This is a genomic window from Pelosinus sp. UFO1, from assembly GCF_000725345.1.
GTDB lineage: Bacteria > Bacillota > Negativicutes > DSM-13327 > DSM-13327 > Pelosinus.
In genome coordinates, this window is sequence record NZ_CP008852.1 from 3,008,356 (window position 1) to 3,066,026 (window position 57,671).

The window sequence follows — 57,671 nt, forward strand, 5'->3', positions numbered from 1 at the left end:
CAGAGTTAATTAAAAGTTTATCAACATTTTTAACTCCGTTAATTGTATTAAGCAACACTGGCCATAAGGAAGCCCAAAAAATAATGATTACTTTAGAAACTTCACCAATACCAAAAAACAAAATAAATACGGGAAATAAGGCAAATGCAGACATTTGACGAAAACTTTGAAAAATGGGGTCTGCAAAATACTCTAACTGTTTAAACCAGCCAAGAAAGATACCGAAACTAGTGCCAACTACAATTGCAAGAGTTAGACCCAGTAATGATCTTTGGATACTGCTTAAGAAATGTATCCAGAGTTTCCCCGAGATAAGAAGATCATAAAAAGATTTTGCAACTATAGACGGAGGGCTTAGAAACGTCTGATCAACCCACCCTAAACGAGGTGCAGCTTCCCAAAGAAGAAGCACTAAAAAAATCCCACTTCCTCTTCCTAAAATATGTCGAAATTTATTAACCAACTTTTTCATATTTTTGTCCTCTCTTTTTGTCCTCAGTTTCTCCTTCCAATAAAGATGCAGTTATCGTACGGATACTTGGATCCTGAGCTAATAAAACTTCATCTTTAAGTAATTCCCAAGCCTGATGCCGTATTTTCGCAAATGCATTGGAATTTCGTATTTCGCCAGTACGAGGCCGAGGCAAAGGAATTTCAATAATTTCTTTTATTTTACCAGGCCTTGCGGTCATTACTGCAACACGATCGGCAAGGAAAATGGCTTCATCAATACTATGTGTCACAAAAAGAACCGTCTTATTATTATTTTCCCAAATTCTAAGTAGTTCCAATTGCAATAACTCTCTCGTCTGCGCATCAAGTGCCGCAAAAGGTTCATCCATCAATAGCACTTCAGGTTGATAAGCTAGCGCCCTGGCAATAGCAACCCGTTGTTTCATTCCTCCCGATAATTCATGAGGATAACGGTTGCTGAATTGATCTAATCCAACAAGAGTTATATATTCTTTGGCTATTTTTTTTCTTTCACTTTTGCCAACGCCGCGGATTTCTAGACCTATCTCTATATTTTCTAGTACTGTCCGCCACGGAAATAAGGCATAGGCTTGAAATACATAACCTAAATTATTGCCTGAACCAACTACAGGCTGATCATCAACATAAATGTCCCCACTGGTTTGTTTATCTAAGCCTCCAAGAATGTTAAGAAATGTTGATTTTCCACAACCACTTGGCCCTAAGATCGCAAGGAACTCCCCTTTTTTCACTTCCAGTTGAAAATCATTCAATACGAATAATTGATCGACCTTGCCCTCCTCATTTTCAATGTTAAATACCTTAGTAACATTTTGGGCTGTTATCTTTGTCATCAAACTTCCCCTCCATCCAATTGATTACGTTAATTTTCCACAAATCTTAGGCACAGTTTTTATTTTTTAACATTGGGATTATATTCATTGGTGTAGAAATCTGTAGTTTTCCATTTTCCTTGCTCAATCTTACCTTCTGCTTCTAAACGGTCTACCCAGTACTTAACAGGTTGATCTTGAATGACTTGATCTTTGTAGTAGCTGTACCCTTCCACCAGACTCAAATCGATATTCAACTCTTTGGCCACTAGCTTCCGTGCTTCAACAGGATTTGCATCCACCCAATTAGCGGTTTTCGCCAGAACTTCCACTATCTTTTTGGCTGCCTCAGGATTAGAACGCAAAAACTTACCCGATGCTGAATAAGCCATCATCCCACTAGCTCCTTGGTCAATATCATAATCGCTCCACAGTCTTCTTAATTCAGAGGAAGCCTCTGCTCTTCCTGAATCAGGCGGATGAATAATTGCCACGTCAATCAGCCCTTGTCTTAGAGACTGCTCTAACTGATCATTAGCGACTACCAGAAACTTCACTTTATCTTCTAGCCCATTGTCCCTTAGATATTTTTTTGTTACATATTCAGAGCACGCACCAAAGCTATTAATACCAATTTTCTTACCTACCAAATCTTTTATGTCTTTGATTCCAGAATCGGCCCGCACAAAATATTTCATATGTGGATAGTCCGGCGTTGTTTCATTGCCAGCAGAAATAACCTTCATATCGGCTCCCCCTGCAATCGCAGCAATGGAGAGTGGAACATGACGCGCACCCAAATCAATGGCGCCAGTCGATACTGCAGGAATAATTTGCCCTGCTGCCACTGCACCTACATATTTGGGCTTCACTCCTGTGCCTTCCCAGTAACCAAGATCATCTGCTATGTTAACAAGATCAAAACTTGGATTCTTGGGATATTTGAACTCGACAACTGCCTGCTCCTGTTTTGCATTCCCTGAGGCAGTTTGATTCTTTTGATTGCTAGAGCAACCTCCCGCAAATAATCCAAAAACGAGGATTAGAAATGATATTATTAATAATTTGCCTTTAAATAATGTAAACATCCTGAAATTCCCCCTTAAATTACCTGGTATATCTTTTATAATAATTTTACTGTAAGGCAATCTTGCTGTCCCTTAATTGACTCATGGGTTTCTCCTATTATTCCATCACCCCCTCAACCTTGTCTTTGTAGAAAAAGAACTAAAGACCAGACTTACCCCATAGGGTAAATCTGGCCTTTAGTTTTCCTAACCAGCCTAGATATAATTGGCTTATTCACCAACATCCAATCTTAACTCTATTTTCATTTTTAAAATACAACGCTACATAATTCCCCATTTACGCCCATACTCTAGAAATATTTGAAATTCTTGATCAAGAAATCCATTTCCCAGTAAATATTCTTTTGCCTCTTGCCCTTCCATCACCGACGAATCAGCAAAAATAGAGCCCTGTTGAAAATGAAAAGAAAACTCTTTTGCCGCCAACAATTCCATCATCAAAGCAACCCGTTCCGCTCTGTGCTGCAATTGTAAGCCAAAATTCCTTACTGCCTGGGCATCAACTAAGTTGTTCTTTAGAAAGTGACCACGAAACAAGGGTTCCTCCACGGGTTTTAAAATAATTCGAGTCAGATGATTTACCATTGATTTATGTGATTTATCCGTGATTTTTCCCTCCTCTGGCAATTCCTTGCTAATTATTCTTAATTCCATGAAACTTAATTTATTTAATGTTCAACCAATAGTCTACAAACACTACATTTGATAGCCAATATCCAAGGGGCACATTGATTAGTACACCAATGGTAAATGCCACTAACGGTTTCCAACCAAATGAAGTTAATTCACGGAAACGAGTGGTAAATCCAATACTCAGAAAGGTCCAAGTAAATGTCCAGCCACGTAATGTTTTAATGGAGCCTATAGCATCTTTTGAAAAATCCGACGCGGCTTTCGGTTCCATCATTGTAATAAGCATCGTGACAAAGATCGAGGCTGCAAAGAAACCAATGATAAATTTAGGGAAACGACGCCATATTTCTCCTTTATCAATACGCTCCGCTGTAGCAGAACTTTTGTTTTCCCAAATTGTTACGGATAAAAAAGCAACCACCAACGCCCATACACCGACAAACATATCTCGACCAACAACTTTCATTAGCGTAAAAGTTTTAACAGATCTTTCATCTCCCATTGCCTCAGCAGCCGCAAAACCAGCCGCATCAGCAAACTCCGAAGTACCAATCCAGGCCCCGGCAGGTCCAGCATCCATACCTAGTTGCTTTGCCCATAGAGGAAGTACAAAGATCATTATTACGGCCCAAACAATGACCATAGATATCGCCACAGAAACATGCTCTTTTTTCGCACGGCAAGCACCACCAATGGCAATGGCAGCCGATACTCCGCAAATTGATCCACCCGCCCCTAAGCAGGCAGCAAAACGTTCATCCAAACCAAATAAACGGGTTGCAGCAAAGTAAATCACTCCAAAGGTGATAACAGAAACAATTGTCGCTTGCAATATTGCTAAAGGACCCGCTTGCATAATGATGGTAAAGGGTAAGGTAGCCCCCATAAGAACGATACCAGTTTTTACGTAGTATTCCGTTTTTAATCCAGCCTGGAACCACTGTGGCAGTGTCACAGTATTACCGATAATAAGGCCGAATAGCAAGGCAAGTAGTGGGGTCTCTAGCTGCCAATCTTTAATAAACTTATTGGAACCTAGAATAGAAATAAGCACCGACACAATAAATAATACTGTGAAACCTGCTATAAAATTTTTAACATTATAACCCATTGTGCGAGCACCAATCGAAAAAGCTACAAGAAAGAATCCAAATAATAAAAAGAGTCCAGTAATATTTTTACTAAGCCCAGCAATAACTTTACTTATATCATTAGACCACCCAGGAATACTAACTGCCATTGATTTGAATAATCCTATCACCCCACCAAAAAACGCAGCCGTAATGGCCAAAACAAGTCCTAAAGCAATAATAATTGCCCAGGTATCTTCTCTTTGATACCAAGGAAGCGTAGATTGTGTTGTACCTGCCATTGAGTCATCCCCCTTCTTAATTTTTTTAAGTGATTGCAAATAAAAAAGGCCTCAGACGCCCCTTCCTAAACGGGGGACATCCTCGGCCTTTGGTTTTCCAATCAGCTCTTAGTATTTATTTCCTTTAGAATATCACCAGCAATCTCATCTGTCAATAAGGAATAATTAAAAGAATTGAGACTGATGGAAAAGTATCTTATAATCTTTAACTGCCATTATATGCAGTTTTATCATTTTATCAATAGAACCTGTAATTTTAAAATATATTACTCCTTTTAATGCAAAAAGCATTGACAACACAGCCTAAATATAATAACTTAATTATATATATTAAAATTATTATAAACTAAAAATCACCACAAAATAAATATAATGCTCTTTGGTTGACCGAAGAAAACGGAGACTAAGTCATCACCGCGAGGTGATACTTAGTCTTTTTATTTTTTATAAAACATGGAGGTGAAGGTCTCATGACCATCAAAATCATCGCTTGTGAAGTAATGAAAGAAGAACTACTCGCAATAAAACCGGATAATCCCGTAGAATATGAGTTTATTTCCATGAAACTTCACCTCTATCCACAAAAATTACACAAGGAATTGCAGGATATTCTAGACCGTTCCTTAGAGTATTCAAAGATTATTCTTGCCTTTGGTCTTTGTGGCGGATCAACCAAGAATCTAAAAGCATCTGATACTCCTTTAATCATTCCTAGAGTTCACGATTGTCTGCCCATCCTTCTTGGTTCAAAGGCAACATATGAAGATTTTGTTAAGGAGGAAAAAGGAACCTTTTATTTGTCCTGTGGATGGATGATCACAGAAAGAAATATCCTTTCCGAGCACCAACGAGTTTGTGAAAAGTATGGAGAGAAAAAAGCCTTACGAATTCTTGACCGAATGTATGACAGTTATAAAAAAGTATTGTTTATTCATACCGGTTGCAATGAGGAAGAGGCTACGATGCAACAATCCAAGCAAATCGCCGAATTGCTTAAACTCCGTTATGATACTGTACAAGGCAATGATGCCTATATTCAAAAAATCGTAAACGGTCCGTGGGACGAAGATCATTTTGCCCACATTGCGCCCTTTGAAATAATCGAAGAAGAGTTATTCGGAATTTGTGATAAAACTAGATAGACCCTACATGTTAAGAAAAAACTTGGCTTATGCCAAGTCCTCAGATACAGTCAGAAACCTTAGTTGCCCTTACTTAGAATCGGAAAGTACTTTCTGATTCCATTAAAAATGACAGGATTATTTCCAAGGAACAAAATATTGATTTTGTTCCTTGGAAATAATCAATGCCTTCCTAGGAATTGATTACGTTAAATAAATAAGGAGGTCTTTCTATGTCAATAAATAATAAAGAATTTTTTCAAAAGCTATCTGATGCTGTTGTTGAAATGGATGAGGATGAGGTCATAACACTCTCAAATGAAATTGTTGCACAAGGAATCGACGCCTATGACGCAATTGATCAAGGCCTTTCCCACGGTATGGAAAAAGCCGGAAAATTATTTGAGGAAGAGGAGTACTTTATTCCTGAGTTACTCCTATGCTCAGATGCAATGTATGCAGGTCTTGATGTATTAAAACCACACATCAAAGTAAATGCACATGGAGTAAAACATAAGGTCGTAATCGGTGTTGTCGAAGGTGATACTCACGATATTGGAAAGAATTTAGTAAAAATAATGCTTGAGACTTCAGGATTTGAGGTTTTCGACCTAGGCAGAGATATTCCACCCCAGCAATTCGTTGATAAGGCCAAAGAAGTCAATGCAGATATTATCGCATTAGCAACACTGATGACCACGACTATGGATGGAATGGATGAAGTTGTGCATCTTTTAAAGAAGGAAAACATAAAAGACCGATACAAGGTAGTCATTGGTGGCGGACCCATTTCCCAAAGCTTTGCAGATAAAATAGGAGCTGACGGCTATGCTGTAAATGCTGCCGATGCTGTAAAGCTTGCACGAAGACTCGTGAGTGATCCTAGCGAAGTCGCTGTATAGTCTAAACTAATTATGGATCTATCTTAATAGCAATACAGTATATCTGAATTTTGACAATTAACTAATCAGCAATGCCGAAATCAATCCAATCGTTTTGCGATCATGAAGCAGGATTCATTTTGTCTACTGGTTGCGAATTTCCTCCCAATGGAAATTCACTAAGCGCTGTTGCCATGGTAAATTCCATAGAACTCTATGGAGTTTTTTATGATCAACTATCTATAACATATAAGAAAAAACAACAAGCAATATAAAATGCTTGTTGTTTTTTTCTATGAAAAAGAATTATATTCCATCTCCATACAATCCCTCTAGTTCATTAACCCGCCTTTTTTCTGTTTTTTCAATTTGTTCAACTTGCCCGTTATCAAGACGAATGACCAACTGTCCATACCTGATACTCTGTAATTCAGTCAATATTTTAGTTTGCAAGGGATGCTTTTTTAAGGGCTTATCTACTTTTGAACATTTTGCTTCTCGGCTTTTTGCCGAAATTATAAATTTTTCTATTTTTTCTATTTTGACAACAATTCCATCTTGTATGGCTAAAATGAGTTGGCCGTACTGTACTGTATATAAAAAGCATTCTATAATTTCAAATACCTGAGATGATAACGGTTTTATTGAGCTCATCTTCCCCATGCTAGACCCTCCTCGCCCCAACTCTGTCACTGCATTTCGATCGTTTACAAGAAATTCCGCCATAAGAATCCTCCTTATATGATGAAAAGGCAAAGATTGCTCTTTTCAAAGCTAACTTTGCCTTCAGTTCATTCCTGATCAGCTATGCTAATTCTAAATTAATATATTAATGATTATCGATTAATAATCATAGTGCTAATCAAGTCTTCAATAAGGCGTAAACCTCCACGATAACCTGTATAACCTCGATCAATCACTACCCGATTAGCTACAGGAAAACTTACACTCAAATGTGCTACGCCTAGATCTGTAGCTAAAGGACGATCTAACGAACTACCAACGACAAATGCCGGAGTCAATGGATTGTTATATTTGCCACCTTTCCCTTGCTGATTTGCCCAGTGCTCTTTTACTTGCCCTGCTATTTCTGTACTATCACCGGCGAAAATGATCTTAGGAGTTACCCTGGATGTCAGACTGGTCAACCTTGCCATGATGAATGACTGTTTCTCTTCATCTAGCACATCGGTAATCGCAACAACCTCAGGTAGCCAACCTAAATCATCAGAGAGAAAGCGTGCAATAGATACTGCATAATTAGAATCGCCAATCACAGCCGCATATCGTTGCAAATCCATGTCATTAAAACAATCTGTCATGGGTTCAAGTAGCTGATAGTAGCGTAGATTTTCCTGAACAATCACCTTTTCGACAAATTCCTGGTCAAGATTTAATGCGGTGCCAACAGTACGTAAAAATTCATTACTAGCCGCAGGACCAATAGGAAGGTCAGTCATTAGATAAGGGATACCATGTATTTCACGACTAATTTCAGCTGCTTTTTCCCCTATTACACTCGAAACCACAATATTAAATTCAGCAGAACCAGCCTGTTGAATACCTGCAAGACTATCGTCAATGGTAAAGAAGGTATTGACTTCAAGATCTAATTTTCTCAATAAGTTTCTTATTCCTTCTAGATTACCCCGCCAAAATACATCAAAGCAAGGTGCAATCCCCCATACATTAACACTGCCTTTCTTAGTCTCACCTTTTGAAATATATGTTCCTAATAAACTTTCTAATACTAATTCATATCCCAAATAGGAGTTCCCTTTAAAGCCTCCTGTCTCAGCATGGATAATATCGACACCTTTGTCTCTCAGCGGCCTAACAACGGAAGCAACATCATCACCAATGATATCAGTAACACAACTGGTCAGTACAACATACAAATCCCCATCCATGACCTTTAACGTATTATTAATTTGTTCCTCTAACCGTTCCGTACCACCAAAAACAACTTCTTTTTCTTGGACATTAGAACCCGGTATACTAAGTCCACCACAATAACCTCCTACCTGTAGACCGCATCCCCCTGCTTGTGTCCATGCATGATTGCCCGCGCACCCTGATGGGGCATGTAAAATGGGCACCCCCTTAGGCAAAGCAGTCACTGTAGCCATCGCTCCGCCCAATGCACAGGTAAAACGAGGTCGTTCAATAAAATTACTCATTCGCCTTGGGCCTCCCCCTTCTTGATGTAAGTAAATGGATCTTGGTCATACCATTCCTTGGAATAGGGCAAGTTGACCCACCTACTAATATTTTGGTTAAAATTAGGGTTCGTTAATTGGCGATGTAAGCGGCGAGCCAATTGATAAGCTCCTTGATAGCCGACAAATTGGAGACCAACATTATAAATAACAGTGGTTGCCACACCAAGTTTAGCTGCCGTAGCATTGCCATTCATATGCCCAAGAAAAATATCAGGCTTAACTCGGCGCAATAAATTTGCTTCCTCAAAAGGTTGGCAGTTCGCAATATTAAGCGGAAAATCTTTAGCCGTAATTTGGGCAAGTTTCTCATATTCTGTATCAGCAAATTCATCATGGTGATACGACCGAACTGCCACAACCTCAAAGCCAAGCTCTGCGAGTAAGATTGCAGTTGAAAGTGCCCGAAATTCTCCAGCACTAACAAATACTTTTTTACCACTAAATAGTGGTTTGAATTCTTCTAATGCTTTTTTCAGTTCTATTTCTTCCCCTTTAATGAACTCCTCTACCTCGTTTGTCAAGCCAAAAAACTCAGCAACACCACGTAACCACTCACCCGTGTTACTTATCCCAATTGGCATATGCTTAATGATATAGGGAATATTGTATTTCTCCTTTAAATAAGTGAGCATATAGTCATCGTGAGTAGGGCAAGTGCTAATTGAAAGATCAGCATGAGTCATAGCATACATTTTTTCTGGTTTTGCAAATACGGGAAAGATATTAACATTTAATCCGAGGGCTGTAAGCAATCTCTCCAACTCTACTTCATCAATACGTCCCATGGAAGAGACATTCATTAAATTAACTGTCGGTTTTTTGGGTTTTTCCATGGCAATATTTTCTGATGTTTCCTGGAGCATAACCCGGCCAAGAGCATGATATACTGCATCGTAGGCCGTTGCCCATATCTTAGTTTTAAAACCTTCGCAATGAACAGGAAGAAGTTTAGCCGAAACTTCCGACTGGAGCCGCTGGGCTACACTATCAATATCATCACCGATAATTCCTGGAACGCAACCAGCCACAACAAAGATAATTGTTGGGCTATAACGACGATCTACCTCACGGATCGCTTCTTCTAATTTTTCTTCACCACCGCAAATAACATCCCGTTCATCAAGAGCTGTCGACAACCACACTCCATCTTTTACAGCACCCCAGCGATGAACATTGCCAGCTCTCACTGCTGCATTGCCGCCATGAGCGGAAGAACCACAACCCACGGCACCATGCATTAAAACAACACTATTAGGAATACTGTTCATCATACCTAACGCAGGTAACAACAAGCAGATACTATTCTGCGAAAAACTTCGTTCCCCATCGGGAATGCAGCATTTCATCTTACGGTTTGCCATATCAGCTAGAGTTCCGCCAGAAGCAATACAAGCATGTAAGCGATGCTCTCTACGTGGTGGTTCTTTTTGTTCAAAGTTACTCATTTATTGCACCCCAGGCAAACGTACAAATATTTTTTTCTTCAATTGTTCCACATCTGTACTCGCATCAAGGACTCCAATGGCTTTCATTTCTCTAACAGCATTGTCTACTGCTTTTTCGCCACCATCAAGGGATGGTATATAGTTATAACTTTTTAAAAGTCTCGCCACTAACCCTGCGTCTCCTGGAATATATTTTTTATCAATAATGAGCTTTGCAGCTTCATCTTGATGTTCTTGTACCCACTTAGCGCCCTTCATCATACCCCTAGTAATTGCTGCTGCAGTCGCCGGATCTGTGCGATATAGTTTGCCGCTGATTGTTGCCATGCAGCAATATTCATCATGATAAGGCATATCATGGGCGGTATCCAATAGCTTAATGCCACTTCCTTTGGCAATTACCATTTCAGCCATAGGGTCAGTTAACGCAATTGCATCAGCTTCTCCCCGGTTCAATACTCCCTCTAACTCAGAGGCGGGGTAGGCCTTCCATTGAACATCTTTTTTGAAATCCAAACCAGCATGAGCCATTGCACGAGATGCGAGGATCATTGGCCCATCACCCATACCATTATTGGCAATGACTTTCCCTTTTAAATCAGTAATATTTTTTATATTGGAATTTTCCTTTACTAAAATTTGGATACAACCTGTATGAATACCTGATGTAAATACGGCATCTACGCCTTGTTCAAAAGGTTTTACCCACTTCATAACCATACCACTTGAAGCATCAATTTTTCCAGTTGCCAGGGATTCCTTCAAGGTATCAAAATCAACTTTAACCAACTCGACATCCAATCCTTCTTCTTTAAACAATCCTTTTTCAAAAGCACTGAATATAAATGCTTCACAAGCACCACCCGAGTAGCCGATTTTAACTTTTTTCGGTCCAGTTGATGCTGTCGTTGCTACTGGACTTTGACTACAACCAGTTATCAAGAGTGCTAATAATAATAAAATACAAGTCAAGCTAGTAGCAATTAGTTTACTTTTCTTCATTTATAATATCGCTCCTCACTATCTAATTTTGAAAATATTATCTATCATCATAGATAATATTCTGGCTTATTTTTGCCAGCAAAATGAAGTAACTCTAAAATTTGAGACCTTATTTCTACAAAATCTGGATAATTACGACTACGAGGCCTTGGAATATGAACATCAACTATTTTAGCGATTTTACCTGGGCGCGGTGTCATGACCACAATACGATCACTAAGATATATCGCTTCATCAATATCATGTGTGACAAATACAATGGTCGTGCCTCGACTTTCCCAAATGCGCAACAATTCATCTTGCATATTCATACGGGTAAATGCATCAAGTGCTCCTAATGGTTCATCCATCAGTAGCACTTTAGGATGATTCACAAGGGCTCTAGCCAATGCTGCCCGTTGCGCCATACCACCAGATAATTGATATGGATAGGAATTCTCAAACCCAGCTAAACCTACCAATCCGATATATTCCTCCACCTCCCTTTGACTTTGCCGCCCAATTCCCCGAGCATCAAGTCCCACTCCTACATTTTGCTGGATTGTCAACCAAGGAAATAAGGTAGGATCTTGAAAAACTAATCCACGAAAATAATGGGGACCTTCAACAACTTCACCATCAAGAGTAATACTGCCAGCTGTTGGTTTTTCTAGACCAGCAATTAATCTAAGTAGAGTCGACTTACCGCAACCACTAGGACCCAGTAACGATACAAACTCCCCTGGTCGAATGTCTAGATTAACCCCTTCCAATGCAATTACTTGGGCTCCAGTAGGATCGATAAATAATTTTTGTACTTGATTAATATCTAAAGCTCCACCGCCTTCAGCAATCTTTTTTGCTGCACTTGTTACCATTTAATCAACCCCTTCTGCCACACTAAGACTTTATCACGAACTTTAAACAGCACCGTAATAATACTAGAAAAGAGTATGGACATAACGATCAATGCCGCATATACTTTACTAAATTCAGCCCAGCCCTGTGCCCACGTAATAAACCACCCTAGACCCGCTTTTACACCTAACATTTCTCCCACAATTAAGGTAACAAATGCTACGCCCATACTCATAAATAACCCTACAAAAATGGATGGCATTGCAGCTGGCAGAGCAACCCTTGTGATTAGGTAAAATTCACTAGCTCCTAGACTGCGTGCTACTTCATAATAAGCTTTATTTACATTTGCAATACCAGACCATGTCATCACCGTGATGGGAAACCAGCAAGCTAAAACTAGTAAGAAGATACTGGCTGAAAAACTATTAGGAAAAGCGACCATGGCAATGGGAATCCAAGCTGTCGCTGGTATGGGTCCAATCATTTTTAGAACAGGGTTCACCCAATAATGAAAACGGGGATACCATCCCATCAACACGCCCGTCGGCAATCCTAGCAAAGCACCAAGGCCATATCCGATGAATAATAATCGAAGAGAATATAGCGCGCTGATTCCAAGTGTCTCCCATTCATTAATTAATGCCGCCATCACCATACCAGGTGAAGGGAAATATGGTAGTGGTAACAAAGCTAGTTTCAACGTCACTACATCCCAAACAATTAAAAATCCAGTAAAAGCTGCTAACAGTGGAGCTTTCGTTACAAATTTTGACTGTAACTTAGGAAAATAGTTCCCCAAAAATCCAACAACAATAAATAGAATGCTAACAAGTGCTATGATCCAAGTAAAGTAAGGTTTCTGAAAAAATGGCTGCTTATTGGGAAGCAGTGTATGTTCTGCTAAGAGCAAAACAGTAAGGATCAAAGGCAACAACATTGGAATCCACTTAGCGCCATAGGAACTTTTACTGACAACGGTCTGCTTAGATGGCACATTTATTGTTGACGGGGTGATCATAGAATTTGGCATAAGAATACCTCCTTTGAAAAGTTTGTTCTCTAAAATTCAACTCTGATCAATCCTAGCATCCAATATAAGAAACTCCCATTGCTTACCCTAACTCGCTTACGTTAAAACCAGCTAGTTTATCCTGTAATGAACTCCAAGATCGATTAGCAAAAATGAGCGGTACGCCTTGGGACTTAGCCATATTTTTAATATTTTTAGCTGTTGCATGATTGATATAGTCAATAAAAATCACAATTAAAGCTGTCGATAATGAGCATTTGAATTTTTTTCGATCGCTAACATTTCTGCCAGTTACATGCTCAATTGTATGAATTCCCATCATCTGCAAATTTTTCTCAATGTTGCCCAAATGATCTGCGCCAACTAGCATAACTGACATATTCTCACCTCCTTTATAATAAAAATGAGACTGGTTTTTTCCTATGAGAAAAAACCAGCCTCTGGTTATCCAGTCAGCTTTTTTTTAAAAAATAAAGGCTAAAAGAATCCCTTACCCAGGACTCTTTTAGCCTTCATTTGTCATGATCAGCTAATACATGATTTAATTAATAGTAATATAACACCTCTCATTATCCTTGTCAATCATTTTTATTGTATCTAACTAAATATAACTTCTGATAAATTCAAAAATCTTAAGATTTAAAAAACTACATATACTTCTTCAATTTTTAAATGTGACTGATCAGTTCGTTTTTTATCTCTATTCTTCTTTTGAACCTGTCTGTAATTCAACATCCCCTATATAATCGTGCGCACCCCTAATAAAAGCTTGAACGTTTTCTAACGGTACACTAGGTGGAATATCACAACCAGGCATTAATACGAATTTTCCTTCTTCCCCTGCTTCCACTATACATTCTCTGGCTGCTACCACTACCTCTTCCACTGATCGATCTCTTAATATCATGGGATTTACATTTCCAGCCAATACTACTTTATTAGTCAAAACCTCCTTTGCATATCTAAGGCTAACTTTATAATCAACAGACAATAAATCAACACCTAGATGAGGAACCACAGACAATCGATCTGTAATATTTCCGCAGATATGAAGCGTAATGACAGCGCCTAATTGTTTCAAACGTTCATTCACTTTAGTCAAATAAGGTGCAACAAATTCTTCAAAATGACGTAATGATATTAAATCACCAGAAGCTGTTGGTTCAGCAATCGATAAGATGGCTGCACCTCTTGCCACTGTAGGTGCCAAGTATTGAAAACACACTTCACTGGCAAAATCCAACAAAGCATGGATGCTTGCTTTATCTTTGTATAAACCAATCATCAGTTTTTCAACACCCAAAAATTGCCCAGCCAGCGTAAAGGGTCCCCAACTTGATGTCCCAACCAAATATTCTTTACCTGCGGTTCTATCTGTAGTTTCTATCATCTGCCGAACTGAGGCTATCCACCTATTTTTATCTAAAGAACCAATCTCGATACTATCAAGATCAGCGATGCGATGTAACAATGGTTCTATTACGTCAATATTCCCTTGAGGACGAAATTTAATGCTCCCCCCCAATGCTTCAACGAGTAAATTATGATAACCTGATCCTGGCCAAACAATATCAGAGCCTACTTTTTGATTTATTTCCACAATCGTTTTCGCCGCTTCCTCAGGTACGTCTAACCCATCTCTAAGAGTTAAACCCTTCTGACGAAAGGCCCATGTCCCACCTGATAATAAAGCTGTTGAAAGAGGATAGCCTTTCAACTTTTCCGTTGTTTTACCACTTACTGTTTGTAAAACAACATTCCGCCTATTCATAGTAGCTCCTCCTTTTTCTGTTTAACTAGCTTACCATTGTAAAATCTAAACATTTAACAAATAATCGATCAAAGTTATCAATCGTTGCCAGCTCCAATACGGCGATATACTCAACAATTTTCCTACTCTCTAATCGAGAGGTTTGATTGAGAAGTAACTCTTGACTACCACTCTTGGAAGTATTGCCCAAAAATTCTATTTTTCCTCTGAACGCCTCAGGCAATAAGCCAATTTCAATTAAACTTTCCGGATTCAAGTGGTAACCGAAAGACCCAGCAATCAGCACCCTATCTACCTCTGCAGCTACTAACCCTTGGTAGTCAAGAAGGGCTTCAATCCCTCCACGTATAGCACCTTTAGCCAACTGTACTTGCCTTACATCTGGCTGGGAAAGGAATACTCCTTCCGCTACGGAAAAGACCATCTTTCCATTAACATTAGTCAGGAAAGTACTTAACTGCCCAGTGATATTCTTATTAAATTTTCCATTCTTACCGATAATTCTTCTTCTCACCATAGCAGCAACAATATCCAATAGACCGCTACCACATATCCCAACAGGTACCTGATCTGCAATACTTTTTACGATACTTTCACCCTCTGAAGTTAGGTCAAACCCCTCTACCGCCCCAGGGGCAGCCCGCATGCCGCAGGAAATATTCATTCCTTCAAAGGCTGGCCCAGCAGCAGTTGAAGTAGCAACAAGTTTTCCATTGGCAGCCAATACAATCTCTCCATTCGTTCCAATATCAATAAACAAGCTAGTACCTTCACTTTTAGACAAACGCGAGACAAGAATACCTGAAGTAATATCACCACCCACATAGGCGGAAATAATCGGTGGTAAATAAGCTTGTGCAATACCTGCAAGGCTAAATCCTAAATCACTCGCTGATAGAGCGTTTCCACCTCGGATAACCGGGGTATATGGATATTTACCGAGAGTGACTGGATTGGTGTTTGTGGCCAAATGCAACATGCAAGTATTTCCACTTAATACCAACTCATAGATATGATTAGAAGAAATGCCAGCCTCTATCGTCACTTGTGCAATCATCTGATTTAGTTCTTCAATAAGGAGTTGATTCATTTCGAATAGACCTTGTTCATTCGAAGCATATCTGATCCGAGATAATACATCTTGCGCCAATCGGCTTTGAGGATTAAGTGCTCCTGCTACTGCAAGTTCTTGACCTGTCAATAGATGAATCAGCGCAACAACAAGAGTCGTTGTTCCAATATCAATAGCCAAACCATAACTATCTTGTTCTGTATCACCTTGTTCGCTAGCAATGAATTGTTCATTGCGATAAACATTAGTTCTACCTGTCTCGGCAATATATTTTTTATTAATCACGCCGTCGATCTCTACAATTGACGCTAAACCCTCATGCTTGATTTGAAGATTCCCATTGTCCTGACGCTCAATAATTTCCACCGTTACATCATTCTGAACATTCGTGTTGCAGGCTAGCACCGTCTCTGGCTGTTCATCAAGTACCGATACTTTTACTTTACACTTACCGCATGTTCCATTGCCGTTACAGGGTGAATCTAGTATCACCCCTGCTTGCCTCGCAGCTGTCAAAATACTTTCACCAGCATGAACGATAATACTTGTCGTCTGCCCAGCGTGGTGAAATGTAACCTTCTTCATCATGTTATCCCTCCTTGACAGCATCAGTCATGGTCTTGATTAATTTTAATGAAGTCGATGTACTTAATCCACAAGCAGGGGAAATAATATCCACCCCATCCTTAACTAAACGACGAGTCTGACTAGCCACCTTTTCAGTTGTTCCAAATTGCAATAGATAGGTACTCACATTGCCCATAGTCGTAATCTTAGGAATATAGGCTTTGAGTTCTCGCAAGTTAACAACCGCATCCGTACTGATCGCATCCGCTCTAATTTCAGATATAAGAGAACGTACAGCATTCATATTTCCACAAATATGAAGCAATATAGGAATATTTTTTTCATGCACGGCATCAACAATGCGGTTAATATAACGAATGGCAAATTCTCGAAACATATTAGGCCCTAAGATTTCACCCGTAGCTGTCGGATCACTAATGGAAATAATTGTAGCGCCATTTGCAATCATTTGCTTAGCAAAACCAATTAATAGATCAGTAACATAATCTAATACCCTATGGCAATCTTTTGGTTTTTTTCGAAATTCTTTCAATAAGGACACTGGATCTACGAGGGAAGCCGCCGTACTAACAGGTCCAGTCAAGTTACCAATAATAGGTATATCAGGATAACGCTTGGCTAGTATCCCCACAGCTTCCACCACTGTTCCAATGCGTCCAGTACCTAACATTTCATTAACATCTCGCATTATGACTTCACTAGCAGTCAGAAAAACTTCTTTAGTAATTTTAGGCTCACAGGCTAATGTACCATAAGTGACTTCACTCCCCAAAATTTCAGCTTCAACCGTCATACAGAACGGGATTCCAATATTCTCAAACCCAGTTTGTTCATAGATAGCAGCAGCAAGGTCAGCCATTAATTGCGGATCACTGTGAGCTTCTGGCAAGGTATGACCTGAATTGTTCATAATCTCAACAGTAGCTGCGTTCATCATTCCCCCCGTACATATCACTGGTGGACGATCTACTTTATCTCCCCTTAGTACTGTAAGTAATCGTTCCTTAGGATTTATCACATTAAATCATCTCCTCTTTTAACTTATTTGCATATTGGAATAAAAAAATATAAAAAAAAGGCTAAAGAAACGGTCTATGCCGTATCTCTAGCCTTCAGTTCTTTGATCAGCTTTAACTCTATAATTTTGATGTAATTATATTATTTTTTACCATTCCTGTCAATCGCTAACAATGCTTTTTCGATTCGATTTAATGCTTCCAGCAATATACTTCGTTGCGTCGCAAGATTAATTCGAGCGAATCCTTCTCCCTGACTACCGAAATTTGCACCAGAATTCAAACCGACTTTTGCTGTATGCACAAGAAAATGCTCTAACTCTTTCGCATTAGTGAAATAGGCGCGAAAATCCAGCCATGCCAAATAAGTCCCTTCTGGCTTATTTACTTTAACTCTAGGTAGTCTTGTTTGGACAAAATCGACTAAAACATCCGCATTTTTTTCAAGATAGGAAAGTAGCGCATCTAGCCATGCATCACCTTCTTGATAAGCAACTTCCGTGGCAAGTACACCAAAGAGATTATTGCGGTTAATATGCAACCTATGCATCCACCTTTCAATCAGAGCACGTCGGCGCTGGCAAGGGACAATCATAAAAGAAAAGTTGAGCCCTGCGATATTGAAGGTTTTGCTAGCGGCCATAAAAGTGACACTTTGTTTACAAGCAGGCGTGCCAAGAGAAGCAAATACAGTATGCTTATGCCCAGAAAATACTAAATCATTATGTATTTCATCAGATAGCACATCCACCTTGTATTTTTGACATAGTTCATATATTTTTCTCAGTTCTTCTTCCTTCCACACACGTCCAACCGGATTATGAGGACTGCACAGTAACAGTAACTTATTTTTAGAGTTGGAAAGTTTTTCTTCTAAATCTTCAAAATCAATTTCATAACGACCATCTTTTAAAAGAAGAGGATTTAAAACAATTTCCCGATCATTATCTTTGATCGAGGCAAAAAATGGTGGATATACAGGAGGTTGAATGATAATACCATCACCAGGCTCTGATAGGGCAAGAATTGAAAGAGCAATGGACGGAACAACCCCAGGAGCAAGCAAAATCCAGTCCTTTTCAATTTGCCATCCATGGCGGCTCTTAACCCATTCGATAATAGACTGATAGAGTGATGATTCTTGCGTATTATACCCATATATGGGGTGACTAGCACGCTCATTTATTTTCCTAATCACTGCTTCAGGTGACGGGAAATCCATATCAGCAACCCATAGAGGCAATACGTCTTCACTGCCAAACACTTTTTCCAAGGAATCCCATTTAGAACAACCTGTAGCATGACGAGGTATTATTTGATCAAAGTTAAATGTTGTATTTTCTTTTGTCATTGTACGATATCCTCACTTATTTTTATAGTAAATAACCCAAATCAGACGAAATTCTGTTACGTCATTTAGTCTTTCTTCTGCCGTAGGCGATTGTAATAAGAATGTGCTGTATACAATGCTGCCACGGGATTGTGTCCTGTAACTCGATCTTTGGTAACCAGAGTGGTAACTAGTGCATCTGAGTATTTTGTAAACAAGGAATCATGTCCAACGCATAATCCAACCACTACGTTCAAGTCTGTTTTCTGGTAATTCAGGATGCGAGCTTGTAAGATAGGGTTACACATAGATTCATGAGTACCTGGTCTAATTTTATGTTCTTCTAGTATTCCAATTTCCGCCTTATCTACCGAACCCACTTTGCAAATAGCGCTATAAGAATCCAAACCTTTAGCCTTTAGAATTTCCGCAAAAATCTTGGCTTCTTCAATCAATCCAGCACAAGTAGCAATACCAATTTTTTTCGCATTAATACGATTAGCAAATTCAATAATTTCCTCGACTCTAGTTAGTTTTCCATAAAATAAGCCTTCTACTTGAGCTGATGCTCTAGCTACGACAGCGTCCTGTTCATCCCCTTGCAAATGAAACTTAATCTCTTCAATATCATCGGCAATAAGATGTCCTTCATTATCTTTCGTAGTTAAACAAAACCCTGGAAATTGTTTGCTTCTGCTTTTACAATTATAAATGCTACAATCTGTACAACTTAAGTGACTTAATTCTTTCTCTTTACTCATTATAATGCCTCCAATTAATTACTGTTATTATCAAAAAAAAAGCCGAAAATGTATAAAACATCTTCAGCCTTCAGTTTATCTGATCAACCAAAATAATGGACTTTATTATATTGTAGATATATATAACATTCTAAATATGCAAATGAGGCTGATTCAGGAAAATTTCATTTTTAATTTACCACATTACTATTTTAGTGTCAAGTTAAAGAATTAGGACGCTCCTTATTTTTCAAAAATTGATTACCGCACATATTTACTTAAGTAGCTAAAAAGAGAAAGAGACACTTAGACGATTTTTGTCTAAGTGTCTCTCTCAATTAAGATATTAAATATTTCTTGTGATAGTTAAATGACTGGTTAAAGTCATTCTAACGATTGCTGTAATAGATTTGACCATCTTTGTACAACGCCTGATTATCATCTGGACTAGGCCAGCTATGATTATGTCTATGCCAACCAAGTCTATAATTATGCCTATGATTATGTCTATCATTAAATCTAGTGTCAAATCTATTGCCATTGTTATACCTAGTATCATAGTGAGAACCGTTGTTATCTCTGGTATCATAACTAGCGCTAGTATTCCTGTTATCATACCTAGTATGATAGGTAACGTTGTTGTTATTCCGAGTATCGTATCGAGTGTCATAATGTGAGCCAGTATTATTTCTAGTATCATACCTGGTGTCATAGTTAGAATGACTAGTAACTACTGTTTGGTGATTAGGATTTGCTGATGCAAAGGTAGTCGCTGGAATTGCGGCTCCTGCTCCTGTTAATATAGCGGCACCTGCTAAAGCTGCAGCATAATGTTTATATTTACGACGGAGCATTTTTCTTTTCGATAATTTTCTTTCCATACATATCCTACCTCCTTTTTTTTTAGTTTTCCATAAAGTCACCTTGAGCATCCGTGGAAAATTAACCTATATAAGTTCAATTAAATTTTAATAGCAAAATTTTGAATCAGATCTTGGTTTCAACTTTAATAACTGCTGAAAATGCCTGCAAACTCCTCCATTACTTCCACTTTTGCATTGCATCATATAGGCTCTTTTTGTAAAGCCCTCTTAACTCTTTCCACTACTTCCTGCCAATCACCAAGCTTTCTTTGACGAAAAATTCTAATTGTCGGATACCAAGAACTATCCTCTCGATCCAATTGCCAACGCCAATCGGGATCAAATGGCAGAAGTAACCATGTTTTTTTTCCCATAGTCCCTGCTAAATGTGCCACAGCGGAATCAACAGTTATCACTAAATCAAGAGTTTCTATTAATCCTGCAGTTTCCATAAAATCAACAAGATCTCTTGAAAAATCAATTATATTGTATGGTGTTCCAATCAAATCTTCCGCTCTTAGTCCAACTTGTAAACTGACCCAACTAACTCGTGAAATACCAAATAATTTATGGAATACATCAAAAGGAATTGATCGTTTTGAATCGTTATGATGTCTAGGATTCCCAGCCCAAACCACTCCAACCCTGTACAACTTATCATTATCGATCTTTCTCAGAGCTTCACGCCAAGTTACCGAAGCTGTACGGCTAGCTGGTATATATGGAACAGTTTGAGGAATGGTTTCGTTGCAGGTATTAAAAATTACGGGTAGGCTAAGTAAGGAGCAGACATAATCATATTTCCCTTGCGGTAGACAATCGCCCGCATAAAGGGTCAAATTAGGATGCGCGGCCGCTAGCAAACGTTCCAATGGCTTTTGAACCCATAAAATTATTTTGGACGTCAATTTTTCTACCTTTTGCACATATCTAACAAATTGTATAGTATCTCCAAATCCATATTCCCAACATAGCAAAATACTGCGCCCAGTTAAATCTTCCCCAAGCCATTGCGGAATTTTCAGCTGCCGATATCTAGATCTTCTTCGTCGTGATTTTTCATATTTCCCCCACCCATTTGCAAATTCTCCACGTAGTAAATATAAATTTCCAAGGGAAAAATTTGCTTCAGTATAATCTGAACGTAATTCGACTGCTCTACAAAGTTGATCCTCTGCCTCGTCAAAACGTTTAATAAATCTCAAGAATGTTCCTAGATTATAATGCGCTTCTGGAGAATTGGGATTCAGTTCGATAGCTCTACGATATGCCCCTTCCGCTTCAACTAAGTGGCTATTTTCTTCTAAAGCAGTACCTAGGTTCGTGTAGATTATCGAATTATTGGGATTTAGTTCGACGGCTCTGAGAAAACATCCCTCCGCTTTCTGCAAATTACCAAGATCCATTAGGACTAGGCCTAAATTATTATAAGCATACGAATCATTAGAACTCAGTTCAATGGCTCGACAAAAACAAGCCTCTGCTTCAAGTAGTCGATTCGTATTTTTAAAAATCAAACCTAAGTTATTATAGGCCGGTGAATATTTGGGATTTAACTTTATAGCTGTACAAAAAGCCGTAACTGCGCTTTCCAAGTCCCCCTTCTTAATCAGCTTTATCCCTAAATTTAAATGCATTTCTGGTGTCATATACATTCTCCTTGCTACCTCTAAAAATAAATGCCAGATCCTGAACTATTTAGAAATTTGTTTTTATGTTCCCAAATCGTCTTACTCAATTACTGTAGATTTCGTTCCCCAAGTATACTCTATTTTTATTTAATTCTAATTATTTACTAACCTTTCTTTGTGTGATTATATCTTCAAAGATAGGATTCTTTTGAGTGAGATGTATAAATAGCGATTCTAAAACAATAAAGTAGAATAAAAAAAACATCCCATCAATTAAGGTGAGACGGCAACAATTCTAATTTTGTAAGTTTCATAACTTCAATTCAAACAGTAAGATTCTTTCCTATTTTTCAACGAAACTCAAAAAAAATTGCATTAACTACAATTAATGATGAATATGTCTAGAAGAGTTTTATGCTTAAAATGATAGTTTTTTGAGAGTGAGATAAAAGTGAGCAAAACAAAAAGGATTTAGCAAAAAGTGCTAAATCCTTGAATTTACTTTGGTGGAGATGAGCGGGATCGAACCGCTGACCTTCTGAATGCCATTCAGACGCGCTCCCAACTGCGCTACACCCCCATATTTCAGTTGTGTCAGCAGCAAAAATTTCCTGCCGACTGCACCTTATGGTAACATACGATAGACAAATTTTCAATATCTACCTAGTTGTGCGTTCAGGTACTTTTATAGTATATAACATAACAAGTAACCTTGCAAGTATATTTATGATTTTTTTGAGTATTCTTTAGTGACTTAGATACAAATAGTATACTCTTTAGTAACTTAATGGTAAATATATAAAAAGCAATGACAAGGCTATAAGACCCCACCATTGCTCTTATAAATACTAGAATTTATAAGTTACACCATAACCAATACCTTTAGAAGTCACATCATAATCAGCAGTACTACCACCATAGTTTACGTTATTAACTTTCATATTACGATAGTCAATATTGAAGTCTAGATTAGGAGCAATCTCTTGTGACACACCAATCTTCCAGTTAGTAATATCTGAAGCTACTGCAAAGGAAGCATAAGCAGTTGTTTTATCGGCGATCTTCGTACTACCAATTAATCCAAATTGCATTTTACTTTTATCTTCTGCTTGAAAACTAGCAGGACCACCAACAGTATAATCACCAGAAATGGACCCCTTTACCTTTAAAACCCCTGCATAAGCAGATACGTTTTTATCAATCTTATATAGTACATTAAACTCTTGCGTTTTTACTTCTACGTGTTCTTTGTCTCCATTACTAAAATTTTTGTCTTCTGTTTTAGCATTGAAGCCATTGTACTGGAGAGCAAACTTGCTACCTAAACCTGTTGTAATCCCCCAATCCAGCTTGGATTTTTTATCATAACTATTATTAATTCCTCCACCACTGACATCAATATCAGAACCTCTAAAACTTAAATCAATTGCAGTTTTACCCGCAGAGTAATCTGTTAGCGGTGCTGCGCTTACCCCACTACAGATCATAGTTGCTACAGCTGCTGCTGCAATCATTGCACTTTTCTTTATCATGTGAATTCCTCCAATTGTTATATTGAGAAATTTTCATAATTCATTTAAATTTCATAATACACAACTTGCAGTATTGCGTTTACTATTATTTAACTTAATTATAAGAACTTCCCATTTGTATATAATAAAGCATCTTAATGGCAATTTCTTCTACCAAAAGGTATATTTTTAATAAAAATTCAAACCTTTTTCAAAAAAATAACGAAAAGACCTAAAGGTTATTTATCTTTCGATCAAATTTATACGTTTTATCAAAATTTAGTATAGTCCATTCAAGCTGATCGTAATATAAACAGGCCCCATGCAATTCTGCATGAGGCCATAAATCTATAAATCTATAAATCTATAAATCTAAATATTCTAATGTATAAGCTTACTTCTACGAAGTTACATAATGTCAATAGGATAATAAGAATTTTCTTCTAATTACAAACACTTCTCATCTAAAATGCCTATCAATTGAGCAATTTCTGGTTTGGAAACTTGACCGTCCGCACCAATGGCTTCACCCTTGCGACGCATTTCTTCATTAATCAAAGAAGAGAAGATCACTACCGGTAATTTTGCTAACGCTCTATCTTCACGAACTTTTTTCAGCAGATGATGACCATCCATTTGAGGCATTTCAATGTCGGTAATAAGCATATGTACGTTTTCTTCAATGGGTACTCCTGATTCAGCTAATGCGTACAAAGCATCCCAAGCCTCTTTACCATTATTATAGGCAGTTACATTCAGATAACCCGACTCATGAAGGGTTTCAACTAATAAATCTCTTAGCATTTTAGAGTCTTCCGCTATGAAGATTTTTTTAGTTTTGCGTTGCTCTTTTGAAGCCTCTGTACTTTCAGGTAATGTAGTTAACTTAATGTTAATCTGAGGATTAATCTCAGCAACAATCTTTTCAAAATCTAGGAGGATAACTATTTTTTCTCCCATCTTAATGATCCCAACAACCATATCAGAGTTAGTAACATTCGGAGGTGGCTCCATAACTGACCAGGACACTCTATGGATACGGGATACCTCATTTACTAAAAAACCGATAAAATAATTATTTAATTCACTCACAATAATATTCTTAGTATTTGATCCTGAATCCTCAGCTCCTAAACAGCGAGGCAAATTAACAAGGGGCATCACCCTTCCACGCAATGTAAAGATACCATCGACGTAAGGGTGAGAATTTGGCATTTCGGTAATAGGAACTAAATTAATTACTTCCCGAACCTTTGCTACATTAATTCCATAATTGACCTTGCCAACTGTAAATTCTACAATTTCAAATTCATTTGTACCCGTTTCTAATAAAATTCCCTTTTTAGCATTTGCAGCATCGCTCATAGAAACGCCTCCAATTTTTTATATTGACTCACCGCAACGAACTTGCGACTGCCTATATTTTTTAATTATCTATTAACCTTAATTTTCTCGAAAAAACCAATAATTCCTTCTTTACAAAGGTCTTTTCGACAAATTTCCTCTAAAAAAAAGATTATTGTCATTTTTATTGACAATAATCTTATTCAAGACCTATTTCTCTGTATTATCTAATTCTCGAAGATATGTCCATCCTTCTCGCTGTTCTACATATCCTGTTTTAATTAGATTACCCAAGGCTCTTTTAAAGGCTGATTTACTAATATGAAACCTTTCCTTAATGATTTCAGGCGAAGTAGCATCACTATATGGCATTTTACCATTACGAGAATGCAAAAGGGATAGAATTGCATCGGCATCGGCACTAATTGCTTCGTGTTTTAAAGGACGCATAGAAACATTGATCCGTCCGTCTTCTCGAATATGCGTAATACGCGCCGTAATCTCATCTCCTACATTGGGCCTCGCTGTAATTTCACTTTTATGCATAAATGCAATATAACGTTCTTTTGTAAAGAGGAAGGCACCTTCCTCGTTGTAGTTGTAAACTGAACCTGTTACCATATCACCAATTTTAGCATCTGTTGCTGGAACAGAAGCAATTCTAAGTTCATCTTCTACTTCCATACTAACCGCAGGCCGTCCTGATTTGTCGATATAGAGTTTCACCCATACTTTGTCACCGCGCTTTAGATTACCGCGCATGCCAGCAAAAGGCATAAATACACCACGTTCGGCACCAATATCGACAAAAGCTCCATCACGAGTAGTATTAATTACAGTAACACGAGCTACTTGTCCCACTTGCATCTTAGGCAACTTTAGACTAGCAGTAAGCCGGCCCTTAGGATCAAGATACAAATAGACAGGAATTTCATCCCCAACCGCTACTGTTTCTGTTCCTTGCTGTTGTTTATGCAACAAAATATCATCGTTTGTATTACCAGTACCAGCGTCTAGAAATACGCCAAATTCACTGGCCCTAACTACTTTAAGTGTTACCACACTGCCAGGGGTTAGTTTACTTGTATTTTCTATTTCCATTCTAACTACCACCTATACCAACAGTATTTCGCCACATTAGGCTAAAACTGTCAGCAATTTATTCATTTTCATTTAATTGGCCTTGCGCCAGCTCGCCACTCCGTGCATTGCCCCACAGACGTTCCAAGTTATAATATTCCCGCTCTTCTTCCAAAAATACGTGGGCAATGCAAGTACCAAAGTCTAATAAGATCCAACGTCCTTGACGATGCCCTTCTTTGTGTAACATAGTTATCCCTTGTTTTTTTAATTCATCTTCAATATTATCAGCAATAGCCTGAACCTGGATCGTTGATTTCGCACTGCAAACTACATAAGAATCAGTAACAGAAGAAACCCCACCCACATCAAGAATTACAACATCTGTAGCTTTTTTATCCTCGGCAGCCACCACAATCTTTTCTGCTAAGGTCGTAGTTGTATCACTCATAAAATCCTCCTATTTTTTCAAATAAATTATCATCCTTATTATTGTCCCCATTTTTTAATTGGGATTTACTGAAGTAGAAAATATTCCACTCATTTTAGCATCCTCATTAACAAACATACGGTCTACCAATTGTTTTGTCTGCTCTTGATTATGACTCCAGAAACTGATCCCATCAATTGTAGCGAAATTTCCTGGCAGCATGTCCGCATGCAAATCACCAGTCTTATATGACTTAAGAACGTTTGCCAGCTTTATCATTTTAAAGGTAGTTAGATCTGTTGTTACATATTGCCCCATAGTATGTAGTAAGGAAGGTACTTTTAAAATTGTACTTGCGCGCATTGTCCTTTCCATCATAGCTTTTAAAAAACGCTGTTGGCGCTGTACGCGACCAATATCACCTAATTCATCACTGCGAAATCGAACGTACTGTCCCGCCTTATTACCATCTAAATGTTGGTACCCTTTTTTAAGATGAATTGCTAAATTGGCATAAGGATCTTCATAATTCATATCAGTTTCCACATAAAGATCAACCCCACCTAGTATATCAACCACTTTTATAAAGGCCTGCCAATCAATGACCACGTAATAATGGACGGGAACTTGCAATAGTTGCTCAACCGTAGTAATGGCCAAGGAGGAACCACCATAGAAAAAGGCATGGGTAATTTTTTCTGCCCCCTTATGTCCAGGAATCGTAACTCGAGTATCCCGGGGAATGGATAATAAACTTACAGCTCCATTTTCCTGATTCACACTAGCTAAAATCATAGTATCGGATCGTTGTGGCGCATCGGGGTACTCATTATCACCTTCGTCAACACCCATTAGCAATATATTGATGTATTTACCAGTGGCCTCTGGCTTCTTACTGGTTTCAACATGGTTACTGGCAACGGGTACAGAAGAAAATCTTTGGTAAGCATATACTGCGGCCCAAGATAAAGATGCCAAAAAGGATACTAATATAAACAATAGCAAGTACAATCTTTTCCAACGTATTTTGCGACGCTGAGGACGCAGCTCTGACATGCGTTTTCCTCCTCTCTAGAGCATAACCTAAAGAATTTCTAAATAGTGCGTAACATTTTCAGGAAACTCAATCTATATTAAGTCTTCTTTGTCAGTAGTTCATTCCGTGCTTCAATTGTAGCTGGATGCAGTAGTCCGCCTCGTTCCAAAATATACTGTATGCTTTGATCCAATGTCATTAGTAATGCCTTGTCCAAATCAATGCGAGCTATCGCTCTAAGTTCTTCCAACTCTCCAAACTGACGACCTGGCTCAATCGCATCTGCCACATAAATAATTTTATCTAACAAAGACATGTGAAGTCCGCCAATCGTATGCAAACGAATCGCTTGAAAAATTTCAGCATCATCAATACAAAAATTAGACTGAGCTAACTTCGCGGCAATAGAAGCATGCAGCAGAATTGGCTCCGCTCTTTCTATATCACTCATTACTATACCAAAGGCCTCAGCTCTTGACAAGAGTTCATCCACTGGTATCTCCCGCGCTACATCATGCAAAAGACCTGCTACCCTAGCCTTGCCTCTGTCACAGCCAAAGATTCCTGCTAATTCTTCCGCTGTTTCGCTTACACCAATTGAGTGCCGCAATCTTTTGGGCGTTAAGATTTTTGATAATTGGGCTATCATCTGTTCATAATCCATTTTTTCACCACAGTATTTTTATATTTAGAACCATTCTTTCCCCAAACACCTAATTATATGTAATATAGTAAAATTCGTCAAATTATATCATTTTCCTGCTAACAAAAAATAAAAGCCTTCATCAGAAGGCTTATTTGTTACTTATTGTTCTCGTGGTCTGGCCTCATTGACTACCAGTTGTCTTCCTCCAAATTCACTACCATTCATCATAGAAACCATTTTTTCAGCATCATTGTCATCTACTTCTACAAATCCAAATCCTCTAGAGCGACCTGTTTCTTTATCTGTAATTATACGACTGGAGACTACATTACCATGTTCTCGAAAAGCATCTGCTAAATCGCTATCATTCGTTGACCAGGGCAGGTTGCCCACATAGAGTGTTTTTGACATTTGGAAATTCACCTTTCTTTTGCTAATTTATAAAGATCTTTCTACTAACATTATGGTACGAATGGCTAGTATTTATGCCTAACTTTATTTGCCAAAAGGAAGGATAGTCTCCACTACTTACCTGGCTAAAGTCTTTTATATAAATTTTCTTTTATAATATAGTTTTCTACGCTTTCAGGGACGATATATTTAATAGATCTCCCTTGACGTACTCGTTCACGTATATCAGTCGAAGATATCTCTAGCTCTGGCGTCTCTAATGAGTGAATACGCTGACAACCCTTCACGCCAAAATGCTTAATAATATCTTCTAATGTATAACTACACCCTGGACGGGTAGCTGCAATAAAATGACATACCTCCAAAAGCCGATCCACGTCTTTCCACGTTGATAACTCCTGAACTGCATCAGAGCCGGTAATAAAATAAAACTCTGTGTTATTTCCATATTGTTCGATTAATTCCAATACCGTATCAATGGTATAAGAAAGCCCTGGTCTTTCTAGCTCGATGGGCGATACAAAAAAGTGAGGATTGGAGTAAGTGGCCATTACAGCCATCATATAGCGATGTAGTGCCGTTTCCACTTGAAAATGTTGTTTGTGAGGTGGATTAGCTGCAGGAATAAATAAAACCCTCTCAAGATCATATTCAACACGTACAGCTTCCGCTATAACCAAGTGCCCCGTATGAATAGGGTCAAAGGTACCACCCATTATACCTATCTTACGTTTCGTGTCTGCCATTACTATTTCTCCCTGTGATATAAAGATTCTTGTCTCATTATATCATACAAAAAAAGGACAAGAGTACACTATTTTCCTATAACTTAGCTTGTACCGAACCATCTTGCCCTCACATATAATCAGCGATGAATATAACTTTTGATTACCAATTAAAACCCACAGTATAGTTACAGAAATGTATTAACCAAGATTCGAATACCAACCATAACTGCAGCCATAATCATAATAGCTCTAATATAATCCAAACAATCATGCTTACCTTTGTCAGTCTTTAAATAATTCACTAAAGAATTAAAGTATCCCATCATTTTTCTCCTCACAATTAGGGTAAAGATATTTTACCACAAAATACCTATATTTTATTCATACCGCAAGGCATCAATAGGAACTAGCACTGACCTGCATACCGGGCACCTCCAAATTGTGTTATGAAGCATCCTTTACAATACAATTGTATAGCTTTCTGATTAAACAAGCAATTGGATATTTGTAAAAGAACAGTGATGTATAGGATACATAAGAAAAGACTTGGCTTAGGCCAAGTCCTCAGACGCAGGCAGAAGCCTTAGTCGTTCTTACTTGGAATCAAGGAAGTGTTATACTTTCTGATTCCGCAAAAAAAGGCAGCCATCTCTGGCTGCCTAAAAAATTACATCTTGGTTAACTAAACTAGTTTTAGCCAATAAATTCTTGGCTGATCATTAGACCGTACGGTCCACCCTTGATAATACCAATACCAATTTTTGTGTAATTCGGGCTTAGAATATTACTACGGTGCCCTGGAGAATTCATTAATGCAGTATGGGCAGCTCCTACTGTCCAATTTCCGGCGATGTTTTCACCAGCCGTATTAAAAGTAATTCCTTGCGCTTTCATTAAGTCAAAAGGAGAGCCATATTTTGCCGATATGTGACTAAAATAGTGATTGTCAATCATATCCTGGCTCTTCATTCTACCAACTTTAACTAATTGCATGTCTACTTGTAAAGGTTTGACCCCGTTTTTCACACGCTCTTGATTAACAAGAGTTATCATTTGTTGCTCTTCGGCGGTCAATCCTGCCGGTAAACTAGTTGGATTGCTCGTCGGAGCGGGAGTTGGGACAGGAGTTGGTGCCGGTGTAGGTTTCGGAGTCGGTGCTGGACTTGGAGTCGGCGTCGGTGTAGGTTTCGGGGTCGGTGCTGGACTTGGAGTCGGAACCGGTATCGGTTGCTTATTAATTACCCACGTAAATTGTGTCGGAGAATTGCTGGCAACGCTTGTGCCATAAGTAGTACCTTGTACCCCATTTATAGTATAGGTTACGACAGGGGTAGCGGCAAATGCGGGTAAGGAACACGCTGTCAGGACTGCTGTAGTTAAACCTGTTAGAACTAAACCACGTAAATTTTTAATAATGTATTCCTCCTTTTACTAGTACGAATATACCTTCCGGCACTGCCATTGTAATACTTCTTAATATATTTTGCATCTCTGATATTCCGCCATCACCCCGATAAAATACATAGTAACGTCCTAAATCATCAGTTATTCTTTATTATGTAAACTATATCACCCCAATGGTAAGAGTTAGAAATCGGATAAAAATTATATAGATTACTAAATTCCCCAACAATGTTACACCTTATAACCCACTATGCCATAGACAAGTCCAATGTTGCTCTATAGTTCTGACAAAATTTTTGGATAGAAAAGCACATTTTTTAGCCAAAAACATACTATGTACTAAGAACATAACGTTCTAATCGCCACCAACATCGAAATAATAATTGCACTTACCAGGGAGGGATGCTAATAACCATAATGGATTACCTTGAGATAAAATAGCAAAAATTTAGAGGAGGCTTTATAATGATAGACAGTAAATATTTCGAAATTCCAGATTTTTGTAGTCTCACCAGACAAGAGGAAAACGAGCCCTGTAATGATTGTCTGAACACTTTTGCCGTCTGCGGTCCCGCCTTCGGAACCGATCTTATCCCAGTCAATCCCACACCTGAATGCGTGTGCCATGACATTTGTGTCGAAGAAGTACGCTTTATTAGTAGCGCAAACGCAACAGCTTGTATTGCCTTTCCTGGCGTTAACCCATGCCGGTTAGGTGGCGTACAATTACCAACACTTACGGCAAATGACCATTGCGATGTTTTCGTTATTTGTGCGGATGAAAGTATTACTGACAATTGTACAACAATTACTGTACGAATAGGGCTTTTGATCGTCTGCACTACCACTGCCGGTGTTCCAGTTCCATTTGTCACAACCATTACGTTAGTCTTCCCTGGCACCAGTTTCATACCTTTCCCTGATTGCACCACTGGTCCACTCAATGCTGTACAATTCCAAGAAGCTCTGGAAATCATTGATGGTTCCTGCACCGTAATTCAGTTAAATGCAACTACGAATGCAACTGGAACTCAAATCAATATTGCTGGTAAAGTTATCGAAAAATTGTGGAAACACGAAAATCTATGGGTAGTCGGTCTGCGGCCTTTCGATTTAAGCCCTAACGATGTAGCGATAAATGGTTTTGTTTCCTTCACCATTAGCCAGGAGCTACAACCCATCAATTCGTGCGCTAGTTTCCCATGTCCATTCTAAAGAGAGGAGAAGAGCAGACCAATCTGGTCTGCTCTTTTTTGCGGAACCAGAAAGTGCTATACTTTCTTGATTCCAAGTAAGAACGACTAAGGCTTTTCTTATAAATCAGAAAAATATATGTTTTTCCGATTTACATAACAATGACTACGGCTTCTCTTCTCTTGCACAACCAGATACGCTAACTACGGTCATTCGGATTTGGGTATGCCTGATGAATTAATAAGCCCCTCTAGCCGCTGTAGCTTCGCCTCCACAATCTGGAGACGGGTCGTCAATCCTGTCACAGCAGCCTGCCCATTGTCAGCTACCGGAGTTGCTCGTTCCCACATTCGACTCTTACTAGCTTCTGCTGATTTACTAGCCACTCCTCTGCGCAATTGCTCTACAGCAGTCATATCAGGTAAAATATATACTTTTTGTTCCCCGTTTTCAAATGCCAAGTTTTCCTCACTTAACAGTTGTTCACCAGCAGTATTGCCTATTAAAGCCTGGAGACGGGTATTCATTTCTAGCAGCATCTCATCTTGCTGCTGGTCATCCCTGCCTGAATCCAATTTACGCAATAATCGCTGCTGACTAAGGCCTCCCTTTCCTCCGGGCGAAAGATTCCGGATAAGTTGATCTACAGCCTCTGCATCGTTTAACACATACACTTTTTGCTCGTCATTCTGACAGGCAAGATATTCTTCGCTCAGGTCTTTTTTTTCTGTCATAAATTTCAACCTCCTTTTTTATACAAGGTTAGACCGTCCATTGATTCATTATAATGTTATAAAAGCTATCACAATCTTTAGGTGCTATAGTATATGCCGTAGATTGATTTTCGTGCTGAACGAGTGCGATATTTATACCTTATTTTCATATTCCTGATAAATCGTAAGCAGAACTTTTTCATACTCCGGTTGTGCCGCCGCACCGTCAAACAAAATAATAGCCCGCTCTTTTATTTGGCTCTTTACTCTATTACGCAGCTCACTATCCAGAGCAAACCGCACTGCCCAGTCAACATACTCGGTCTCATTGGCTGCAATGCCCTCCTGTATTCCCAGAGCCCTGAGCATATGCGCCCCCCAACGGCTACGAGCCATATCGCCCTCCTGCGTGATAATCGGCAATCCCATATATAACGCTTCCATATTAGTAGTCCATCCACCGTAGGGATAGGTATCAAGTTGAATATCAGCAATAGAGAGCAAAGCGGAAACATCATTAAGCGGCGGCACTATAAACAGTCGATTACCCACTCCTGCTTTTTCAACTGCTTTGATAATTCGTTCGGATATTCGACTATCTAGATTACTGGAATAGCATGGTTTAAGCAAGATACAGGCATTCGGTGCCTTTTTTAGTATATCTACCAACAGAGAATCTCTTTGCGGACCATGCTTAATGCCATTTGCGCAAGAAACAAAAACAATTGCATCATCCGGTATCTTCCAATCGTTACGAGTAGAGATCTTATCCTGTTTAAACGGAGGCGGGTATTGCGCGGCGCCCAAATTCGGCAATTTTATGAGCTTCTCCCGATAATGAGACTCAGCATTTTCAGGTTCAAAATCACCGCTGATATAGTATTGTATCGTCGGCAAACCGGTTGTAGTGCCATGCCCTACCATGGCACATTGTACAGGAGCAAGTTGCATGCCGGCTAGAAGATAAGTGGCAGGATCCATACCGATGTCAGTATAAATCAAAACATCCAATTTAGAGTCCATAATTCCTTTGGCAATACCGGTAACGTCCGCTAGATTCGTATATTGCAGGAATTTATCACTATACTCTTTAAAAATTTCTGTCATTGCATCACAGTGATCTCCCAATGAAAAAATAGTTATCTCGAAATTGTCTTTATCATGATGGATGACCCGGTTGACCATGTAGTAACTAACTGCCTGATTGCGAAAGAATCTTGAGATATAGCCAACACGCAGTTTACCTTCCTTTCGATGCATACGGTGCTGAAAACTAGGTTCCACATTTTGTAGACTAAACCGCGCCATATGTAACGAAATAAAGTTCCCTAAGGCAGTAAGTGCTGACAGGTTGTTACCACCAACATAGGAAACACGCCAAAAACCATCCACCAATTTATTGACAATGGAAATAAAAAACTCTGATGGCATGGATATCCTGCATAATTCTGGAGCATACCTTAAGAGCTGCTGGCGGTGCCCTTCTTCAATATTGTAGTATGGAACATGTAGCATCCACAAACTAAGGATGGCTTTAGGGTAAAGCGGAACCTTTGATTCATTCCACAATTCAGTGGCATGAATATCGTAAGTCTCTGCAGCATAAGGATGATACATACTTTCCAGCATTATCCTTATATACCGTGATATCGAATCCGTAGCAATGGAATTAAAATTCCCAAGGCTATCATTATTAACCTGTGTACCAACACTAGAATTTAGCGGCAAAAATGAATTAAAGAACAGCTGCCACCACACCGTTATTAACAAGCGTTCTTCCCTCTTCCCGACTTTCACCAGTTCATCAAGAGGTGTTTGGGTGAAATAGTGAACCAATTGTTCCCGTAGCTGTCGACTAAAACGCAAAAGCTCTTGCATTTCTTCTTGCGGCAATGCACCGCATTGCATCGTCATTTTCCGGTATGTAACCCACTGTTCGATGATTTCCCATAAAATCCAACTTTCAGCAACCACATCAGCCATACTGAGACAACAGCAATAGAATTGGTCGGTAAATACTGCCCGTTGGCTAGCTGGATAACTCCCATATCTGCTATATAAGTTCCTAAACTCTTGCCAAACATTGCCCCATCCTCCAGTCGTTTTGGCTTTTTCAATAAACTGCAGCATATTTTCTTTCTGCAGAACCGGGAAGCATGAAGCGATAGACCAGGTTTTCGCACTCAATATTTCTTGATACAATCTGGCATAGTCGTCTACCATCCGCGTTACACTAAACTGTTCAACCATTCTTCTGCGTGCTGCTTCTCCAGCAAGTCGCCTTTTATCAGAATCATTTAAAAAGGTTGAAATTCCAGATGCTAGACCATCACTATTACCTCGATCGACCAAATAACCAGTTTGCTCATGAACAACAATTTCCGGAATCCCTCCCGTAGCAAAGGCTACAACAGGTATACCGCACGACTGTGCTTCACAAACAGTAAGCCCAAAAACTTCGGCCAATGCCGGAGATACATATAAGTCAGCTGCACCATAATAATCGGCCATGAGCCGCTGATCGTCAATAAATGGAATATCAATATGCGGTATGGGCAGTTCCTCAAGAACCGAATTGTCAGCAGTACCGATATTGAGGAGAAGTGCATCTGGGCACTGGATTTTTTTCAAGGCCTCGATCAAAAACCTTCCGCCTTTTCTCTGATCATTAAAACCGCCATGAGCTGCGAACATAATAATTTTTTTCTCAGCAGGCAACCTTAATTTTTCTCGGAGCTCTAGACGATTTCCAGGTCGAAAAGTATCTATATCAATACCATTGTGAATTGTCCTAACGTTATGGTCCCGCAGTATACTGTTTTTAGCCTGCTTTTCCAGCCAGGCAGACGGACATACCGCCGTGAATTTGGCTATTTTGTAAATCGAGCCTTTAATAAGCTGAATTAATTCGCGCTGCGGTCGCTGACCAAAAACCTGAGAATCCAGCGGACATGCTGTACACCAGTCATTTTGCCACCCATTGCAGTCTTCTGTATTATAACAGCCTGCCGTAAAAGCCAGCGGATCATGCAGTGTCCAAACTAAAGGCTTCGCCGCTAAAAAAGGTAATAACAAAAAGGAGAAATATCCTCCATTGATACAGTGCAGGTGAACAATATCAGCCTGCTCAAATAAAGGATGCCCAATCACGTCCAATAGAGCTGCAGAGTATAAATCAAATAGCCCCTGCTGGGCTTGTTGCTGCAATAATCCTTTTTGCCACCTGGTCTGCGGGACAGCTATTGGTATGACTCGCGGATCATTTGTAGTGTTGTGATAGGCGAAAACATGGACATCATGTCCCTGAGCCGTCATAGAATTCATAATCTGCCAGGCAATTCTAGCGGCTCCGCCTTTAGCATCAAAAAGATTCACGTGTATTATACGCAACATGATCATCTCCCTTACCATTATCTTCGTCAACAGCCTGTTATCCCCGCACATGAAGCTCGGGGATAACAGGCTGTAAAAGTTCGAACTAAGTTCGCTCTAAGGTCGGTAGGGGCATAACCCCTTCCAGATCCAAGGCTCACTTATATCCGAAGTGAGTTGCCTGCGAGTAATCATCCGCCCAACTATCACGAATAATAAATGGTGGATGATTTAAAGGATATTCCATAACCGTTATTGGTACATTAGCACATTGGGTCATTACTTTCGTGTGCGTCGCTTCCGGACCAAATCCAATATTAGACACCAGATTGGTGTTGGGGAGAATATGCAGCCCATTTTGTAGCCAACTAGTAAAGACTAATTGGTAATCCCATGTGTCAATCCAACCTTTGTAGGTATATTCGAAAATGTTATGCCAATACTGAACGGTCCCTATGCTCCTCATAACGTCAACTTGGTACTGTCCTTCTTGAATTTCTACCCGTCTAGTACCCAAAATATCAAAAAGCCAAGAGCCGTCCTGAATGTCAGGCCACAATTTCATGTCAACATCATAAAATTTCCATGCCCGCCGCCACGTTGCCCACCCCCAAAGATGAGCATACCTTGAGAAATAATAGCTGTATTCCGTTCGTCGTCTACCAAATTGAAAATTATTTCCTGAAATCGTCATGACGCGTTCATCGGTACGATACCGTTCCAATAGTTCCTGACAAAAACGAAAAAAAGTTGTATCCGGCAGACAGTCATCTTCTAGAATAATGGCTTCATCCACCATATTAAACACCCAATCCAATCCGCTTGCTACCCGCTTCCTGCAGCCTAGATTGGTATCCGAATAGTTGTTTAAAACCTGACAATCCCAATCCACTTGCTCAACAATAGCCCGAACAGCAGCACACTTTTCAGCTTCCCCCGACTGGTCTTCACGTGGGCCGTCAGCAACAATCAAAAGCTTAGGCGGCTTAGCATTTCGAATTTCTTTAAACACCTGTTCAGTTGTATGGGGACGATTAAAAACAAATAACACCACCGGAGTCGTTAAGTGGAACTCGCTCATGCTAGTATCCTCCTGAAATAATCAATCGTATATTTTAATCCCTCTTCTAAATCCACCAGGGGCTCCCATCCCAACTTAAGTTTTGCCAATGTTATATCCGGTCGGCGCTGCTTTGGGTCATCTTGAGGAAGTGGACGAAAAACCAATTTAGATCTTGAACACGACAAGCTCAGTACTTTTTCCGCAAGTTCCAATATTGTAAATTCTGCCGAATTGCCTAGGTTCACTGGCCCGATAAAACCTTGTTCGGTATTCATCATGGTTACCATAGCATCAATAAGGTCATCCACATAACAAAACGACCTAGTCTGCTTGCCATCACCATAAATGGTAATATCTTCACCACGCAGCGCCTGAACGATAAAGTTACTCACCACGCGACCATCATTTGGGTGCATATTAGGCCCATAGGTATTGAATATACGGATCACCTTAATGTCCAAACCCGACTGCCGATAGGTATCAAAAAATACCGTCTCCGCGCAGCGTTTTCCTTCGTCGTAACAACTCCGGCTACCGATAGGATTTACATTGCCCCAATAATCTTCGGTTTGCGGATGAATGCACGGATCACCATACACCTCTGAGGTAGAAGCATGCAGTACCTTTGCTCCTAAATAGCAGGCTAAATCAAGAACGTTTATGGCTCCCAGCACACTGGTCTTTATGGTCTTTATCGGGTTGTGCTGATAATGCACCGGACTAGCCGGACAAGCTAGATTATATATTTCATCCACCTCAAAATGCATGGGGTACGTCGTATCCTGCCTTACTATTTCAAATCCGGGATAACTTAACAATCCCACCACATTTGCCTTTGATCCAGTAAAATAATTATCTAAACAAACCACCTCATGCCCCTGTTTAAGCAATTTTTTACATAAGTGTGAGCCGATAAATCCGGCACCACCAGTAACCAAAATACGTTTCACAGACACTTGCCCCCCCCCTCCCAAACAACCTGCTAATCATATTTTCCAACAGTTTCTCCCTATACAATAGTATTCAAACCCATATAGTTTCATTTCATCAAATTCATATTGATTCCGACCGTCAAAAACAACTAGCTGACGCATACGCTTCTTCATATCACTAAAATCCGGCTGACGAAATTGCTGCCAATCCGTAATTAATACTAAAGCATCTACGGCATTGACGGCATCCATCATAGTATCCACATATTGGATGCTATCAGCATAATTCTCAAATACCCGCTGCGCTTGCTCCATCGCCTGTGGGTCAAAGGCGACAATTTTTGCTCCCATCTTGATCAAGGACTGTAGGATTATTATAGAAGGAGCCTCACGCATATCGTCAGTTTGCGGCTTAAATGCTAACCCCCATACAGCAAATCTTATTCCGCTAAGATTCTCGCCAAACCGCTTTTTGATCATGTCAACAAGATAATGTTTTTGACGCTCATTCACCGTATGCACCGCAGTTGCTATAGCCATATCAAGTCCATTTTTGTTTCCTGTATGAATTAACTCCATTACATCCTTAGGAAAGCAGGATCCGCCGTAGCCTGCACCGGCATAGAGAAATTGCTTACCAATTCGTTGATCAGTAGCCATTGCCATACGTATATTTACAATATCTCCGCCAACGGTATCGCAAAGCTGAGCAATTTCATTCATAAAGCTGATACGGGTTGCGAGCATAGCATTAGCAGCATACTTAGCAATTTCAGCGGACTTCGTATCCATAATCAGAATAGGATTTTGATTACGGACAAAAGGCTTATAGAGCTGTTTCATGAGTTCGGCAGTTCCTTTATTTTCTGTCCCGATAACCACACGATCTGGCCGCATGAAATCTTCCACTGCTGCCCCTTCTTTAAGAAACTCCGGATTGGAAACCACATCAAATCCTACATCATCCCTGCCGCGCACGTTTAATTCCTGTCTGATAATATCTCTGACCTTTTCTGTCGTTCCTACCGGAACAGTCGACTTTGTTACTACAATCAAATATTGATTCATGTGTTGCCCTATCGTACGGGCAGCAGCAAAAATATGTGAGAGATTCGCCGAACCATCCTCAAGAGGCGGCGTGCCCACAGCAATAAAGCAAAACAGCGCATCTTCAATTCCCTGTGTTATATCCGTGGAAAAATGCAAGCGCCCCTCCTTTAGATTACTTTCTACCAACTCCCGCAGCCCTGGCTCATATATCGGTAATATTGCAGCTTTCAGGTTATTTATCTTTACTTCATCTACATCAACACACCAAACCTCATTCCCCATATTGGCAAAACATACCCCTGTTACCAAACCAACATATCCCGCCCCAACCATGCAAATCTTCATTACTACACCCCCTTATCGACGACAGTAATACAATCTAAATGTTATTTTTAATGCAGTCTATCTTATTCAAAATCCTCATGAAGGGTACCATTGTTATATACTTTCTAACAAAAATCGCTACCTAGCTGAGCTAGATAGCGATTTCACTTTTTTTCCACAGCGTATGCTGATCTAAGATCAGGTTCCCTTCTTAAGTAACCTTCTTTATTAAAGAAGCATACATTAATAGTACAGGAATACCGTCAACTGTAGCCTACTTTTATAGAAGGGAGAAGTTTTTAGTGGCTGACAATAAGCAAGTATGTTGTGTCTTTGTTTATAATCATAAACATGACAATATCGATAAGCTGCACAAACTGTATTCCTCTCGCTTTAGCAATATTTACCACCTTATCCCATTTTACCAAGGAGATAACCCGCAAGTTATTCCTATATATGAGAATTCATATACTTTCCAAGGATATTTTGCCCAAGCTTATAAATCTATCTATCACGAAAAGTTTAGTCATTATATTTTTATTGCTGATGATTTAATCTTACATCCTGACATTAATGAATCAAATATATTGCAAGAATTAAGATTAGGCAGTAATTCCGCTTATATAAAAGAGTTGATTTCCCTTTCTGATGTTAACTTTAAAAATTGGACACATTCACTGTCAGCAATACAAACATTCTCTAGAGTTTGCCACAAAGATACCTTTGTAAAGGTAAATGAACTCTTGCCTTCCTATGAACAAGCAATGAAAAAGTTCCATAAACATAATATTTATTGTCGAGATATTACGGCACGAAATATAGAAAATTGTAATGGTAATTATCTAAGTTGCAGCAAATCGTTTATTGCAATGGTAGCAGAGAAAATCGCAGCCTATGGATCATACCCGATGCCCTATCCCCTTGCCATGGGGTATTCGGATTTTATTATTATACCGGCAAAATCAATGCAACCATTTTGCCATTATAGCGGTATTTTGGCCGCTATAGGATTATTTGTAGAGTCAGCTATTCCTACGGCTATGCTGCTTGCCTGTAAACATATTGTCACCGAAAAAGAAACCCTCTGGTATGGTACGGAGTTCTGGGATTTTAACACTATTCTTTATGCACAGCAAAAAAATTACGATTTACAATGCTTGTTGCAAGGTTTTGAAATCAGACAATTGTACATTCATCCCATAAAAATATCTACTTGGAGTGATAAAAATCTATGAATAAAGCGATTGTAATCACTAGTATTTCACCACCAACAAAGGCGGTAGAGCAATTTGAAAAAATACAAGGCTGGCAGCTTATTATAGTGGCTGATGAGAAGACCCCTCCTGAATGGTATTATGATAATGTTGTTTTTTTGTCGCTAAGGGATCAGCAAACTTCAGGGGGATATCTTTTTGACGTTCTCCCCCTAAATCACTACTGCCGGAAGATGATAGGATATATTGAGGCCATACGATCTGGGGCAAATACCATCGTAGACTCTGACGATGATAATATTCCTAAAGCAAATTGGAGCATTCCTCCCTTCACAGGATTTTATCAGATTGCCTCTAATAAAGGCTTTACAAATATATATAAGCTTTTTACCAATGATCCTATTTGGCCACGAGGTTTTCCCTTAAAGCAAATTTATACAGCAATAGAACCCTCTACTTCTGAGTTAGTAAAAAAAGATGTTTCTATTGGTATCTGGCAGGGATTGGCAGACGGTGACCCTGATGTGGATGCCATCTATCGATTAACTAATAATAAACCGTGCTTTTTCAATGATAGAGAGCCCGTAGTTCTTGCCTCGAAAGTTGTGTGTCCTTTCAATTCCCAAAATACTGCCTTTTGCCGGGAAGCATTTCCACTATTATATCTTCCAGCTACTGTCACCTTCCGTTTTACCGACATTCTGCGAGGCTATGTTGCCCAGCCTATTTTATGGACTTTAGGATTGCATCTAGGCTTTACCGGAGCAACAGTAGTACAAGAAAGAAATAAACATGATTATTTACAAGACTTTAAATCGGAAATTCCTTGTTACTTATATCCAGAAAAAATTATTGATACGATTGCTCCTATCGTTCATTCCCGGTATAGTGTGGAAGATAATCTTTATGAATCCTATCGTGCTTTACTTGGTGCCGGAATTGTGCAGGCAGCTGAGATGATAATATTGGAGGCTTGGCTTAAAGATATAGCCGGATTGCAAAAGCGTCCATATATATGAAACACTGCTTAGCACTGTCATGTAACATATTCAGACAACAGCTAATATAATAAAGAGTAAGTACCTTATGATTCTAGAGGTGAATGTATGAGTAATTATTACGCTACTTCAGGTGGTATATGGCAGGAGTTTGATAAAATTAATGGATTGTTTACTCGCGAAGAAGCCATTTGCATGCAATGGATTGTGAAACAATTGCCACAAGGATCAAAAACAGTGGAATTAGGATCATTTCAGGGACGCAGTAGTATCATGATTGCGTCAGCATTATCTACAGACAGTATTCTATATTGCATAGACAATTTTTCTGAGTCATTTGATATTTTAAATGCATTTATGAAGAATATCAAAGAATTTAAAGTGAATGATAAAATACGTTTTCTAATGATGGATCATATTGAGGCCGCAAAAGAGTTTGGCGATGAATCCATACAAATGGTATTTGTTAATACAACTCATAGTTCTGAGTCTATTAAACAAGATATTTTAGAATGGTGTCCCAAAATAAGAGTCGGCGGATTTCTAGTATGTCATAATTATACTTCTTCTGATCACCCGGAAATTAAGGAAGCAATAACAGCATTACAATTGAATGGAGCAATACTCAGTGGTAGTTTGTGGTGTGGACAAAAAAGTTAAATTATTATTTGAATAGGTAGGAGAATCTGATTATGATTCATTTAAAGAATAATCCCGCGGTTACTGTTGCAATGCCGGTGTACAACGGAAGTATGTATATTCGGGAATCTATTGAAAGTATTCTTAACCAAACGTTTTCAGATTTTGAATTTTTGATAGTTGATGATGGTTCGAGCGATAACAGTGTTGAAATTATAAACACATATAAAGATTCACGAATAAATCTACTATGTCATACAACTAATCTTGGCACAAGTACAGCTTTAAACAAAGCCATTGCAAACGCAAGCGGCACTTATATAGCCATTATGCATTGTGATGATATCAGTCTTCCACATCGTTTGGAACAGCAAGTACTATTTATGGAAGAAAATTCACATATTGGCGTATGCGGCAGCTCTGTTCATATATTTGGGCAGCGAGATCAAGTATGGTGTTATGAAACGGATTCAGATGATATTAAATGTAAGCTTTTATTCCGCTCGGCCTTTGTTCATCCAGTAGTAATGATGAGAAAGAATTTGTTTTCGGAATATAATGTTAGTTACAATCCCTTATATCACTATACAGAAGATTATGATTTGTGGAGACAGTTATTATCTAAAACACACTTCGCAAATATTCCTGATATTTTACTAAAATATAGGATACATTCCCACCAGGTAACTATGAAATATAATTTTGAACAGCAAATAGAAGCAGGAAGGATACGATTAGCACAAATACATGAGCTAGGAATAACCCCAACGGAAGAAGAGTTCCAAATCCATCAAACCCTTAGCAATGGCATACTCCCTGATAACCAGGAGTTAATCCAATTATGGTTTCAAAAATTGGAGAATGCAAATAATCACCTCGGATATTATCCAAAGCAGGCACTTACCAAACTCCTGTCAGAATTCACCACTAAACATTTGTGGGAATAAAAATTTTACGGAGCGTGATTTGGTGAAAATTGGGTTCTATCTTAAATGGGACATCAATCAAATGTATCAAAATGGCTGGATTATTGGTGAGGCATACTATTTTAGATCTGTCTGTAATGAACTTTCCAAATTGCCGGGGGTTGAGTTTGCCAGACAATATGACCTTGTCACACGCCCTGATACTCCATTAGATGTTATGATTTACGTAAATGATACAGAGCCTATATCGAGTTTAGCTAAAAAGAATATACTCTATTTGCAAAATGGCTTTGGTGAGGGAATGAATACTATTCTAGAACGACTTCGTCCATCGGGATATGATGGATATATTTTCATTTCAAAAAAATTGCTTGCCCTTCACGAAAGTCAAGGCTATCATGGAATATATTTGCCCTTTGGTGCTGATTTGACTAAATTCTTTCCTAGAGAGACAGATACGGGCTACAATTATGATGTAGTTTTTGTTGGCAATGATATAAAAGGCCATGGTAGGACAATGCAATATTTATCACCAATGTTAAATTATAATTTTGCTCTCTTTGGCGCGTGGGAAGACGGTGATTATTTTGCCCAAAAAGTTTTTTCAAGAATTTGCAAGGGAAGACTAGATTATGACAAAGTTCCCCTCTTATATTCCAATGCTAAAATAAGTTTGAATTTTACCTTTCCGGATCAGGTCAACTGGGGAGCTATGACAGATAGACCATTTCAGGTCATGGCCTGCAAAGGTTTTCTGATTAGTGATTATGTACCTGGTTTTGAGGATGAATTGCAAGGATGTATGGTAGTTACAAACGGCGGATTAGATATAATAAATAAAATTGATTATTATCTTACAAGAACCAAAGAACGACAGGAAATAGCAGACAATGGTTATCAATATGTAATTAATCACGCAAGTATTCAGGCCCGAGTCAATAAATTATATAATTATCTGCAAGAAATAGTATAATTTCTCCTGTAATGAAAACAAATAATACAGTCGAATTTTCGGAAATGTTCGGTTACAGTTTGGAGGCTATCACCATTAGAGAAGGCACTGTAAATTTATTCACAATGAATAATTTACAGTGCCTTTTTTATCATAGCCGTCAGTCCAAATGAATACAATATCATAAAGAAGACTTGATTCAGATGGAGTTTTAACTCCACCTAAATCTTAGCCGCGCTTATCCAGGGACTTAGCCGCTCTTAACTCCCACTTGTATAAGTGAGCCTTGGGTTCGAAAATCCGTAGCGCGAACTTACTTCGAGTTTATAGCCTGTTTCTCTGACCGTCGAGGGCAGGGAATTACAGGCTGTTAACGAGATCAAGATAGGAGTCTTAGAGCGGTTTAGTCATCGGATAAAGCAAACGAATACCACATGCAAATGCTGAATGGAGCATTTAATCTACTAGATAGCATACAATCCCATTATAATCTTAATAAATATCTCCGCAATGCCGCTAGACTTATAGTAAAATCATCTTCTGTCAGCACAAATCCTGCAGGCAGGTTATACGTGCGTTCCCCACCAGCCAGCATCATGGCAATAACCGGCAAATTGGTATTGGGAATGCCCCAACCACCAGCTTGAATAATACAGTCATATTCAGCTTCGTTCACACCTATAATTTTATTATTATGGCCAAGGGTATTGAGAAAAGTAGATACTTTATTCTCCTCTTTTAATCGCTTAGTAAGATACGGAATACTGTTGGGAAAACCGTGGATAATGAATTTGTTAAAGCGTCTGATCACTTTTTCAACGACTACCGGGTTTACACACCATGCACAAAAATGCCACAAGTCACTGTATATAGGATTACTCATCACCCCAGTATATTGCGGAACCGATTTCATTTTGATTTTATCTTTATTTTTCAATAAGAAGGCGATTAGAGCATTTAACAGTTGGTTGCGTTCCTCGTTAGTCCATTGGTGGTTAAATTCCTGAAAAGCAAAATGATCCCATCCTTGTGTATACTGAGCATGTGATTTGAAATGAGCCGCCTTAAATATCGGTATATTTAAATATTCGGCAAGGGCATTGATCCACGCTGTCCGGGTATCAAGAGGAATATCAGTGCCGGCAACGATATCACCCACTGGAAGCATATAATGATTTCTAGAATACTTTTGCCATCTGACTGCCCAATAATCGCTAATGCGTTTTCTCTGGAGTTTTCTGCTCATAACCGCAAATTGGCAGCCCGCTCCAATTATAAATTCCGCGGAATCATCAGTTAACAATACGCTGGCCTCTTTGATTTTATTTACGCATTCGTAATAGTCGGAATATCTATTATCCATGTCCCTACACAAGAAATAATCACAAAATAACAAATCCAAAAGCATAAAATAGGCCGGTGGCATGCAGACGTGCTCAAATGTGACTGGAGCTCCTAGAGCATTCGAAATTTTGTTTATATCTTCCGATGTAAACATACCAGGAACTAGATAGTCCATCACGGATACAATCTTTATGACTTTATTGTCGCCCAGTTTTGTGGTATGATTCAGCATCATTTGATTGCTATGAACCAATTCCGTGATTTGTGCTATTGACATATCCCGTGAAATTGCAACATTGAAGTCAGATGCAACCGCATCCATAATCAGTAACCCCATAGAGTCAAGAATTGTGGCTATAGGCAGGTCATGAGGTATATTCGAAAAATAAGACTGAATAATAGTTTCAATAGTTTCTTCTTGTTCCAGCACATTTTGCTGGTTTTGCCATGACTGGAATTTCAAAAAGTCTGTCGTCGTTTTATTACGGTTGATCTTGCCGGAAGAAGTCTTGGTAATAAACTCCGTGGGCACAAAATGCAATTCAAAGCTTTCTACAGGCAAAACTTTCGTCAATAGTTGGTATACCCTAGTCCACTCCTGCTTATCCCATACTCGCTCCTGCTCTAAAATAATGGCCAATTTTTGTGTCCCAATTCTTTCGTCATGCAGGCAAATAGCGGCACATCGCCCCTCACAATACATAATTGCCTGATTCACCAGATAGTCCATCTCACTCAATAATATCTTTTCGCCAGCCTGAATCATGACATCATGTTTGCGTCCCTCAACGAACAGTTCGCCATTTTCCATAAATCCCATGTCACCAGTTGGATAATATCCCTCATTATCAATGATGGGGTCCCCGTTCATATATCCGATAATGGATGTGCTGCTTTTTACATAAATTTCGCCATCAACCAATTTCACAGCAGTTCCCGGAATTAATACCCCGCAGCTGACAATCTGCTTGTTGCACTTCGAAATCGTACGCAAACCGTTACTGATGGATACTGCAAATACGTTTTCTGCCATAGCGTAGCACGTACACAACGTTTCAACATTTGTTCTGCTCACCGCACAAAATTTGCTTAGCGTTTCCCAATGAGACGGCTCAGAACAGGAAATCCAACGGCGCATGGAGGGCAAAGGCCGTTCCGGCGTAATCCGCGCCATCACTTCAAAGCCGAAATTCGGCATATAGCAAATCGTCCCTTGAAGCTTCTCAATAGTATCATAAAGAAGTGGACGGTTATTGATCCATTCCATGGGATCCATCATAACAACCTTGATATTAAGATACAGCGGCATGACAAAACAGGCGATGAAACCCATATCGTGATACAGAGGCAGCCAAGATACAATGCAGTCTTTCTCCGTTAATTGCAATACTTGATTGTAATGGAGCACATGACGATATAAATCAACCAGCTTATAGCGTATGGCTTTTCTATGACCTGTCGTCCCAGAGGAAAGCTGAATAATAGCTCCTTCATCTGAAATGAATTCGCACCTCGATGGTGCATCCATGATTTCGCCATTGCATTGCATCGTGTGAATGGGTAACTGTAAAGTAAAGTGCGCAATTTCGCTGGCACAGAGTATTCCTTCTAAACCAACTGTTTTCACAATATGTTGAATGGAATCCAACCAATATTCATAGCTTTGCTTTTTGGTAGGATATTGTAGTATCAAAGGCTCCTTTCCGGCATCCAATATCGCAAGCCAATACAAAATTAACTCCGGTGAGGAAGAGAAAATAAGACCAATTTTCTTTTCATTTGGAAATTCTCGCTGGATGTTATCACTTAGCCATCTGATTTTAGCGCCACATTCCGATAGCCTCAACTGACTCCACTGACTGTTATTATATATTTGAATATCGGGCAAATTACAAATCTCCATAACCGCTCCCCCTTTTCAAGCATCTAATATACTATATTCTGACTCTCCATAAAAGGTTACCATTGTTATCCCAACGTGCGTAACAAGCGGATAATACTAAGAAAATCGTTAACAATCAAAAAAATAAGCGGAGGTTCTGATAGTATCTCAAAAGACTCGCTGGAAACCATAATACTATTAGATTCAGGGAGATGAAGTTATGCATATCGGTTTTTTAATGAAATGGCCAAAAGGAATAGAACGGCTTAGAGGACACGTTATTGGGGAAGAACCCTACGCCGAGTCTTTATGTAGGGAACTGCGGCAGTTAGCAGGTGTTACATCGGCTCAAGTGTACGCCCCAAATGTTAGGCCATCAGCCAAGATTGATGTGATGATTCACCTGAACGACACACTACCAGGTTCTTTTGCCCGAAGACACATACTTTATTTTCAGAATTTTTATAATGAAGGGTCAGACATCGTTTTATCCCAATTACAAAAGTTAGGATATGACGGTTATGCTTTTCTTTCACAAAGGCTGCTAGATATTCATCTTCAAGCCGGATATTCCGGCATTCTTCTACCTCTGGCAGCAGATACAGAAATATTTTACCAAAAAGTTACTAACCCATACTACGAATACGATATCGCTTATGTCGGAAACGACATTAAAGGGGAAGAACTCACTATGCGCTATCTCTATCCAGCGACTAACTATAAATTCGGATTGTTTGGCAATTGGAAATTACAGCCACATCCCTATAGTAGAATGTTCGCCAAACTGTCACAGGGATATATCACTCACGATGATTTGGCCACTCTCTACTCCAGTGCAAAAATTATATTAAACTTCACTGGACAGGATTCGGTAATTTGGGATACCATGAATCTCCGTTTCTTTGAAGTACTGGCATGTGGCGGATTCTTAATCAGTAACGAAATTCCTTCAGCAAGTCGTGAGATGAAAGACTGTATTATATTTACCGACGGGTATGATGATTTAAACCAAAAGATCGAATACTACTTAGCAAGACCAGAAAAAAGAAAGGAGATCGCCGAACGCGGCTACCAATACGTTATTCAAAATGCAACCGTACAAATCCGAGCGAAACAACTATATCAATTTATAGAGGAAATCCTGTGATAACTATCTTAAAAAAAGTGCTGCCTAATTACAGCTTAGGCAGCACTTTTTTTATCTTTAATTAAATAATAATCAGTATATATTTTCCATCTTAATTCAATGAAACATATATTGAGTTTTCACGAATAAACTCCAATATATGTTCTACATAATTACGTTTTACACCATTATTGATAGGTTTTACATACATTAGCATTGCATCCTTTAGCAATAGGCATGAGTCTTTATTCCAGCCATTTTTATGCTTGACATGATAAGCTAACATATCCGTCACTTTCTTAACTGGAATTTCGCATAATATGGCTACAAGTATGATCCAATAGTCCCACCACGGCAGCCCAATACAAAAATCCGAATTAGGATAGTAATGAATAAGTTTACGGTCAAAGAAAAAATAGTCGAAACCCCATTGATATAACTTTCCTTGCAAATTATCAAGTGTTTTAATATCAATCCGTGAACCATACAGTAAAGAATTGACAGCTTCTTTAGAAATAAATGAATGAAAATTTTCCCCCATTAAATAAATATCCGAATTGACAATTCCACATATTTGAGAATCGCTTCCAGCAAAATATGCCAAAAAATCATCAAAATAAATATACGGCTTGCCAAATTCTTTTCTTGCATCACGAACCGCTACTACAAATTCAATATCAGGAAAATCCTTTTCTAATATAGCTATTTCATCCGGCGCATTAATTGATACACATTTAAACCCCATTTTGCACCAACTGTTAATGACTTTCCTTTGCTCATCTAATTTTTTTCCTGGAGCCAATGATGTAGCAATAGTTATAACACCGTTTTGTGTCAAACCCTACTCCTCCAAAAGATTATTTCTATGCTATTCCATTAACTGGTATAGCCAATTTTATATTGTTCATCATACTTTTTAAGCTGATTAGACGCAATAGTAACTAATAAGTTAATATCTGTTGATAGTGGCAAATACAGATATTGATGTACTGCCACACGTACATCAATATCTTGATAAATAGTGTCCTGCGCCAGATTCCCCCAACGATCGTCCGGAATCAAATCAAGAGTCATTCCTGCATGGGCTGACGGCAAAAGCATATTAGAGCCATGCACGCCGATCACTAACCGGCTTTCCCCATAGATTTTACAAGTTGCCTGTTCTAAATTATCTGTGTATTTTTCCACTCTCCGGTCATCGATCCACTCGGGAAAAGCTGTAGCCACACCTAAACCAGCAATGGTAAATTTTGCATTAGGGAATCGCAGTCTAAGCTGTTCAAAGAAGCAACAAATGTTTGAATTTTGTTGTCGAAGTCCGCTTCTGCGAAGCTCTGGGTCGAGCTTATGATGCAAATAAGGGTTAACTTTACACCAAACACGATCGTCTCGCCAAATAAAAGTAATCCGACAATCCTGTTTTTCATAATTATACTTTTCAACACCAGTATATCGAGCAATTTCTGGGCAATGCGGCTGATAATGAGCTTTACTTAAATATATAGTATCAAAGCGCTGGCATTCCTTATAAATAAATTGGTCTAATTGAGGGTAAAAGTTTAGCATCTTAGCTAAAGGGATGTTTATTGTCCATATTTCAGAAACCCCATCCGGTACCATCCACTGCAAAATTTTCGGTATTAAAACAATCGTATTAAATTCAGGCTTTTCCCTCAGATAAAATTCAACACTAAGCAATTTTAATAATGCATCGCCATAGAGGAAATGAAGACAATTAATAATAATAACCTTTTTTGCTTCCAATCTCTTTTCGACTTGAAACTCCAGATTTTGGTCATATTTAGGTCTGAAAATTGACATTTGAAGCGGTATTCCAAACCATGACTTATATCCTTCATCACCATCCAGTTGAAAAAGCTGCCCACTGGCTAGATTTAATTTAAAAGGAGCGGTCATAGCATGACTGACCCGAAAATCTTCAATAAACGACGTTTGGCAAGAAGCGCACTTACAAACAGCGCAAGTATGTATTCCCTGCCATAATACTTTAAAGGGATCAACGGGATTATTACACTCCGGACATACCGCCTGGTGTTCGATGTGCGGCTTTATTTGTATCATATTTTCCCCAACTTTCACCAGTATTCTAGGCAAATCAAAGGTTCTGGCTTTCTAAATTATCAAAAATATACCACTGGTACGTTTTACGAATCCCATCTTCTAACACTATTCTAGGCCGCCAACCTAGCGCTGTGAGTTTCGAAATATCCAATAGTTTGCGGGGTGTTCCATCCGGCATTTGAGCATTATACACAATGTTACCCTGATACCCCACGATTCCGGCAACTAGTTCAGCCAACTCAGCGATCGAGATATCTTCACCAACGCCAACGTTAATTGGCTCACTTCCCTCATACTCATCCATAAGGAAAAGACAGGCATCAGCAAGATCATCAATATAGAGAAACTCGCGGCGGGGTTTTCCAGTACCCCATATGTCAACACTCGAATTGCTATTCACTTTAGCCTCATGAAATTTCCTTATAAGTGCCGGAAGGACATGGGCCGATGCCAGATCAAAGTTATCGTTAGGGCCATACAGATTTGTCGGCATGACAGATATAAAATTAGTACCATACTGCTGATTATAAGCCTTGCATAATTCGATTCCAGCAATTTTTGCAACTGCATAAGCCTCATTGGTAGACTCCAATTTGCCTGTCATTAAATACTCCTCTTTTATCGGTTGGAGGGCAAACTTTGGATAGATGCATGAACTTCCTAGTAATAATAACTTTTTCACCCCTGATTTATATGCAGCGTGTATAATATTAGTTTCTATCATGATATTGTCATAAATAAATTGGGCAGGGAAAACGCTATTGGCTAGTATACCGCCTACTTTTGCGGCTGCTAGAAACACATATTCTGGCCGCTCCGTTGCAAAAAAATGATTAACGGCTGTCTGGTCACGTAAATCCAATTCTTTGCTGGATCGAACTATCACATTTTCGCAGTCACACTCTCGCAATCTATGGATTATAGCAGAACCTACCAAGCCACTGTGCCCTGCTACATAAATTCTCGCTGTCCTATTCATACCTGCCTCCCATACGGTCACAAATCACCGCATATAAAATTTAGTCAAAATGGCTGTTAATAGGAAACCCATGCTCTTTACACAAACAATCACGTTCAACTATTTTTGTATCTTCATCAACCATCATCTTTACTAATTCATGGAAACAGACTTCCGGCTGCCAATTCAATTTATCTTTAGCCTTTGTTGCATCGCCCAGCAAAATATCAACTTCAGTTGGCCGAAAATAACGTGGATCAATACGCACCAATACTTTGCCGGTCATAGCATCCACGCCGTGTTCTTCAAGCCCCACTCCCCGCCACTCAATAGTAATATCGATATTCTTAAATGCTAGTTCTACAAATTCACGTACCGAATGGGTTTGACCTGTTGCGATTACGTAATCTTCCGGTTCTTGCTGCTGAAGCATAAGCCACATGGCCTTAACATAATCACCGGCAAAACCCCAGTCTCTTTTTGCATTCAAATTACCCAAGTATAATATATTACCTAATCCCAGTTTGATGCAGGCCACAGCCCTGGTTATTTTCCGAGTGACAAAAGTCTCTCCCCTTATCGGTGATTCATGGTTGAACAATATTCCGTTACAGGCAAACATTCCATAGGCTTCGCGGTAATTGACAGTAATCCAGTAGGCATATAACTTGGCTGCAGCATAAGGACTGCGAGGATAAAACGGTGTAGTTTCCCGCTGGGGAATTTCCTGAACTTTCCCATATAACTCACTGGTTGAGGCCTGATAGAACTTAACCTTCTTTTGCATACCCAATATACGTAAAGCTTCAAGTAACCTAAGGGTGCCAAGTCCATCCGCGTTAGCTGTATACTCAGGCGTATCGAAGGAAACCTGGACATGACTTTGCGCAGCCAGATTATAAATTTCATCCGGCTTAACTTCCTGAATAATTCGAATCAGATTGGTTGAATCTGTCAAATCACCATAGTGCAGGAAAAAATTAACATTTTGTTCATGACTATCTTGATACAGATGGTTTATTCTTGCTGTATTTAGAAGTGAGCTTTTTCGTTTTATGCCATGGACGATATAGCCCTTTTTAAGTAAAAAATCAGCCAAGTATGCCCCATCTTGACCTGTTATCCCAGTAATTAAAGCAATTTTATCCATACTAGTTTATCTTCCTTTCTCTGCCTTCGTCTATATAGTGCACTAAAAATTCGTCGGCAACTTCCCCGTCCCTAAAAATCCTTAGTCACTATGCTGCTGTTCACTTTCATACTATGCACTTTTCTACTGAAAGGTACATCCGTAAAAAAGACCCTGAAAGGTCTTTCCAAATCAGAACCTTCAGGATCTTCGTTACATTAAATGTCAATGATGCCGTTTTCTTCGTCTTAGCTTCTTTGCGTGTAATTGTGTAATAACTGCCAATTCCTCTTTTAGCGACAATATTTCGTGATTAACCATATTTCCCTGCTGCAACAATTGCTCTACTATCGTTTGAGGGCAAGTAGCCAGTTCTTCAGAACTGTACTCCTCTATTTGTTCATTTACCTGCTGCTGTTCTATTTGTTGATTTGCCTGTTCCTGCGCTTTGCGGAGAGCTGTCAACTCAACTTTGAGCAGCAATATTTCTTTACTAATTACGTCTTTCTGCTGTAATATTTCTGTTAGTCTTCTAGAACATCCAGCTACTTCTTCTAACATATGCCGGATAGTTCCCATTTCGTCCTTTAAATGGCGTACCTCTTCCGCGACATTCGATTTTACATTTTCTCCTGCCTGTTCTTCTCTTTCCTGCTGTTCCTTATCTTGCTGCAAAGCAGCTACTTCAGATGTAATCTTAGAAAACTCCTGCATAAATATGTTTTGCTGCAACTGTAATTGTTCTTCTATAGCTTGAGGGATGCACTCGATCTTCCCTGAAACATCCTGTATAAATACGGTTTGCTGTAACTGTAGCTGTTCTTCTATAGTTTGAGGGATCCCCTCTATCTTCTTTGCAACATCCTGCATTAATACGCTTTGCTCTAACTGTAGTTGCTCTTTTATAGCTTGAGGAATGCCCTCTATTTTCCCTGAAACATCCTGCATAAATACGTTTTGCTCTAATTGTAGTTGCTCTTTTATAGCTTGAGGAATGCCCTCTATTTTCCCTGAAACATCCTGCATAAATACGCTTTGCTCTAACTGTAGTTGCTCTTTTATAGCTTGAGGAATGCCCTCTATTTTCCCTGAAACATCCTGTATAAATACGGTTTGCTGTAACTGTAGCTGTTCTTCTATAGTTTGAGGGATCCCCTCTATTTTCCCTGAAACATCCTGCATAAATACGCTTTGCTCTAACTGTAGTTGCTCTTTTATAGCTTGAGGAATACCCTCTATTTTCCCTGAAACATCCTGCATAAATACGTTTTGCTGTAACTGTAGCTGTTCTTCTATAGCTTGAGGGATCCCCTCTATCTTCTTTGCAACATCCTGCATTAATACGCCTTGCTCTAACTGTAGTTGCTCTTTTATAGCTTGAGGAATACCCTCTATTTTCCCTGAAACATCCTGCATAAATACGCTTTGCTCTAACTGTAGTTGCTCTTTTATAGCTTGAGGTATGCACTCTATCTTCCCTGAAACATCCTGTATAAATACGTTTTGCTGTAACTGTAGCTGTTCTTCTATAGCTTGAGGGATCCCCTCTATCTTCTTTGCAACATCCTGCATTAATACGCTTTGCTCTAACTGTAGTTGCTCTTTTATAGCTTGAGGAATACCCTCTATCTTCTTTGCAACATCCTGCATTAATACGCCTTGCTCTAACTGTAGTTGCTCTTTTATAGCTTGAGGAATGCCCTCTATTTTCCCTGAAACATCCTGCATAAATACGCTTTGCTCTAACTGTAGTTGCTCTTTTATAGCTTGAGGAATACCCTCTATTTTCCCTGAAACATCCTGCATAAATACGTTTTGCTGCAACTCTAGATCATCCTGCATAAATACGCTTTGCTGTAGCTGTAGTTGCTCTTTTATAGCTTGAGGAATGCCCTCTATCTTCTTTGCAACATCCTGCATTAATACGCCTTGCTCTAACTGTAGTTGCTCTTTTATAGCTTGAGGAATGCCCTCTATTTTCCCTGAAACATCCTGCATAAATACGTTTTGTTCTAACTGTAGTTGCTCTTTTATAGCTTGAGGAATACCCTCTATTTTCCCTGAAACATCCTGCATAAATACGCTTTGCTCTAACTGTAGTTGCTCTTTTATAGCTTGAGGAATACCCTCTATTTTCCCTGAAACATCCTGCATAAATACGCTTTGCTGTAGCTGTAGTTGCTCTTTTATAGCTTGAGGAATGCCCTCTATCTTCTTTGCAACATCCTGCATTAATACGCCTTGCTCTAACTGTAGTTGCTCTTTTATAGCTTGAGGAATGCCCTCTATTTTCCCTGAAACATCCTGTATAAATACGTTTTGCTGTAACTGTAGCTGTTCTTCTATAGTTTGAGGGATCCCCTCTATCTTCTTTGCAACATCCTGCATAAATACGTTTTGCTGCAACTCTAGATGTTCCTCCATTACCTGAGGAAATGCGTCTATTTTTTCTAGAGCGTCCTGCCACTTATTCTGCAATTCTTTCGTTAACTGCATTTCTCTTTCTTCCTGCTTCTTCTGCTGATTGACCTCTTCTAGCAAATGGATTTTCATTTCGTCTATTAAATAGCGTATATCTTCTGTAATATTCCATTTTGCATTATCTTCTGCTATTTGTTCTCTTTCCCACTGTTCCTTATCTTGTTGCAAAGCAGTCAATTCAGATATAATCTTAGAGATCTCTTGCACGAATACGCTTTGCTGACGTTGTAGTTGTTCCTCTATAGCTTCAGGGAAACATTCTATTTTTCCTAAGACTTCCTGCCACTTATTCTGCAATTCATTTGTTAACTGTGATTCGCTTTCTTCCTGCTTCTTCTGCCACTCAACTTCTTCTAACATATGGATTTTGATTTCGTCCATTAAATGACGTATTTCTACAACATTCCATCCCATATTATCTTCTGCTATTTGTTCTCTTTCACGCTGTTCCTTCTCTTGTCGCAAAACGGCCAATTCAGATATAATCGTAGCGATCTCTGGCATAAATACGCTTTGATGCATCTGTAGCTGTTCCTCTATCCCTTGAGGAAATGCATCTATTTTTCCTAAAACGTCCTGCCACTTATCCCGCAATTCTTTCTTTAACTGTGAATCGCGTTCTTCTTGCTCCTTCTGTCGCTCAACCTCTTCTAACATATGGATTTCCATTTTGTCCATTAAATGGCGTATTTCTGCTGCTATTTGTTCTCTTTCTCGTTGTTCCTTATCTTGCCTCAAATCGACCAATTCAGATATAATTGTGGAGATCTCTGGCATAAATATATTTTGCTGCGGTTGTAGCTGTTCCTCTATCGCTTGAGGGAAACCGTCTATTTTTCCTAAAACATCCTGCCACTTATTCTGTAATTCTTTCGTTAACTCTGTTTCGCGTTCTTCCTTCTTCTTCTGCCGATTGCTCTCTTCCAACATATGGATTTTGATTTCGTCCATTAAATGACGAATCTCTTCCGCAACATTCCATTTTGCATTATCTTCTGTTGTTTGTTCTCTTTCCCGCTGTTCCTTATCTTGCTGCAAGACGGTCAATTCAGATATAATTTTAGAAAATTCCTGCATAAATACACTTTGCTGCAGCTTTAGTTGTTCCTCTATCCCCTGAGGGAATACATCTATTTTTCCTAAAATTTCCTGCCACTTATCCTGCAATTCTTTCGTTAACTCTACTTCGCGTTCTTCTTGCTTTCTTTGCCACTCAACCTCTCCTAACATATGTACTCCCATTTCGTCTATTAAATGGCGTACCTCTTCTACGACATTCCATCCCGCATTATTTCCTGCTGCTTGTTCTTTTTCACGTTCTTCCTTATCTTGCTGTAAAACGGCCAATTCAGATATAATTTTAGAAATTTCCTGCAACAATACGTTTTGCTGCAGCTGTAGCTGTTCCTCTACTCCCTGAGGGACAGCTTCTATTCTTCCTAAAACATCCTGCCACTTATCCTGCAATTCTCCCGTTAACTGCGATTCACGTTCTTCCCGCTTCTTTTGCCACTGCCCCTCTTCCAACATATGTGCTCCCATTTCGTCTATTAAATGGCGTACCTCTTTTGCTACATCCCATCCCGCATTATTTCCTGCTGTTTGTTCTCTTTCACGCTCTTCTTTATCTTGCTGCAGAACGGCCAATTCAGATATAATTCTAGAAAATTCTTGCATAAACATGCTTTGTTGCAACTGTAGCTGATCCTCTACCCCCTGAGGAAAAACTTCTATTCTTCCTAAAACGTCCTGCCACTTATCCTGCAATTCTTTCGTTAACTGCGATTCACGTTCTTCCTGATCCTTCTGCCGCTCAGCCTCTTCTAACATATGAAATTCCATTTCATCCATTAAGTGGCGTATCTCTACTGCCATTTGTTCTCTTGCCCGCTGTTCTTTATCTTGCTGCAAAACGACCAATTCAGATATAATCGTAGAAATCTCTTGCATAAACATACTTTGCTGCAACTGTAGCTGTTCTTCTATTCCCTTAGGGAAAGCATCTATTTTCCCTAAGACTTCCTGCCACTTATCCTGCAGTTCTTTCGTTAACTGCACTTCTCGCTCTTCTTGCTTCTTTTCCCGCTGCTCCTTATCTTGCCGCAAAACAGCCAATTCGGCTATAATCCCAGAGATTTCTTGAACAAATACACTTTGCTGCAGCTGTAGTTGTTCCTCTATCGCCTGAGGGAAATCGTTTATTTTTTCTAAAACATTCTGCCATTTATCCTGTAATTCTTCGGTTAACTCTGCTTCGCGTTCTTCCTGCTCCTTTTGTCGCTCAACCTCTATCATACTCCACTCACTTTTCTGGTTCGCCTGTGATTGGTAAATTTTCATTATCTCATTCTTAAGTTCTGATATTTCTTGCTCAAGTAAGCTTTCCAGGCGCTCCATTTGCTCCTTTACCATGGGATAATTGGCTACACTAACCATGTCTTGGCCTTCCAGTTGTATTGCATTTAAGGATTCTAGCTTGCCGCGCAATCCCCATTTCAGTTGATTCACATTGATTTCGGCGGGTAACTCATGTACTACCGGTACTTTGTTCTCAGATATCAGTTTCTCCAGATTATATCTTCTCCGTATCCCAGCCATGCTTCCAGCTCCTTGTCGCTATTAATTTTAAAAATCAATTAACTATGATTTGTGTAAACAAAATTATCATAGCTATATCCATAATATATGTAACGACAAAAATTTTGGTGAAACCAATACCGCAATATATGTCAGTCACTAATTTACCTACT

50 protein-coding genes and 1 tRNA gene (1 of these 51 running past the window's edge) are annotated in these 57,671 nt (G+C 39.1%); 10 read left to right on the top strand and 41 right to left on the bottom strand.

What is annotated here, in order from left to right:
* From UFO1_RS14290 to UFO1_RS14310, 5 genes are all read right to left on the bottom strand, one after another.
* Positions 1 to 472, bottom strand: partial view of an ABC transporter permease gene (locus tag UFO1_RS14290; protein WP_038671856.1) — the 5' portion only. The gene continues 311 nt to the left of window position 1, outside the view; only the first 472 of its 783 coding nucleotides appear in the window; the start codon lies at positions 470 to 472; its stop codon lies beyond the left edge, outside the window.
* Positions 456 to 1,328: an ABC transporter ATP-binding protein gene (locus UFO1_RS14295; RefSeq protein WP_038671858.1), complete on the bottom strand. Its 873-nt coding sequence runs from the start codon at positions 1,326 to 1,328 to the stop codon at positions 456 to 458. Before UFO1_RS14295 ends, UFO1_RS14290 begins: the two co-directional genes overlap by 17 nt.
* A gap of 59 nt (positions 1,329 to 1,387) precedes the next feature.
* Entirely contained in the window at positions 1,388 to 2,395 is a 1,008-nt protein-coding gene (locus UFO1_RS14300; protein ID WP_038671859.1) for an ABC transporter substrate-binding protein, read from the bottom strand.
* 261 nt (positions 2,396 to 2,656) lie between these two features.
* Positions 2,657 to 2,932 (bottom strand): hypothetical protein, encoded by a 276-nt coding sequence (locus UFO1_RS14305; RefSeq protein WP_236639201.1) that lies wholly within the window; start codon positions 2,930 to 2,932, stop codon positions 2,657 to 2,659.
* A gap of 127 nt (positions 2,933 to 3,059) precedes the next feature.
* Positions 3,060 to 4,400 carry a YeiH family protein gene (locus UFO1_RS14310; RefSeq protein ID WP_038671863.1) on the bottom strand — a complete coding sequence of 447 codons (1,341 nt, stop codon included), beginning with the start codon at positions 4,398 to 4,400 and terminating at the stop codon, positions 3,060 to 3,062.
* Between the two features lie 470 nt (positions 4,401 to 4,870).
* Between UFO1_RS14310 and UFO1_RS14315 the strand changes: the two genes are divergently transcribed.
* Together UFO1_RS14315 and UFO1_RS14320 are read left to right on the top strand one after the other, a co-directional pair.
* Entirely contained in the window at positions 4,871 to 5,542 is a 672-nt protein-coding gene (locus UFO1_RS14315; protein WP_038671864.1) for a DUF1638 domain-containing protein, read from the top strand.
* A 212-nt stretch (positions 5,543 to 5,754) separates the two neighbouring features.
* Positions 5,755 to 6,423, top strand: coding sequence for a corrinoid protein (locus UFO1_RS14320; RefSeq protein ID WP_038671865.1), 669 nt, complete (start codon positions 5,755 to 5,757; stop codon positions 6,421 to 6,423).
* Positions 6,424 to 6,708: 285 nt separating this feature from the next.
* Here UFO1_RS14320 and UFO1_RS14325 read toward each other — a convergent pair whose 3' ends face one another.
* The 25 genes from UFO1_RS14325 to UFO1_RS25580 all read right to left on the bottom strand — a co-directional run bounded on the left by UFO1_RS14325 (position 6,709) and on the right by UFO1_RS25580 (position 30,212).
* On the bottom strand, positions 6,709 to 7,128 hold the full coding sequence (locus UFO1_RS14325) for a DUF2292 domain-containing protein (protein ID WP_236639202.1): 420 nt from the start codon (positions 7,126 to 7,128) through the stop codon (positions 6,709 to 6,711).
* 110 nt (positions 7,129 to 7,238) lie between these two features.
* Complete coding sequence (locus UFO1_RS14330; RefSeq protein WP_038671866.1) at positions 7,239 to 8,582, bottom strand: nitrogenase component 1; 1,344 nt, start codon at positions 8,580 to 8,582, stop codon at positions 7,239 to 7,241.
* Entirely contained in the window at positions 8,579 to 10,069 is a 1,491-nt protein-coding gene (locus UFO1_RS14335; RefSeq protein ID WP_038671867.1) for a nitrogenase component 1, read from the bottom strand. The genes UFO1_RS14330 and UFO1_RS14335 overlap by 4 nt, the downstream gene beginning before the upstream one ends.
* The gene (locus UFO1_RS14340; protein WP_051788946.1) at positions 10,070 to 11,071 is read right to left on the bottom strand and encodes an ABC transporter substrate-binding protein; all 1,002 of its coding nucleotides are present in this window, start codon (positions 11,069 to 11,071) and stop codon (positions 10,070 to 10,072) included. It abuts the gene before it with no gap.
* Positions 11,072 to 11,118: 47 nt separating this feature from the next.
* Positions 11,119 to 11,928 (bottom strand): ABC transporter ATP-binding protein, encoded by an 810-nt coding sequence (locus UFO1_RS14345; RefSeq protein ID WP_051788947.1) that lies wholly within the window; start codon positions 11,926 to 11,928, stop codon positions 11,119 to 11,121.
* Positions 11,922 to 12,941: an ABC transporter permease gene (locus UFO1_RS14350; protein ID WP_051788948.1), complete on the bottom strand. Its 1,020-nt coding sequence runs from the start codon at positions 12,939 to 12,941 to the stop codon at positions 11,922 to 11,924. The genes UFO1_RS14345 and UFO1_RS14350 overlap by 7 nt, the downstream gene beginning before the upstream one ends.
* An 82-nt stretch (positions 12,942 to 13,023) precedes the next feature.
* The gene (locus UFO1_RS14355; RefSeq protein ID WP_038671868.1) at positions 13,024 to 13,320 is read right to left on the bottom strand and encodes a DUF2325 domain-containing protein; all 297 of its coding nucleotides are present in this window, start codon (positions 13,318 to 13,320) and stop codon (positions 13,024 to 13,026) included.
* Between the two features lie 321 nt (positions 13,321 to 13,641).
* On the bottom strand, positions 13,642 to 14,712 hold the full coding sequence (locus tag UFO1_RS14360) for a uroporphyrinogen decarboxylase family protein (RefSeq protein WP_051788949.1): 1,071 nt from the start codon (positions 14,710 to 14,712) through the stop codon (positions 13,642 to 13,644).
* Between the two features lie 25 nt (positions 14,713 to 14,737).
* On the bottom strand, positions 14,738 to 16,372 hold the full coding sequence (locus UFO1_RS14365; RefSeq protein ID WP_236639203.1) for an ASKHA domain-containing protein: 1,635 nt from the start codon (positions 16,370 to 16,372) through the stop codon (positions 14,738 to 14,740).
* A gap of 1 nt (position 16,373) precedes the next feature.
* Positions 16,374 to 17,390: an MtaA/CmuA family methyltransferase gene (locus UFO1_RS14370; RefSeq protein WP_038671869.1), complete on the bottom strand. Its 1,017-nt coding sequence runs from the start codon at positions 17,388 to 17,390 to the stop codon at positions 16,374 to 16,376.
* A 140-nt stretch (positions 17,391 to 17,530) separates the two neighbouring features.
* Positions 17,531 to 18,739, bottom strand: a complete 1,209-nt coding sequence (locus UFO1_RS14375) for a MalY/PatB family protein (RefSeq protein ID WP_038671870.1) — start codon at positions 18,737 to 18,739, stop codon at positions 17,531 to 17,533.
* Between the two features lie 65 nt (positions 18,740 to 18,804).
* Complete coding sequence (locus UFO1_RS14380; protein WP_038671877.1) at positions 18,805 to 19,479, bottom strand: DUF1847 domain-containing protein; 675 nt, start codon at positions 19,477 to 19,479, stop codon at positions 18,805 to 18,807.
* Between the two features lie 368 nt (positions 19,480 to 19,847).
* A complete protein-coding gene (locus tag UFO1_RS14385) occupies positions 19,848 to 20,339 on the bottom strand; it encodes a hypothetical protein (protein ID WP_051788950.1) in 492 nt (163 codons plus the stop codon).
* A gap of 182 nt (positions 20,340 to 20,521) precedes the next feature.
* The gene (locus UFO1_RS14390) at positions 20,522 to 21,970 is read right to left on the bottom strand and encodes a tetratricopeptide repeat protein (RefSeq protein WP_051788951.1); all 1,449 of its coding nucleotides are present in this window, start codon (positions 21,968 to 21,970) and stop codon (positions 20,522 to 20,524) included.
* A 486-nt stretch (positions 21,971 to 22,456) separates the two neighbouring features.
* A tRNA-Ala gene (locus UFO1_RS14395) sits at positions 22,457 to 22,532 on the bottom strand.
* A 268-nt stretch (positions 22,533 to 22,800) separates the two neighbouring features.
* Positions 22,801 to 23,484 carry a hypothetical protein gene (locus UFO1_RS14400; RefSeq protein ID WP_038671880.1) on the bottom strand — a complete coding sequence of 228 codons (684 nt, stop codon included), beginning with the start codon at positions 23,482 to 23,484 and terminating at the stop codon, positions 22,801 to 22,803.
* A 426-nt stretch (positions 23,485 to 23,910) separates the two neighbouring features.
* On the bottom strand, positions 23,911 to 24,828 hold the full coding sequence (locus UFO1_RS14405) for a chemotaxis protein (RefSeq protein ID WP_038671882.1): 918 nt from the start codon (positions 24,826 to 24,828) through the stop codon (positions 23,911 to 23,913).
* Between the two features lie 189 nt (positions 24,829 to 25,017).
* Positions 25,018 to 25,902: a S1 RNA-binding domain-containing protein gene (locus UFO1_RS14410; RefSeq protein ID WP_038675236.1), complete on the bottom strand. Its 885-nt coding sequence runs from the start codon at positions 25,900 to 25,902 to the stop codon at positions 25,018 to 25,020.
* 64 nt (positions 25,903 to 25,966) lie between these two features.
* Entirely contained in the window at positions 25,967 to 26,338 is a 372-nt protein-coding gene (rsfS, locus tag UFO1_RS14415; protein WP_038671884.1) for a ribosome silencing factor, read from the bottom strand.
* 54 nt (positions 26,339 to 26,392) lie between these two features.
* A complete protein-coding gene (locus tag UFO1_RS14420) occupies positions 26,393 to 27,373 on the bottom strand; it encodes an LCP family protein (RefSeq protein WP_038671886.1) in 981 nt (326 codons plus the stop codon).
* Positions 27,374 to 27,450: 77 nt separating this feature from the next.
* Complete coding sequence (gene yqeK / locus UFO1_RS14425) at positions 27,451 to 28,017, bottom strand: bis(5'-nucleosyl)-tetraphosphatase (symmetrical) YqeK (protein WP_038671888.1); 567 nt, start codon at positions 28,015 to 28,017, stop codon at positions 27,451 to 27,453.
* A 141-nt stretch (positions 28,018 to 28,158) separates the two neighbouring features.
* Positions 28,159 to 28,410, bottom strand: coding sequence for an RNA-binding protein (locus UFO1_RS14430; protein ID WP_038671890.1), 252 nt, complete (start codon positions 28,408 to 28,410; stop codon positions 28,159 to 28,161).
* Between the two features lie 125 nt (positions 28,411 to 28,535).
* Entirely contained in the window at positions 28,536 to 29,156 is a 621-nt protein-coding gene (nadD, locus tag UFO1_RS14435; protein WP_038671893.1) for a nicotinate-nucleotide adenylyltransferase, read from the bottom strand.
* A gap of 167 nt (positions 29,157 to 29,323) precedes the next feature.
* On the bottom strand, positions 29,324 to 29,464 hold the full coding sequence (locus UFO1_RS25275) for a hypothetical protein (protein ID WP_158442832.1): 141 nt from the start codon (positions 29,462 to 29,464) through the stop codon (positions 29,324 to 29,326).
* A gap of 367 nt (positions 29,465 to 29,831) precedes the next feature.
* Entirely contained in the window at positions 29,832 to 30,212 is a 381-nt protein-coding gene (locus UFO1_RS25580) for a CAP domain-containing protein (protein ID WP_071842024.1), read from the bottom strand.
* 22 nt (positions 30,213 to 30,234) lie between these two features.
* On the opposite strand from UFO1_RS25580, the gene UFO1_RS25585 reads away from it, so the two are divergent.
* Positions 30,235 to 30,426, top strand: coding sequence for a hypothetical protein (locus tag UFO1_RS25585; protein WP_201771023.1), 192 nt, complete (start codon positions 30,235 to 30,237; stop codon positions 30,424 to 30,426).
* Between the two features lie 734 nt (positions 30,427 to 31,160).
* On the top strand, positions 31,161 to 31,757 hold the full coding sequence (locus UFO1_RS14445; protein WP_236639204.1) for a hypothetical protein: 597 nt from the start codon (positions 31,161 to 31,163) through the stop codon (positions 31,755 to 31,757).
* A gap of 188 nt (positions 31,758 to 31,945) precedes the next feature.
* On the opposite strand, the gene UFO1_RS14450 is transcribed toward UFO1_RS14445, so the two are convergent.
* The 5 genes from UFO1_RS14450 to UFO1_RS14470 form a co-directional block, all read right to left on the bottom strand.
* Complete coding sequence (locus UFO1_RS14450; protein WP_038671898.1) at positions 31,946 to 32,470, bottom strand: hypothetical protein; 525 nt, start codon at positions 32,468 to 32,470, stop codon at positions 31,946 to 31,948.
* Positions 32,471 to 32,602: 132 nt separating this feature from the next.
* Entirely contained in the window at positions 32,603 to 35,842 is a 3,240-nt protein-coding gene (locus tag UFO1_RS14455; protein WP_236639205.1) for a glycosyltransferase, read from the bottom strand.
* A 136-nt stretch (positions 35,843 to 35,978) separates the two neighbouring features.
* The gene (locus UFO1_RS14460; RefSeq protein WP_038671900.1) at positions 35,979 to 36,902 is read right to left on the bottom strand and encodes a hypothetical protein; all 924 of its coding nucleotides are present in this window, start codon (positions 36,900 to 36,902) and stop codon (positions 35,979 to 35,981) included.
* A complete protein-coding gene (locus UFO1_RS14465) occupies positions 36,899 to 37,840 on the bottom strand; it encodes a UDP-glucuronic acid decarboxylase family protein (RefSeq protein WP_236639206.1) in 942 nt (313 codons plus the stop codon). Before UFO1_RS14465 ends, UFO1_RS14460 begins: the two co-directional genes overlap by 4 nt.
* A 30-nt stretch (positions 37,841 to 37,870) precedes the next feature.
* Positions 37,871 to 39,211, bottom strand: coding sequence for a UDP-glucose/GDP-mannose dehydrogenase family protein (locus UFO1_RS14470; protein ID WP_038671902.1), 1,341 nt, complete (start codon positions 39,209 to 39,211; stop codon positions 37,871 to 37,873).
* A gap of 281 nt (positions 39,212 to 39,492) precedes the next feature.
* On the opposite strand from UFO1_RS14470, the gene UFO1_RS14475 reads away from it, so the two are divergent.
* From UFO1_RS14475 to UFO1_RS14495, 5 genes are all read left to right on the top strand, one after another.
* Positions 39,493 to 40,425, top strand: coding sequence for a hypothetical protein (locus UFO1_RS14475; protein WP_038671904.1), 933 nt, complete (start codon positions 39,493 to 39,495; stop codon positions 40,423 to 40,425).
* Positions 40,422 to 41,423: an STELLO glycosyltransferase family protein gene (locus UFO1_RS14480; protein ID WP_038671907.1), complete on the top strand. Its 1,002-nt coding sequence runs from the start codon at positions 40,422 to 40,424 to the stop codon at positions 41,421 to 41,423. The genes UFO1_RS14475 and UFO1_RS14480 overlap by 4 nt, the downstream gene beginning before the upstream one ends.
* 87 nt (positions 41,424 to 41,510) lie before the next feature.
* A complete protein-coding gene (locus UFO1_RS14485) occupies positions 41,511 to 42,062 on the top strand; it encodes a class I SAM-dependent methyltransferase (RefSeq protein ID WP_038671908.1) in 552 nt (183 codons plus the stop codon).
* A gap of 32 nt (positions 42,063 to 42,094) precedes the next feature.
* Positions 42,095 to 42,988: a glycosyltransferase gene (locus UFO1_RS14490; protein ID WP_051788955.1), complete on the top strand. Its 894-nt coding sequence runs from the start codon at positions 42,095 to 42,097 to the stop codon at positions 42,986 to 42,988.
* Positions 42,989 to 43,010: 22 nt separating this feature from the next.
* On the top strand, positions 43,011 to 43,940 hold the full coding sequence (locus tag UFO1_RS14495) for a glycosyltransferase (RefSeq protein WP_038671910.1): 930 nt from the start codon (positions 43,011 to 43,013) through the stop codon (positions 43,938 to 43,940).
* Between the two features lie 463 nt (positions 43,941 to 44,403).
* On the opposite strand, the gene UFO1_RS14500 is transcribed toward UFO1_RS14495, so the two are convergent.
* Positions 44,404 to 47,166 carry an AMP-binding protein gene (locus tag UFO1_RS14500; protein WP_038671912.1) on the bottom strand — a complete coding sequence of 921 codons (2,763 nt, stop codon included), beginning with the start codon at positions 47,164 to 47,166 and terminating at the stop codon, positions 44,404 to 44,406.
* A gap of 199 nt (positions 47,167 to 47,365) precedes the next feature.
* On the opposite strand from UFO1_RS14500, the gene UFO1_RS14505 reads away from it, so the two are divergent.
* Positions 47,366 to 48,292, top strand: a complete 927-nt coding sequence (locus tag UFO1_RS14505; protein WP_038671914.1) for a glycosyltransferase — start codon at positions 47,366 to 47,368, stop codon at positions 48,290 to 48,292.
* Positions 48,293 to 48,383: 91 nt separating this feature from the next.
* Here the strand turns inward: UFO1_RS14505 and UFO1_RS24810 are convergent, their stop codons facing one another.
* From UFO1_RS24810 to UFO1_RS14530, 5 genes are all read right to left on the bottom strand, one after another.
* On the bottom strand, positions 48,384 to 49,109 hold the full coding sequence (locus tag UFO1_RS24810; protein WP_236639207.1) for a hypothetical protein: 726 nt from the start codon (positions 49,107 to 49,109) through the stop codon (positions 48,384 to 48,386).
* Between the two features lie 38 nt (positions 49,110 to 49,147).
* Positions 49,148 to 50,353 carry a hypothetical protein gene (locus UFO1_RS14515; protein ID WP_038671915.1) on the bottom strand — a complete coding sequence of 402 codons (1,206 nt, stop codon included), beginning with the start codon at positions 50,351 to 50,353 and terminating at the stop codon, positions 49,148 to 49,150.
* A 34-nt stretch (positions 50,354 to 50,387) separates the two neighbouring features.
* Positions 50,388 to 51,332, bottom strand: coding sequence for a GDP-L-fucose synthase (locus tag UFO1_RS14520; RefSeq protein ID WP_038671916.1), 945 nt, complete (start codon positions 51,330 to 51,332; stop codon positions 50,388 to 50,390).
* A 40-nt stretch (positions 51,333 to 51,372) separates the two neighbouring features.
* Complete coding sequence (gene gmd / locus UFO1_RS14525) at positions 51,373 to 52,461, bottom strand: GDP-mannose 4,6-dehydratase (protein WP_038671918.1); 1,089 nt, start codon at positions 52,459 to 52,461, stop codon at positions 51,373 to 51,375.
* Positions 52,462 to 52,665: 204 nt separating this feature from the next.
* A complete protein-coding gene (locus UFO1_RS14530; protein WP_038671920.1) occupies positions 52,666 to 57,519 on the bottom strand; it encodes a hypothetical protein in 4,854 nt (1,617 codons plus the stop codon).
* Between the last annotated feature and the right edge of the window lie 152 nt (positions 57,520 to 57,671).

Coding starts and splice junctions, on each gene's coding strand:
- UFO1_RS14365 (WP_236639203.1), bottom strand. CDS start 16,372: ATGATGAAGAAGGTTACATTTCACCACGCTGGGCAGACGACAAGTATT.
- UFO1_RS25275 (WP_158442832.1), bottom strand. CDS start 29,464: ATGATGGGATACTTTAATTCTTTAGTGAATTATTTAAAGACTGACAAA.
- UFO1_RS14300 (WP_038671859.1), bottom strand. CDS start 2,395: ATGTTTACATTATTTAAAGGCAAATTATTAATAATATCATTTCTAATC.
- UFO1_RS14500 (WP_038671912.1), bottom strand. CDS start 47,166: ATGGAGATTTGTAATTTGCCCGATATTCAAATATATAATAACAGTCAG.
- UFO1_RS14450 (WP_038671898.1), bottom strand. CDS start 32,470: ATGACAGAAAAAAAAGACCTGAGCGAAGAATATCTTGCCTGTCAGAAT.
- UFO1_RS14530 (WP_038671920.1), bottom strand. CDS start 57,519: ATGGCTGGGATACGGAGAAGATATAATCTGGAGAAACTGATATCTGAG.
- UFO1_RS14325 (WP_236639202.1), bottom strand. CDS start 7,128: ATGGCGGAATTTCTTGTAAACGATCGAAATGCAGTGACAGAGTTGGGG.
- UFO1_RS14420 (WP_038671886.1), bottom strand. CDS start 27,373: ATGTCAGAGCTGCGTCCTCAGCGTCGCAAAATACGTTGGAAAAGATTG.
- UFO1_RS14485 (WP_038671908.1), top strand. CDS start 41,511: ATGAGTAATTATTACGCTACTTCAGGTGGTATATGGCAGGAGTTTGAT.
- UFO1_RS14315 (WP_038671864.1), top strand. CDS start 4,871: ATGACCATCAAAATCATCGCTTGTGAAGTAATGAAAGAAGAACTACTC.
- UFO1_RS14310 (WP_038671863.1), bottom strand. CDS start 4,400: ATGGCAGGTACAACACAATCTACGCTTCCTTGGTATCAAAGAGAAGAT.
- UFO1_RS14480 (WP_038671907.1), top strand. CDS start 40,422: ATGAATAAAGCGATTGTAATCACTAGTATTTCACCACCAACAAAGGCG.
- UFO1_RS14340 (WP_051788946.1), bottom strand. CDS start 11,071: ATGAAGAAAAGTAAACTAATTGCTACTAGCTTGACTTGTATTTTATTA.
- UFO1_RS14380 (WP_038671877.1), bottom strand. CDS start 19,479: ATGAGTAAAGAGAAAGAATTAAGTCACTTAAGTTGTACAGATTGTAGC.
- UFO1_RS14515 (WP_038671915.1), bottom strand. CDS start 50,353: ATGATACAAATAAAGCCGCACATCGAACACCAGGCGGTATGTCCGGAG.
- gmd (WP_038671918.1), bottom strand. CDS start 52,461: ATGGATAAAATTGCTTTAATTACTGGGATAACAGGTCAAGATGGGGCA.
- UFO1_RS14355 (WP_038671868.1), bottom strand. CDS start 13,320: ATGTCAGTTATGCTAGTTGGCGCAGATCATTTGGGCAACATTGAGAAA.
- UFO1_RS14470 (WP_038671902.1), bottom strand. CDS start 39,211: ATGAAGATTTGCATGGTTGGGGCGGGATATGTTGGTTTGGTAACAGGG.
- UFO1_RS14400 (WP_038671880.1), bottom strand. CDS start 23,484: ATGATAAAGAAAAGTGCAATGATTGCAGCAGCAGCTGTAGCAACTATG.
- UFO1_RS14490 (WP_051788955.1), top strand. CDS start 42,095: ATGATTCATTTAAAGAATAATCCCGCGGTTACTGTTGCAATGCCGGTG.
- UFO1_RS14295 (WP_038671858.1), bottom strand. CDS start 1,328: ATGACAAAGATAACAGCCCAAAATGTTACTAAGGTATTTAACATTGAA.
- UFO1_RS14350 (WP_051788948.1), bottom strand. CDS start 12,941: ATGCCAAATTCTATGATCACCCCGTCAACAATAAATGTGCCATCTAAG.
- UFO1_RS14330 (WP_038671866.1), bottom strand. CDS start 8,582: ATGAGTAATTTTATTGAACGACCTCGTTTTACCTGTGCATTGGGCGGA.
- UFO1_RS14405 (WP_038671882.1), bottom strand. CDS start 24,828: ATGAGCGATGCTGCAAATGCTAAAAAGGGAATTTTATTAGAAACGGGT.
- nadD (WP_038671893.1), bottom strand. CDS start 29,156: ATGGCAGACACGAAACGTAAGATAGGTATAATGGGTGGTACCTTTGAC.
- UFO1_RS14460 (WP_038671900.1), bottom strand. CDS start 36,902: ATGAGCGAGTTCCACTTAACGACTCCGGTGGTGTTATTTGTTTTTAAT.
- yqeK (WP_038671888.1), bottom strand. CDS start 28,017: ATGGATTATGAACAGATGATAGCCCAATTATCAAAAATCTTAACGCCC.
- UFO1_RS14385 (WP_051788950.1), bottom strand. CDS start 20,339: ATGGAAAGAAAATTATCGAAAAGAAAAATGCTCCGTCGTAAATATAAA.
- rsfS (WP_038671884.1), bottom strand. CDS start 26,338: ATGAGTGATACAACTACGACCTTAGCAGAAAAGATTGTGGTGGCTGCC.
- UFO1_RS14335 (WP_038671867.1), bottom strand. CDS start 10,069: ATGAGTAACTTTGAACAAAAAGAACCACCACGTAGAGAGCATCGCTTA.
- UFO1_RS14390 (WP_051788951.1), bottom strand. CDS start 21,970: ATGACACCAGAAATGCATTTAAATTTAGGGATAAAGCTGATTAAGAAG.
- UFO1_RS14505 (WP_038671914.1), top strand. CDS start 47,366: ATGCATATCGGTTTTTTAATGAAATGGCCAAAAGGAATAGAACGGCTT.
- UFO1_RS14345 (WP_051788947.1), bottom strand. CDS start 11,928: ATGGTAACAAGTGCAGCAAAAAAGATTGCTGAAGGCGGTGGAGCTTTA.
- UFO1_RS14430 (WP_038671890.1), bottom strand. CDS start 28,410: ATGTCAAAAACACTCTATGTGGGCAACCTGCCCTGGTCAACGAATGAT.
- UFO1_RS14455 (WP_236639205.1), bottom strand. CDS start 35,842: ATGTTGCGTATAATACACGTGAATCTTTTTGATGCTAAAGGCGGAGCC.
- UFO1_RS14375 (WP_038671870.1), bottom strand. CDS start 18,739: ATGACAAAAGAAAATACAACATTTAACTTTGATCAAATAATACCTCGT.
- UFO1_RS14520 (WP_038671916.1), bottom strand. CDS start 51,332: ATGAATAGGACAGCGAGAATTTATGTAGCAGGGCACAGTGGCTTGGTA.
- UFO1_RS14320 (WP_038671865.1), top strand. CDS start 5,755: ATGTCAATAAATAATAAAGAATTTTTTCAAAAGCTATCTGATGCTGTT.
- UFO1_RS14360 (WP_051788949.1), bottom strand. CDS start 14,712: ATGAATAGGCGGAATGTTGTTTTACAAACAGTAAGTGGTAAAACAACG.